Below are 52,527 nucleotides of genomic sequence, written 5' to 3'. Positions count from 1 at the left end.
CTGCTCCGGCCCCGAACGGGCGAAGGCTCCAAGTTGACTCGGTGCCATGGACAGAGGACCGCTGCGGTCATACAGGTAACGCAGGCCCATGCCCATCTTGCCCCACAGGCTGCCGGCTATTTGATTCAGCGTGCGGGCGTTTTCCAGTTTGTAGATCAGGCGCAGTTGCAGGTGATCCTGCAGATTGCCACCCACACCGGGCAGTTCATGGGCAACGCCAATCCCCAATCGTTGCAGCAGCGGGCGAGGGCCGATCCCGGAACGTTGCAGGATGCTCGGTGAGCCGACGGAACCGGCGCACAGCACGATTTCCTTGCGCGCCTTGAAGGTTTTCGCCTGACCCTGCCAACGCGCACTGACCGCTGACGCACGGCCGTTTTCCAATAGCACGCGGTCGACTTCGACGTCGGTCAGCACGGTGAGGTTGGGGCGGTTGCGGATCGGTTTGAGAAACGCCTTGGCGGCGTTCCAGCGAATACCGGCTTTCTGGTTGACCTGGAAGTAGCCGCAGCCTTCGTTGTCGCCCTGGTTGAAGTCATCGATGCTGGCGATGCCGCTTTGCTCGGCGGCGCTGCGGAAAGCATCGAGAATCGGCCATGACAGTCGCTGACGTTCGATCCGCCATTCCCCGGCGGCGCCGTGAAACTCCGAGTCGCCAGCAAAATGGTTTTCGCTCTTTTTGAACAACGGCAGCACGTCGTTCCAGCTCCAGCCGGGATTGCCCTGCGCCGCCCAGCCGTCGTAGTCGCCGGCCTGGCCGCGCATGTAGATCATGCCGTTGATCGAGGAACAGCCGCCGAGCACCTTGCCACGGGGATAACTCAGGGCGCGACCTTGCAGGCCGGATTGCGCTTCGGTCTTGAAGCACCAGTCGGTGCGCGGGTTGCCGATGCAGAACAGGTAACCCACGGGGATGTGAATCCACGCATAGTTATCGCGGCCGCCGGCTTCGAGCAGCAACACGCGATTCTGCGGGTCGGCCGACAACCGATTGGCCAGCAAACAACCGGCCGGGCCGGCACCGACCACGATGTAGTCGTATTCATCCAGGGAAGTCTGCATCCGTGACCTCGTATTGTTGTTCTTGTTGTAGGTCATCCTAGTTGTTAGCTTTCGTCAAAAGAATGTTAGTTTTTGCGCAGCCGCTGTGCGTTTTTAAACAGCCCCACCTCAAGGACGGTTCATGTTCGACTGGAATGACCTGCGGTTTTTTCTCGAGTTGCAGCGCAGCGGGCGTTTGCTCACCGCTGCCCGCCGTTTGAACACCACCCACGCCACCGTGGCCCGGCACATCGAGGCCATCGAAAAGAGCCTCGGCACGGCGTTGTTTGTTCAGCATGCCCAGGGTTATGAGCTGACCCCGGCGGGCGAGGCGTTGCTCAAACATGCCGAAGCGATGGAAAACGTCGCGCTGCTGGCGCAGGAAGAAATCACTCAGTCCACGGCGCCGCTGGGCAAGATCCGCGTCGGCGTGACCGAAGGCTTGGGCATCATGTTCCTCGCCAGTCGTATGAACGGCCTGTTCGAACGTTATCCGGGGCTGGAAGTGGAACTGGTGGCAGTGCCGCGCTTCGTCAGCATCCTCAATCGCGAGGCCGAGATCAGCATCCACCTGGAGCGCCCGGCCGCCGACATGCTGGTCACGCGCAAACTGACTGACTATCGATTGGCGCTGTACGCCAGCCAGGAGTATCTCGACCGTTCGCCACCGCTGCGCAGCCGCGAAGACCTCGCTCGCCACGCCTGGATCGGCTATGTCGATGACTTGCTGTTCAGCCAGGAGTTGATGTTCCTCAACAGCTTCTGCCGCAATCCGCAGGTGGTGTTTCACAGCACCAGCGTTATCGCCCAGCAACAGGCCGCGCGCTCAGGCCTGGGGATCGCCGTGCTGCCGTGCTACATGGCCAGCGCCGATCCCGGCCTGGTGCCGTTGTTGCCGGATGAGAGCATTCAGCGCAGTTATTGGATCAGCACGCGGCGCGAGCTGCACAAATCCGTGCGGTTGCGGGTGTTGTGGGATTACGTGGTGGGGCTGTGTGAGGCGGAGCAGGGGTTGTTGCTGGGATAACAAACATCAAAAGATCGCAGCCTTTGGCAGCTCCTGCAGGGATAGGCGTAGGAGCTGCCGAAGGCTGCGATCTTTTGATCTTGGGAGAGCGTCAGACTCATTTCTCAAATGCTCACTCTCACCTCAGAACGTGCCGACACTCTTTGTGGCGAAAACCAACTTAACTATGTTGTTGGGATTGTTCAGCCACTTCTGCACGTCGGTCGGTAGGTTCTCGTTGCGCACGATACATTTCCATTCCACATCTTTGCCGTCGTCCGTGCCAGGGAAAAGTACCTTGCCGGTCCATGTAGAGTTGTTAGGGGCGGGTTTAGGGTCGAGCTTTACGGCCTTGGCCGGATCCCAATTCCCTAACGCCGGATGGTTGCCGACAACATACACGCTGTATCCCGGCACCGTGTTGCTGTTATCGCATTGAAATTCCACTTGGTCTTTTAAGGGCTGCCACGTGACACCTAGGGCGTTGCGGAACACGGGCAGCATCACCAACAAGAAAACGCCCAGCGGCAATAGGTAACGATTGCGAGACATGATGAACACCTCAATTCATTCCAGTGGGCGCAGCTTAGCCCCGGCCAATCTGAAAGTGACCTGTTAGAACTGACAGTTCATTAGAGCGCTTCGCGATAGTTTCAATCGTTGCTTATTAACGTCGAGCTTGTTTGCGCTGGACTGCGTAGCCGTCCTGGTCTTCAATTCGTGGGATGACGACAAGGAGCGTTATCCGACACTCCGTCGTGATAAAGGGAGCTTGCAGCATGACCGAAGATACAAAAGTGAAAGGCCCAGCGTCGTACTTCCCCTCAATCGAGAAAAAATATGGCCAGCCAATCAGCCACTGGCTGGATCTGCTGGGAACAGTGAGTGCAAAGAAACATATGGAAATGGTGGCTTGGCTGAAGACTGAGCATGGTATGGGGCATGGTCATGCGAATGCTTTGGTTGCGTATTATTTAGCGAGTTCATCCACCTAGAGATCTGACGCCATCGCGAGCAAGCTTTGCTCCTACAAGGGGTCGTGTTTCAAGGGAGAATTTCGAATGAGGTGCTGGCCAGGCGCTCCCCATTCACCAAAACGTGCATGGCGTGTTTACCCACGTAGTGTTTGCGGGTGGTGAGCTCCTTGATCTGCTGACTACGGGCGATGGTTTCGGTCACCTTGCCGGGAAGCGTCAGCGCCTTGAGCTTGAACACCTTCGCCGACGTGCTGCCGTTGGCTTTTACGTAATCGATCGCGTAGTCGATCACCAGTCGCTGACTGTCCTGGACCGTGGATTTCACGGCGAAGGACAGGGTGATTTTTTCACCCAGACGGATCACCGCCGGTTCCACTTTCACATCGATGATCTCGACCTCAGGCTTGCCGCCCGCGCCAATGATTGCCAATGCGCGTTGGTTGCCCTGTTTGATCAGGCTGCGCAGGGCGTGTTTGGCGATCCAGGCGGTGTGTTTGTTGTCCAGCGACCAGCCTTCGATCAGGTCCAGCACCCATTCGGGATGATCCTTGGTGATGTCGTTGAGGTGGTTGGCCACGGACTTGCGCACGTAGAGGCTGTCGTCGGCCTTGAGGTTGTCGAGGATCGCCGCCGCCAATGTTGGGTCAGCCTGAATCTGTTCCAGTCGAAACGACCACGGCAGGCGCGGTCGGCTGCCTTCGCTGGCCAGGCGGCGGACGTGCTCGTTTTCGTCCAGTGACCAATCGTGCATGACCGCCAGGGAGCGTTCGATGTCGCTGCGCAGGAAATGGCGGATCGCGAATTCCGAGGAGCCGAAGGTGGTGAAGAATTTCAGCGCGGCCATGGATTGTTCGAAGGCATGTGCGCCGTACGTCGCGACGTAATGCGGTAGTGAAATGCTGACGAAGCCGCTGTTCAAGCGCGGAGCGAGGGCGCGCAGCACCTCAAGCGTCTCTTCATAACTCAACGGCAGCACCGCGTGCAGGCACTCGCTGACCCGGGCCATGCGTTGCATGATCGATAACTCGGCAAGCCCGTCGTTGGCCAGTTTCAGGAAGGCCTTGGCGTTGAATTCGGGGTAGACCGCGGTCATCTCGGTGGCGATGTGTTGGAGGCGGTCGGCGTTGAAGATTTCCTTGAGGGCGGGGGCGGGGGCGGGGGAGTGTTGGTGGGTGGTCATGGGTGATGCCGAGCGCGAAAAACTCGGGGGCTGGTGCGAGGTAAATGGGGTTTAGGTTTGTTGCGTGTGGTGCAAGGGAATTTCGGAAACTGAGACGTTGGGGTTAGGCAGCGGAGATGGTGGTCTCTGCTGCCTTGGTTTTTAGTGTGCCTTAATTAGCTTTTCGGCGATCCATTGCGCGATTTGCGTAACGACGGCGTTTCCGGCAGCGAAAGCCTCTGCAAGGTTGGACGCATCCAGTCCGAGGCAAAGCCCATCATTTTCAGACGCTCGCTGCCGCTCAGCCATCTGATGCCATCCGTTCGGTTGAGCGATGAAAGTGGTACAGCCCATAGCGATTTGGGAGCCTGCTTTGTTTGCCAATAAAGTATTGGCAGCCCATGCATCCGCTGGGCGTGGCCACGCGATCTTGCTAGACGCTGGAGGTATTGCTTCCACTGGCGCAGCGTCAGCCAGCAGCTCCATGGGGGGCATTTGTCGATGACCTGCGACCAGGAATACGCGACGACGTTGCTGGGGGACTCCGAAATATTGAGCATTAAGCACTCGCCAGAATCCCACATACCCGCATTCCGCAAGGGCCCGGATGACTGTTTCAAAGTCTTGGCTATCGTTGATAGCGAGCAGGTTAACGACATTCTCAAGCACCACCCAGCGAGGTTGTGTCTCTTTGAGGATTCGTATGACTTCCCAGAATAGGCCGCTGCGTTGGCCACGCAGGCCTCGGGTTTCTTTGTTGCTGGGTCTGGCGCCGGCAAGGCTGATGTCTTGGCAGGGAAATCCGCCGGTGATGACGTCGACGGGACGGAGGTTGTGTGCGCCGCAGTGGCGGACGTCTTCGAACTGGACGGCGTGTGGAAATCGATCGGCAAGGACAGCCCGGTTGACGGGGTTGAGTTCCACTTGCCAGGCGGTGCGGTAGCCTGCGTTTTCGAATCCGACATCAAAACCTCCTATGCCTGCGAACAGGCTTCCAATGGTGGGCTGGGGCATATCTGCGCTTCTATGGGCAGATGCTCAGGGCATTCGGATAGGAGGCTCGGGGCCTTCAGGTGATTGAGTGTCCGGCAGCGCGGGCACTTGATTTGTAGTTCGATGAAGCCGCGGACGGCGGCGAGTTTGCGGTGGCATTCGCCACAGCGGATTTCCTGCATGGTTACGCCCCTTTGCGTTGTCTGCCACACCTGATCGGGCATGGCCACTGCGTAGCTCCCTTCAACCAACGCAACGGCCACTGTTGTGTTTTAAGTTCATACCTTAATGGTCATCACCATTGAATTGTTACCTGGCCATTTGCGCCATCTGGCGCCGCGCTGCCACCACGTCCACCGCCACCATGTCCCGGAGTCAGGGGCTTGCGGCTGTCATTCCACGTAGGCCCGGACTCGCCACCGCCGCCAGCGCCCCCGAGAAAACCTTTGTTGTTGGCAGCACCAATGGCGTGGCCGGCAAGCCCTATGCAGTGGTTCTCATCGCCACCAAAACCTTTCCCCCCGTGTGGTGCATTGCCATCGATCAAACCGCCAGACCCACCCGTAGCCACTAAGGCGGTGCCAAATGAGGAGGCGCCGCCGTCGGCCCCTCTATTTCCATCCACTAAAGCGCCTGCACCGCCTGCGCCCACCGTGATCGTCACCGAGGTTGTGCCGCGTAGGTCAAAAAGCTTTCTGGCTATCCCTCCACCCGATCCACCAGAGGGCCCCGGAATTAATGCAAATCGAGCCCCACCACCACCGCCTCCAATGACAACCACCCATGCTTTGGTTACGCCTGTGGGTACGTCCCAGGTGAATACCCCAGGCACGCTATAGACCATCCGGCCACGGAACGGGAACATGGCTGCGAGCGTTTGCGGCGTGACCATCGTGTGCTCATCGGTGCCCGCTCTGACCATGATGGGTGTCGCAATCCGTGCGATGCCCGGTGCACTTGTTGTTGCCTGAACGACCTTGGCGCCGATCGCTTGGAACACTCTGAGTGCATTCATTGGCTTGTTGGTATCAGACCCTTTCTCTGCTTCACGCTGGCTGGCAAAGGAAATGCCGCTGCCATCAAGGAATGCATCGATTTTTTTCTTTAGCCAGCTTGTCCGGTTCGCCAGCTGTTTGGCCGGTAGGTTGGTAATGCCTTCGGGTCCGCCCAGTACCGGGTCGGATGTTTCGAGTTGGTAGACGCCAGGCGCCCAGTCGGGGGATTCGGGTAGATCGGCCATTAGCTGCTCCCATGGTTGTATTGGCCGTCGTAGCGCGCGACTGCGTTGTAGCGAATGGCAACTGACTGATAGTCGAGTGATACCAGGCGGCAACGTGCCGGGGCGACGGACAGTAGAAGGCGGCGCAGGAGCACCGCTTGATCGTTGGTGATGACGCGTTTTAGAACGACCCGGTACAAAGGCCAGGCCGATGACGCTGCGCCCGGCTGAGCGTCTAGCCCTTCCTGGAGGGCGACCTCACCGAAGCCCAGCAAACGGATGACCTCGCGAATCGCCCAGGGCGTGCCCTTGAAACGATGCAGTTCGGCGGCGTTTTTGATTAAGTTGCGCTTGGCTTCTTCGGATTCGGCCAGCTCCCAGGCTGCTTCGTCGAGGAGCGAGAATTGGTCGGCCAACGCCGGTAGTAGCGAGGGTTTCACCAGGTCGATCAGGTAAACCAGCATCACGTTGAGATCGAGGTCGGCTAATGCCTGGTCGAGCAGCTCACAGAGGAGCGAAAAGCGTTCATCACCGGCCAATGCGGGTGGCAGTGGCTGATCAGCCATGGGTCACCCCGGCATCGATCAGTTGGATGGATGAGCAGTTCGCCCATTCATTGCTTTGCAACTCGCGCAGGCCTGACGGTAGCTTCAGATCGGCACGGTACACACCGGCAACTTGAAGCAACGCGGTTAGTTGTTCTGGCACCAGATCGCGCCCGAGTCCGGCACGAGATTCGACTGCATAGGCGTGTGCGGCGGCTTGCGCGGCTGCCATGGCGCCGTTGCGGTCTGCGTTAGCGTAGAACGTGATGTTTGCCTTGATCTGATAGCCGACCTCGGTCGGCGAAAACGCATTGACCGTGTCGCACAGTGGACGGAGTTTTTCGCCGCTGACCTGATCTTTTATGCGTTGCAGTAGATCGTCTGTCGGCAAACCGGTGATGGTCAGCGGATACAGCGCGACGTGGCCGTCCGGCTGACCTTCATCTGGGCCATGTACGGCGACGTCGATGATGGACTGGTGAACGGCCAGCGTGTGGTAGCGATACGCGGCGCGGCTGCCGGCGTTGCTGAAGGCTTCGGGGGCCAGGATGATTCGCTCGCGGTAGCGGTCGTCATCTTCATCCGTAATTCCATTGGCCGTGACCGTTGTGTTGCTGGCCGCCAGGCCTGGTACAGGTGAGCTGCTAAGCGTGCTGATCTGGCCGATGGTCCAGCCATTACCTTGTTCGCCGGCGGTCAGGCATGTCGCGGTCGCGTTCACTTGTGTTTGGCCGACGGCTACCACTACGTTCAGATCTGTGATGAAAGTCAGCTTGGCATCCTGAGTGCTGACCCGCGTGCCGATCGGGATTAGCAGTGGCTGTGTCACTGCCGTGGGCATGCTGAAGCGCAAGGTGCAACGGGCGGCCTGTGCCAGCAGTCTGGGCGTGGCGACCAGTTCGCCGAGGTAGTCGAGGATCGGGCCGCGGGCGAATCGCACCAGCAGCTGTTCGCCGGCATTCTGAATGCCCATCTGCAATCGGGACACCGCGTAGGCGATCTGGTCGATGTATAGCCGTTCGATTTGGGCCGGGTATAGGGTTTTGCCTGACTTCTGTTCGTAGCGGGCAATCAGTTGGGCCTCTAGCGCGGCGGGGTCTATGTTGATGAATTCGGGTTTAGGTAGCTCGCGCATACGGCACCTCGGTCAACTGGGACACTTCGCCGGCTACGCGCCATTGCACCTGCACGATGATCTGCGCTGCATAGATCTGGACTTGCACCTGAGCTACTGAGACGCGGGGTTCCCAGAGGCGAATCGCGTCGACGGCTTCGCGCACCAGGTGTGGCGTGACGCGATTGCTGGGCCAGTCGAGGTACAGGTGTAGGTCGCTGCCAAACTCTGGGCGATGGGGATCGCTGCCCTTGGGCGTGCTCAGGATGATGCGGATGGCCTGGTCGATATCGCGCAGGCCCTCGACCACCTCGCCGGAGGTACCGAGTGCGGGCTGCCAGTGGGCGGCAGTGATGCTGGTGTGGGGGATGGGCATTGTCATGCGCACATGGTGTGCGAATCGGAAAGGTACGGCTTTTAATCACATTTAAAGATAAGCAGAAGCAACGAATATCAGATTAATATCGAAGCAAGACCGAACAGGAAAGCAAAATGCCAGTAGATTCCGAAAGTGTTAAGTGTGGCGACTGTGGAACGGAACTGAATCAACGTGCAAGCGAGCCAGACCGAGACCCTTGTCCTGAATGTGGTTCGATGAGTCGAACTATTCAACTTGAGGTTTCAGACACCGTTGTTGCTCCCGTCATCGAAATGATTGATGCGAAGCTGAAGCAACCGAGTCTGACTGGGAAAAAGAAGCTGAGACTCCATCTTAAGTCCGGCCAAGAGCTCAGTGTCCGTTTAGGCCGATATGTGAACAAGGAACGAGTCCTGGACAAGGACAACGACCGCTACTTGGAAATTGTGACTGACCCGCTAACCGGCGAGGTGCTCAGGCATTGTGACGAGCCTTTATCAGAGCATCAGGGGCGTGGATCGGCAAAGTTCAAGGCTGTCGCCCCTCAAAACGTAAGTGATGAATAGCCCCTGCAGCGGTCATCCGCATAAGCTCTCTAGTACATACAAGGTCAAGGAATGAGCAAATTTCTTCTGTACATTGACATTCTTGGGTTCAAAGAAATGACCCTCAACGAGCCCCGGAAGGTAGCTCGGGTTTACTCCATCTTGGACACGCTAAACGCACATCGTCAGACGCGCTACAGCACCATCGTCTTCTCTGACACCATTCTGGTTTACAACAAGGAAGACGCTTCCTCTGACAACGAGCGGCTAGACTATGTATGGCAGCTCACAGAATTTGCAGAGGATTTGCACCATAGACTCACGGGGCAAGATATTTTCTTCAGGGCGGTTCTAGTACAGGGGGACTTCAACCACTATCAGTTGAAAAATGTGGAATGCTTCTTTGGTGGTGCCCTTATCACTGCCTACCTCGCAGAGAAAGAAATCCCATCATTGGGTCTCTTTATGAGTAAGGATTGCCAGAAGTACAACCAGTTTTTCCGAACCGCGCCGTTTAGCTCTGATTTCGATTTTGTGTACCTAAATCGCGGCCTAGAAAAGCTGAACAAATGGGCTGCCGGGATCTACCCACTCGATTTGGGAATGCCCGGCGAGGACTATGCTGTAAACGTGCCATATCAGGTTCGCTTTTTGAAAGACATCCACACGTCCATGCGTTCGCACGCCATCCCGACTGTACGGGTTAAGTTTTTGACCGCATGGGATTTTTACTACAAGCGATACCCCCAAATGCTTCAAGCTTTGGTGGAGAAGGATTTTGATCTCTCAGCTCTTGGCCCTGCCGGCGCTTGGCAGGTGTCAGAAGACACCATGGAAAAAGACATCAAACACTTCAAACGCATTGGTAGTGGCACAGATCTGTCGAAGACTCTTACCAAGCAGCAAGACAGTTTAAAATCTGCATTTAAGAAAGATAAATGGAAGGAATTTAGCGACAGAGGCCCTGGATTTTAGTGTTTATGGTGATTTGAATTGCCCCCCAAATCCATGACCATCCCTGTTGCCTCAATGTCTCCGTTCACCTGCAGGTTGCCATTCAACGTGACCTGCGGGATGTCCAGCGTTGCTGAAGGCGCTTTCACCACCACAGGCCCACCCGACTCAACCGTGATGTTGCGCCCGCACTTCACCAGCAAAGCCCCCACACAATCCAGCGTCATCACCCCGGCCTTACGGTCGTAGGTCGAAACCGTCCCATCACTGAATCGCACATAGTCCGTGTCTTCATCGACAACAGGCGGTGGTTCGGCGGTTGAGTAGATCCCACCTAGATACACACCACCCACACCATCAGCATCGAGCAGCACTGCGACTTGCTCACCCAGTTCGGGCATCAACGGTCGGCGTTGTGTGCCTTGGGTGTTGCGCTGGGGGATGTTGAGCCAGTAGCTCTGGACGCCGTCGCGGTCGTCCAGGCGTACGCGGATGCGGCAGGTGGGATAGTCCACGGCGCTGACTTCGCCGTATTCGAGTTCAACGCCCATCTGTTTGATTCTCCATTGTCAGGGCGCGGATACGCGGCTGACTGATTGGCCTACGGTGTAGCCGTTGCGGGTCATGCGGTGTTGTGAGGATGTGATGAGGTAACGGCCACCGAGTTTTCCTGCTGCAACTAGGGTGACGACGTTGCCGCTGACCAGGTTGGGCCGGCCCATGGCTGACCAGTTGCCGGTGGTGCGTTCGCGGTTGGCTTTGGCCAGTTCGGCTTGGGCTTTTGCTTTGGATTCTTCGGTCGAGGCGCTGCGTTTTCGGCTTTTTTGGGTGTCGCCGCTGGTGGTGGTTTTGCTCATGCTGCTGGGTACCGCGACGGTTTGGTCGTTTTCGATCTTGTAGGCCACCAGTGTTTTTGTGGCGGGGTCTTTGTGTTTGACCTCGACGGCTTGGGGCACGTTTTTGATTTGGTCGCGCAGGTTCACATTGCTTAGGTCCTGGAGTACCAGCGTTGCCACTGGTGTCGCTTTGGCTAACGCGCTGATGGCGTGGAAGACCATGCGATGGCCCGTGATTTTGAAGGCGTAGTCGTACTCGGCCGCCAGGTCGTGCAGGAAGGTCAGGTCGGCGTCTTGCTGGGTCAGCCGGTCGAGGCGAATCGGTTGGATGGTGCCGATCAGCTCCAGGCCTTGGCGTGCTGCGATCTGTTGGGCGATGGCCTGCAGCGTGGTGTTTTCATAGGCGTGGTGTGAGGGTGTGCGCAACGCCGCTTTGATGCCGGTGGCCAGGCCATGGATGGTGATGGTCGAGGGTGGGCAGTTGAGTTCGACTTCGTCGATTTCGAAACGGCCAAGGGCGCGCAGTGGCTGACCTTCCCAGCCCATGGACAAGGTGAGGCTATCGCCATGGCCTGGGTACCACTGATCACGCCATTTGCCTTCGGTGTCTTCCAGTTCGACGGCCAGGCTGTCGGCTTGGCCGGTGAGGTAGTCGTCATAGGACACCGAGAGCAAATGCTGGCTGACGTTTCGGGTGATGTTGTGCTGTTGATAGGTCAGCACGAAGCGCGCTTGCGGCACCTGCGTGGGGACTATCGCATCCATGGGGGCAGATCCTGAGCGGAGGTCACGGGTTCGAGTATGGGGATGGCCAGGGTCAGGCCCGACGGCAAGATGGCGGTGATCGGCACCTGAGGGTTGGCTTGAACGATCGGTAAATAGCGATGAGCATCGCCGTAGTAACGCCAGGCCAACTGATCCCAACGTTCCCCTTCGGTGGTGACATGGGTGATAAACATCAAGCCTTCCTCGTCAAGACTTGGCCTGCCAACCCCGCCAGCCGGGTACGGGCGCTGTGTAGTGTGGTGAGCGCCTGGTCGAGCGACTCGTGAGATGACGTGAACCGGTCGATGATGTTGCCCAGGTCGACCGGATTGAGGGCTGATCGAGCGCCCATCACACTGCCCACTACGCTTTCAGCCCATTGCGACAGGTCGGCGCCGTCTTCGAGTAACCCGGCGGCTGAATTCAGCCCTTGCAGCGGTGCTATGGCTCGGGCTGTGACGCCTAACAACTGTGGAACTTGGCCGAGGACGATCGAGGCGTTGCCGCTCTTGATTGCCTGATACACATTCTGGCCAGCCTTGAGGATATTGCCGGCTGTTTTTGCGTGACCGATCACCGCTTGGACGGTACTGGGCGTGGGCATCAGCCGCGAGATCAGACCGGGCTTGCCGGCGGCGGCTGCCGATGTACCGTTCACGGCAGAATCGAGCAGGCCCGGCCGGGCGACTTTGCGCGTAAATGCCCCGGTGTATTCCTTGAGACTCAGTTGAACCGTGGCCGCCTTGATCTGGCCCACGGCCGTTGCACGACGAATTGCATTGGACATTTGGGTGATGACGTAGGCCCCCAGGTACTCGCCGCTGCCCATCACAAACGCCAGCGGTTGATGCTGACTTTTGGCCTGGCGCAGCGCCCTCAAGCGCTGCTCTGGGTTGCCCAGCACCGGGTGCAGTTCGATGGTCAGGGTGCATTCATCGAGCCCTTCACCGATCCATTCCAGCAAGGGCTTGCCCTGGATACGTGCGTGCTCTGCCCAGTCGGCCGAGCCGCTTTGTTCCATGCCACTGATGCCGCCGGCCACGGTGAATTCGATATCGCCCAAGATGGCAAACATCAGACGCCCCCCTGATTGGATGGGCCATAGCTGCGGCGACGCTGGTCGTGGATGTAGCGCTCCATCATTCGCATCCATTCGGTGTAGCTGGCCTGCAACCCTTGATTGATTGGGTCCATGTCCGCACCAGCAGGTACGTTGATTTGAGGTGAGAAATGGAAATTCACTTGGCCCGCCGCACTAGGGCCTGCACTTGGGGATGTACCCCGAGCGCTGCCCAACATGCTTGCCTTGGAGACCTGCGCCGGGTTTGGCGGGGCAACGTCGACGCTTGATTGCGCGGCCATCTCGAGTGCGGCCTTGTGTACCAGACCTGCCTGGGCGCTGATGCCAATGGCGGCGCCTTCGCTGATGTTGGCGCCGTTGCCAATGAACACGCGGCTGGGCGACTGTATGCCGAGGGTGTTTGGCGGGGCAAAGTCGACGCTTGATTGCGCGGCCATCTCGAGTGCGGCCTTGTGTACCAGACCTGCCTGAGCGCTGATGCCAATGGCGGCGCCTTCGCTGATGTTGGCGCCGTAGCCGATGAACACGCGGCTGGGCGACTGTATGCCGAGGGTTTCGGTAAACCAGCCTTTAACGGATGACCCGATGCCCACGATGCTGTCTTTGAGGGCACCGGCCATGTTGCTGATGCCATTGACCAGACCCGTGATCAGCATGCCGCCGAACTCGGTGAACTTGCCCGGTAGCTCTATGCCGAAGTAGCTCATCACGCTGGCAAAGGCGCGATAGATCCAGCCTAACGGGGAGAAGTTGACCAATACTGCGAGGATGCCCGACAGGCCGCCACTGAAGCCGACTTTCACCTCTTGCCACAAGCCGTTAAAGAACGCTTTGATCGGCTGCCAATGGCGATAGATCAAGTACGCCGCCGCCGCGATGCCAGTGATCAGCAGACCGATGGGATTCATCATCAAGGCTCTACCCAGCCATAGGACAGCCTGCCCGGCGAGTCTCAACCCGAACAACAAGGTACCGCCCAGGATCTTGCCCAGTAACACACCACCGCGGGCGATGATCATCAGCGGTGCGCCCAAGGCGGTGGTCAGGCCGCGCAAGAACAACCCGCCGTACCTGGCCACCGTGCGCATACCACCGCCGACGCGGCTTAGGCCGGTGATCAGTGGCGTGAACTTGCCCATCTGCCACATCCCCTGCAGCAGCGTCCATTTGGCAGAGAGTGTGGTGATGGTGCGGGTCATGGCGACAAAGGGTGACATGACCAGGTTGGCCCCATAAGCAACGCCGATGAAGGCCATTTTGCCCAGTAACAGACCGCCGACCAGGCCCACCACGCCCCTGATGAGTTCAGGGTTTTGCTCTGCCCAGGTCGAGAACGACCGCATGAGCGGGACCACTGCACGGCTGACGTCGACAATCGCGGGGAGCAAAGCGTTGCCTACCGAGATGCCGATGTCTGTCAGGTTGTTGCGCAGTTCTTTCAGTTGCTCTTTAGAACTGCCCATGCGCTTGACCCAGTCCTGATCCAGCACGCCTTTATCCGCGGCGCTTTTGCTGCCTTGCTTGATGTCGCCCAGGTCTTTTTGGTTGGCCAATGCGGGGCGGACAAATGACAAGACTTGCTGGTCAGCGAACAACGCGCCGAGTTTGTAGGCTTCATCCAGCCGGGCCAGTGCGATGTGTCGTTCTTGCTCGTCCTTAATGTCCAGCGCCTTGCCGTACTCGGCAGCTGCGGCCGGGGCTTTTGTGCCGAGGTGTGCGGTGAGGATTTTGATCATCGACTCTGCAGGCGAAAAGCCTTCGCTGACCAGGTTCTTCATGCTGCCTTTCAGATCGATGCCAGCCTTTTCAAATGACTTGAGCGTCTCGGGGGCGGTGATCTTTGAGAGGAAGTTTTTGAAGTTGTTGGCTGCCTCATCATTGCTGCCAGCCCCGCGACGAGCGATCTGCAAGGACGCACCGATCTCGGCAACGGCACGCTCCCCGGTAATGCCCAAGGCGGCAAACTGGGGTGTTAACTGCGGCAGCCATTTGGCCATGTCGGCGAGTTCGAACTGGCCGCTTTTGCCCGCGAACGCGAGCATGTTCATGGACCGCTCCAGGCCTGCGGCGCCAATGCCCAGGTTGTCGTTGAGCGAGATGGCCACTGAGCCCAAGTCATTCATGCTGGCACGGGTGGCTGTGGCGGTTTTGGCCATGACGGGTGCGTAGGCGGCCAGCTCTTTTGCGCTGGCAATGCCGCCCGCGATCAATATGGCCGTGCCATTGGCGACCTCGGTTTGCGTCTGATTCCACCTCAACGCGGCCCCGCGCATCACATGGCTGAGATTGGCTTCTTGCGCCTGGTCGAAGCCACCGGTGATGGCGATGTCGCGGGTCTGGTCCTGGAAGTCGACGGCTGTTTTCATCGACTGAAAAATCGGCGCGCCCAACGCCGCCCCGGTGCCGGCCACTTCCATGGCCTGGCCGCGCAATTCACCACGTTTGGTTTTCAGGGTTTCACCGCGGGCGATGCTGGCAGTGAGGCGATCCTGTTTAACCTTGAGCTGATCAAGGGTGTTGCCCACCGCTTCGTAGTGGCGGCGCAAGCGCTCGACACCCGTGCCGCCACGGGCCAACGACGCCGACAGCTCGTGGCCGATCTGCTGTTGCTTGATCGCCAGCCCATCCACGGCGCGACCTAATTGCTGCACGGTCGATTTGGCCGAACCGAAGGCGGCGTTCAAGCTGCCAGAGACAACGGCTCCAATTTTTAACCCGACGAGGACTTCGTTAGCCATAGTTGCTACGCTTTGGGCATGTTTGAAAAAGCCGCTTTACGCACCGCCAAGCTTCTCTATGCACTGGCCATTGGTGCCGGTGTGATCTGGCTTGCCTGGCTGTGCCTGGTTCACTTGCCGGTGTGGGCGGCGGTGCTGGTGTTTTGTTTGGCGCTGCCGCTGCTGGCCCTGGCGGCCGCCCCTATTGCTGCGGGCGGCGCGTTGCTGGCGGGGCTTGTGGTTGGCTTGGTGACGGTGGTCAGCTACTCGATTGCTCGGCGAGTTCGATCCGGCGATTGATCTCGCGCTTGCACACGTCTACCCAGCGCCAGTACTCGACCATGTCGAGCCGGGCAATTTCAGACGGCTGCATGCTCAGCACCAGCAGCAGTGCTTCGTCCCAGGACTGCAGCAATGGCTCTACCGGCTGCCATTTCCCGCAACACCTCGGTGGCTAACGACGAGTCGGCAATGTCGAACTCGCCGAGGTCTTCCAGGGTGATGCCCAGCATCTTGGCCACCAGCATGTCTTCCATGGCGCCTTCTTCTTTGGTCACGGCTTGAGCGGCGCTGATGTCTTTGCGTTTGAGGCGTTTGATGGGCAGCGTCGAGATCAGCTCGCCGCTGGCACTGTTGAAGGGGAATTTGAGGGTGAAGCTGAGTGCGTCGGCCATTGTGGAGGCTCCGGGTTGAGAGCCCTGATGATGTCGCTTGGCGTCGATGCTGGCTTTTAATCGGATTTAAAGAGAGGATCCGGGTTGCATTAGAACCTGTTAACCAGACCCGAAAACACAAGGAAAATGGATTTATGAGTGAGTCAAACAGAGAAAAATTTAACGATCTGATTGATAAAGTAATGAGCTTGTTAATCGACGCTTGCCCGGTGTACAGAGGCATCGGGCCGGAAGATTTTGGCTTCCCACAAGGCGAGACAGACCCTGAATCTTTCTACTACATCCCTGCGGCTGAGGAGGCATTTTTAAACGACTGTATTCAGTGGCTTAAGGATGAAGAGCTTATCCGTGGAGAACACGAATACGTAGTGACCAGCTATGGCTTGGAAATGTTTAACAGCTTGCCAGACTGCTTAAAAACGAACTGATTGCATGCGCTCGTTCCCGGTTCTATGGGAACGAGCGCCCCTTCATGAACTAAAGCGAGAAGATCAGAGACAGTAATGGAAGACGAACTCACTATTGAAATCGACGGTGTGCAATACACCGCACTGTACAGCGTATTTGGCGACACATTGACGGTATCGTTACCTGATGAGAGCCAGCGTTATACGGAGCTTCGCGGGCTTAACCCCATCAGCGCAGCAAGGGTCCATTTGCGCGCCTACGTGGGCGGTGTTACGAAACAGAAAAAGCAGGAGGTTTAGCGTGTCGGCACCCAATATTGAGCGTTTTAACGCATTGGCTGGCGCAATTTTCGCCAAGCTTTATGAGGAGTTTCCGGTCCCCGTTGAACTCTCTGCTCACGACTTTGCTGACCAGATGATTGCTTCTGACGCTCCTCGATTTCTCGACCTGCGATTTTTTACCTCAACCGTTATGTGGCTGGGTGATCATGGCTACCTGAGCAGGGGAAACACTGTAAGCAATGGCACGGTTTTGAATTGCTCGTTAACTGCTCGCGCTTTGGAATTGCTCAACGCACTACCTTCTGCCCTTGAAAACAAAGGCACTTCCTTGGGGGATGAGTTGATCAGTGCAACGAAGGAAGGGTTGACCGGAAAGGTCAAAGAGCTCGCGTCTGACTTCTTAAGTAAAGCCGTTGTTTTTGGCGCCAAAGCCGCGACCGAATGGGCAACTTCCTAAGCCCAGCCTAGCGTTAGGCTGGCTATGGTTGCAGTAGCGACCATTGAGTGGTTCTTTTATAGCGAGGGCGCAAGCGCCCTCGCTACCCGCCTGGCTACTACCCAGGCTTGTGGTTATCCAGTACGCGATTGACCGCTAACTCACCCAACATGATGACCCGTTGCAGCACCAGCATCGTTTGGCGTCGTGGGCCGTCCGTTAAGTCGGTGAGATCGTTGACTATGGCGCTGGCTGCTGCCAACGATTCGCAGGCCTCGACGAGCAACGTTTCGTCATCCACCGCTGCGTCGATGGTGAAAATGGCACTGGCCTTGCGGGGCGGTATCTGCGTTTTCGACGCCCCGGGGTTGAGGTAGAAGCTGAGTGCGCGGTCGGCCGCCTCTTTCATTTTCTTGGGGTCAAGATCACGAAAGACGTCGTAGGGTACCGGACTGGCATTCGGGGGGTTGGGCGTAACCTTGAACATATTGATCAATTCCTGAAGTGAGGCCGCAACCGTTCTCTACTAAAAGAAAGGTGGCGGCTGTACGCAGGTTAGTAGACCGGAGGAATTGGCAAAAACCGGCGCGCCCAAGGGCGCCCTACGCACAACCACCATTAAGTGCAGGAATAGAATGACCTGACTGAATGGAACTCATGCACCTCACCAAAAACCTATGGGCTACTAAACCCGACCACTGATGGGCAGTGGCAGGTAAACGATAGAGCCCAGGCCCAAGGCGCACAAGCCGGCGAATTCTGGCGCACGCGTAGGTAACGACGCAAGGTGTTGTAGCCGTTATGACGTAACAACGGGTGTCTTTAAACGCGTACGTTAAACGCGTGAAAGCTTTCCGAAGATCAAGGAAGCGTCCGACATTTTTCCGCGGGCGCGACGTTACCCGCTGGCCGCTTTAAATCCTGCCGGACTCGCGTGGCGACGTAGTGTTTTTGAAGAGGTTTTGGTAGGCGGATGCCGGATTGGTCACCGGCTGATGGGGATGACGCTGATCGCTATGGCGCTCCCTTTTAAGGGAACCGTGCGGGGGTGAAAAAAGATGGTAACTGTACGCCGGTAATGGGACCGAGTAGGAGCTTTGCAATGCCGGTTTGCCCGAGGGCACCCGGCGTACAGTTACCATCAACATCAGGCATGGAGCTGCCTGTCCTATCAAAGAGGCACGTACAACTTCACGTGCTACGGGCTGCTCAGCTTGGTCACTGCGTGCGGTGACCGGGATAAGATACTGGTGGGCTGAGAGGTGCGCAGCCGGGGGATTCTTTTGTTGCTGTAGGCATTTGCGATGAGGGTTGTAGCCTCACGATCTCACACTGAGTGTCATTGAATACGCGTCCTACGGCGGTGAGCACGCTGCCAAATCCAGGTGGTCTCTGATATTTATTGGAATGGGCACCAGAAGCTTGGTTAAAGGCACCAGGTGTGGCAATTGCTGTCAGCGGTGTCTGTGGAGCCCCGCCCGATGGGCCATTCGGTGGCCGCGTCCCTATGATCTATTTTGACCGCATTGCCTTGTTTCTAGCACCATGCGGGCTACCCTCAACGCGTACCGAACCCCGTATAAAATCTGAACTGTGAGCACGATATGACTGTGGAAAAGCAATGGGAGGATTTACTCACTCCCGCTGTAATGCAGGAACGATTGATTTCTGCATCACTTTACATAACGGCCTATGAAATGCTTAAGGCGTCCATTGTTGATCGGTTAAAGGATTTCTTTTGCATCGGTTTTACTGAAGATGGAATAACCACCTCACCAGATTATAAGCGAAAAGTTCTCGCGCTTAACAAAAGCCCTATTTACGCATCACTGGTATGGCTTAAGGATGCGGAAGCAATTGATCAGGGCGATATTGATGTCTTTGACCAGCTCAGGCAATTACGCAACTCGTTAGCTCATGAGTTGCCAGAGGTTGTTCTGGCGGGCAAAAACCTTGCGCTTAGGGAAAGAATGCAAGACGTCATGAATTTGATGCGAAAGATTGAGATCTGGTGGATCGTCAATGTCGAGATCGAAACTGACCCGGACTTTGACGGACGCGACATCAACCCTGATGAAATCACACCAGGTCCAATCCTGATGATGCAAATAATGTTGGAGGTTCTCTCCGGCAATGAGGCTCTCAGAGAGCACTACAAGAGCAACGCGGCGACGCCTTAAACATTATTCTGATCTTGACACTCTCTGCGGTGGCCAATCCATCCGACAGTTCGCTGCCGATTGGGCCGCGCATAACATTGCTCCGCCAACAGCTACTAATCACCCGAGCACTCAATCGATCTGTTAGCAGACGGCTACTGGCTTGAGCACCCCTCACTTTCATAGGGCGTCATTGATGACAAATTCCGGCATCTACACCAATAGCCCTGGACAGGACCAAGTTCTGCGCCCGTACTCAGCCCATATGGCGACGGCGTCCAAAATTAGAATCGCTGTGCCGTACTTCAATCGTGATACGGAAATATTGCAGGCAGCAGCCCGCGGGGCAAAAGTCGAGCTATTGGTGGGGCTTAATAAGATCACCAACCCTTCGGCGCTGCGTCGCGTTCTCGATGCTTCCAACTGCTTAGTGCGCTACTTCACGGATGGTTTCCACGCCAAAGTGTTTCTCTTCGACGGTGTGGTCATGCTTGGATCTGCCAATCTCACTGAGGGCGGAATGGCCAGCAACCGAGAGGCCGTCCTTGTGCTTGACCAACCAGGTGATGAAGACCGCATTCTCGATATTGAGTTGTTTTTCGCGCAGGTCTGGGACAGTGCCGAAGTGCTGACGAATGAGGTGTTTAAGCAGTTCAAGGACGCGTGGGAAAAGGCGTCCCGATTGGGCAACCCGGATGCGCCATTCCAGGTGTTGCGTGATGTGGAGCCCCACACTGTACTTTCCGGTAGCGGGCACAAATCGGCACAACAGTATTATCTAAGTGATTTGCAGAAATCGAACGAGAACTACAGACACGCCTTCACAGAGGTTTCTGATGTGCTTCGTGACCGAGGGTTGCGCCGGCCCGAATTTACGGAACTGGGTTTAGAGGTCGAGACGAACCGCTTTCTGAACTGGGTGCGTCTTGAACATGCCGTCGGTGAGGCGTCGTGGCAGGAGGCGCCACAGCAACTTGAGGCGGAACGGCGGAATATGGTCGGGTGCCTTGCAGAGCAATGGGTAGCAACGACGAGCCCGCATATCCCAGATGATTACTTTCAATTGTTGGCAGAGCTGCGACGGGTTATGGCTACGCCCGAAAGCATAAGGGCCAGCGATCATGACCAGTTAGCCCATGCCTTAATTTGTGTGCATGCTTTCAAGCAGCAGCTGCGTTTTACTAAGGGCGGCGAAGAAGCGTTACCGACGAAATTTTGGACGCTGAACCAAGGTGATCTGTTGCGGGTGCAAAATTCGTTGATTTACTTGGTGCATGGCACTGAAAACTTTGCAGAACGCATCTGTGCCGTGCTGTATGACCAGAAGTACAAATTGGGTGCTTTCGGTCGTTTCTGTGCGTTGGAATTGGTTGGGACGCTTAAGCCCGAGCAGGCGCCGCCGATAAACGGTCGCATGGCTAAGGCGTTGCGGTTTCTTGGTTTTGACGTGCGAGCGACCTGAATGGGGTGCAACATCTAGCCAATCGGCTGTATCTTGGCCGACTGATTTATTTATGGAAGAAATCATGGAACTCACACCGTTTGTTAAAACCCTGCAGGCCGCTACCCGAGCCTACTGGGATGCCAACCAAAGGCCGCTATTGCTGAGTAACCTACCTGTAATTTTTGCAGAGCAAGGGGTGGATTACCGGACCGAGCTGAATGGGGAGACGCTGAAAGCTTTTGTGGGGCGAACGTCCGATGCCGCTACCTATAAAGTGATTACGCACCCAGTTCATCGAGCCAAAATCGGTTTGGTGCCACCTGACGTCAATTACGAATTTGAAGTTGATCCTGAGCCAGCGCAGGAAGCCGCCCCTTCAGAAATCGCCCCTGTGCAAAATGACGCAATCGCCTTGCTGAATATCCTGAGTAAGCTCGATGTAGAGGATCTGGAGAAGATCAACATTCCTGTGTCGGTGCTTGCGAAGCTATTCAAACAACCATGAGAGTGTTCATCGGACTGGCCACAGGGAATGAATTTCTCAGACGTGAGTTCTTGAAGCTTCGCAACAAAATCACTGCGCCTTCGAATTTTCCAGGAGGGGCTTTGACCTTGGAATTGGGAGCGCCTGATCTCATCCGGGAACCAAACCTAGAACGCTATTTTCACAGTAAATCCAGCACGAGTGATGCACTGCTTGTGATAGGAGATGACCGTTGCGGCGCATGCCTGGCATTTACCCGCACAGCGCTCTTTATACATCGGGTGGGAATTCCGTCTCGAGTAGAAAATGCCGAGAGCTACCTGGTCCAGAAGATTAATCGCCTGCTCAGCACGTTCTCAGCGTTTTGTATTGAAGTATTGAACGGTCAAAATCAGCAGGCGTCATTGTTACCTGAACGCAATTTCGATGCCGCGGAGTGGCGTGATTTGGTTGAGCTCGTGCGTTTACGCACCCAAGCTCCGACCTTCGTTGAAGAGACCAAGGCGTTGTTTGTGCTGCTTAAGCAGCGGCGAAAACCTAGGCGCAAGTCTAGCTACTCGACGCGCTACTTCATCGACGATGATGACAAACACTTCGAATATGGCACAGAGCATCACAGTCTTCCTGCCACGGGAGATCCGCACGCGCTCTCTTGCGAGCTGAATTTCACATTTCGATTCGGTAGAAGAGTTGCTGATATCCAGCGGCACTTCAACGTCACGCGAGGCCCGGGGAAAAACCCATCCATCAAAGGCTCTTTCCAAAATTGCCATTGCGAGTGGAGGGATGTGACGAAAACCACACATCTGAATATGTTCATGAACGATTATTACTAGCAAAAAAAAGCGGAAACCAATTAATTGATTTCCGCTTTTATGCACCTATCGCAATGTTCCACCCGCTGCGTCAATAGAAAGGATCACTGCACTGAAACATTTGTTTCGGAGTTTTCCTAGCTACTGGGACCACACATGCCAGATCGGTGTCCAACGTGTTGGATTCAGCGAACCGGACGGCCTGGAGCGTAGATGACGGAAGGATTCTATCATTCTGCTTTGCTACGAGCAAACCTCGTACAGATTTGCGTCTTTTCATACCTAAGAAATTCCTAGATTTTTGTTGTACCTAGCCAACTGATCCTCACCCCCCACTCGAAAAATGTTGGCGAGGTAATCCAACAACACCACCTCACCCCCGTTAATCATCTGCCGCACATAGGTGGCCGAAAACGGCGTCTCGTACTTCGTCGGATCTCGTGGTTTGTGCGTGCCCAGCTGATACTCCTTACCCGTAATGGTCATGGTCGTCACCAGCGGAATCTCGTTCACCAGCCCCCCATTATTGAACACCTGAACGTTCGACCGACATTGCAGCTGCACGCTCTTGAACGGCGTCACCAACTTCTTGGCCGCCTCAAAGTACAGGCTGTTCCAGGTGATTTTCCCTTCCAGCTTGTCGATCCCATCCGGCAGCTCAATCAGCCCGACCATGCCCAGCCCCTGAAAGTCGCTCATCACGGTTTTGATGGTGCCCAAATCAATCTCTTCACACTTGCCAAAGAAGCTACTGCCATCTAGATAAACGTTCGCGTTGGAAATGCGATGTGCGCTAAAGCCTGCCATTTATGCGGCCCCCAGGTTGACCAGGTAATCCCCGGTAATTTCGGTTTCAAAGGTGCCCCGTTCAAACGGCAGCGGCACGGTGAGTTTGTAGTTGAACAGTGCGTGGCCCTGTTCCAGTTCGGTTTGTGGGTTGCGGGCCGGGTCGTACCAGCATTCACCGCCGAGCAAGGCGCCGTCACCGATGAGTTTGCGCAGGAACAGGTTGACGCTTTCGGTGATGCTGGTGATGAGTGAGGTGGTGATGGGCTGGTCGACGAATTGCAGCGCGCTGTAGCGGATGGATTCGTCGACGACGTCTTTGGTGCGGCGCACGTTTTCGAAGTTGCGCATGTGGGTGACGCTGGGCCATGCCGCGGTGCGGTTGCCCCATAGACGCAGGCCGGTGCCATAGGAGTTGAAGACGGTGGTGATGCCGTTTTCGTTGAGCAGGTTGACCTCACTGGTGGCGTCGTCGATGCGTGCGGTGAGTGGTCGTTCCAGGCCGATGACGCCCAGCAGCGGTTGGTTGGAGCTGCTCCACCAGTAGCCGTGGTCGTTGTCGACTTTGGCGCGCAGGCCGGCGGCGCGGATAGACAGGGGTTGCAGGCGCTCGCCGTTGGTGGCGGCGTCGTAGACCTTGACGTGTGGATAGCACAGTCGGACCCGGTCGCTGCTGGTGTTGAAGTTGATGGCACCGGACGGCCCACGTCCAGCCAGCACTTGTTGCACGGTGGCACCGATGGGGGCATCGACGTAGGCCACGCCACTGACCTGGCCGGCCGAGATGGCCAGGTCGGCGGTGACTGCCTTTAAGGTGCTGAAACCTGGGGCGATGAAGATTTTGGGAAAGAAGCCCAACTGGTTGTAGCTGTCTTGAAACGCCTTTAAGCCGGTGCGCCGCCCCGCGAGGGTGATGCCGCCGATGATGTCGGCCGGGGTGACTTGGCTGGGGTCGGCGTGGGTGTAGTCGGCCTTGATCTGGGCGTTGGCGGCGATGCTGCCGGTGGCCAGGCGCCTGACGTGGCCGGTGAGTAAATTCGCGGTGTAGTCGGAGCCTTGGCGGTGGGTGACCGAGCCGTCCGCGGACTTGATGTGCAGCGTTTGCAGCGCGCCGTGTGCCAGTTGCAATAGATCGTTGTCGGCGAACTGCTGGGGTTGGTCCGTGACCTTGGCGCTGTGGATCGCCGGGTCGAGTACGTTGACGACCAGCACGGTACCGGCGCCGAAATCGTAGATACCCTGCAGCGCTTCGGGGATGCTGAAGCCGCTCTGATGCGCGCCGAATTGGGCGGCGTGGGTGTCGTTCAAGCACAAGGTCAGCTCATTGATGGGCCCGATCGGCGCGGTGCCGACCAAGGCGATGACCGCCGATTTGACTACCCGAACAGGACGAGGCCCGCGCTCGACTTCGGTGGTTTCTATGCCGTGCAGATAGTTGGCTGGCATGGGCGTTTATTCCTTCTCTGGTTTTAGAGACGCGACAGCGGATTTGTTGGCCGGCTTTGCGTGGGCCGGTAGCGGTGCCAGGTGTTTGAGCGCTAACAGCACGACGGTGTATTCGTGATCGGCCGGCAGCCCGACGGGCTTGCCTGGCAGCAGCTGGACGTCGAGTGGCTCGGCGGTGTCGCCCACGTGCAGGGAGGCGGCACTTTGCGGGCCGGTGTAGAGGTAACGGGCAAGGTTCATGGGTGTTCCTCGAATGCAGCGTGTTTAAGCAGCGGCCCTTGCTCGGGAGGCATGAATTGCAGTTGCGTGGTGCGGGTGGCGAAGTCCTGGGCGTACTGCCACACGCCGTTTTGGTGGCCGATGAACTGCTCGGACAGTGGGCGACAGGCTTGATCAGCGTTTGGCGGATACCACCCCGTGAGGCAGGCGCGGATGCGGTCGAGGTAGCTGATTACGCCGGCGGTGCCGTTGAGCTGGCGAAAGATCAGCGTGAGGCGCAGCACCACGTTGCGCGCTTGAACGATGGCGTCGGTGCTTTCGGTGCCGCCAAACGTTGATTTGCCATAGGCGAGCAAGACGGCACCACGTGGGTGGTTGAGGCGGTATTGCAGCGGGTTTTCGGGGAACAACTCGACCATCAGTTCGTGGCCGACGTCGTGCTGCAGTTTTGCGAGCACGGCGTCCATCAGTTGCTCGGTTTGGGTTTTAGGGATCACCTGGGTCATCAGTAGCGTTCCCACGTGTCGGCGCTGAATTGTTGAGGGCGTGAGCGCACACGGATCTCGCCCGGTTCCGGCGCGGCGTGACCTGTGGCCAGACCTAGGGTGACGACGCCGTCGCGGATGTTTTCCAGCAGTTTTAGGGTGTCTTTGCGGCTGTCTTTTACGGCGTCGGGCAACGCGCCTTCGGGTCGGCGTTGATACAGCCAGTGCCGCGCCAGGTACACCACGGCATCACGCAACATGGTGGGCACCGGGTCGAGCGGCAGGTGGTAGCGCCCGCGCAGGTAGCCATCGACCAGTTCTTGCGCGTGGCGCACGCCGTCGTCGATGACGCTTTCGTTGGGCTGCGTGGCGGCCGGGTCATCGTTGGAGAGCTGAATCAACGTCATCTGCGGGATGGCGTGGCCGAGGTCGGCGCGGGTGCAGTAGCGCATGGGTCAACCCGCCTTCAGCTCGACCAGCGCTTCTGGGAACAAGCACATGGCCAACGGGTTGGCTTGCGCTTCGAGGTCCCAGCCTTTGCCCATCTTGCGCGGCTCGGCCTTGCTGTAGAACGGCTGGCCCAGGGTGTTGACGGTTTCGTTGTAGTTGGCCGGGGCGTTGAACAGGCGGAAGACACCGCGGGCCATGGGGAAGACCTGGGCGATGTCGGCCGGGATGAAGCGCTGGCCGCTGACGGTGACGTCGTATTCGATGAACTCGATGCCGCCGAAGGTGAAGCCGGTGCGCATGTCGCCGCCGAGACGGTCTTGGGCTTCCTGGTAGTTGGCGAATGCGGCTTTGACCTTTTCGTGGTCGATGAGCGCGTCGAACCAATCCGGCCCGCACAGTGCGCGGAAGCCGGTAACCATGACGCCGCCCAGCTTGGATTCGGAATGGCGTTTGGCGTCGAGGCAGGCCTTGCGCACATTCGTGCCCGCGGCGCTGAGGGTGACGGTCATTTTCTTTTGGCTGACTTCAAACTCCTTATAGAGGTCGAACATGGTCTCGCCGTCGGCGTCGAGCAACTTGCCGCGCAAGGCGCCGACACGCTGAAACTCACGGGTGGCTTCGATGCTGTTTTTGAGGTCTTGCAGGTGGTCGTTGATGACGGTGGCGATGGGCGCGGTGGCGCTTTCCTGGCCGAATGCGGCGATGCCTTGCAACTGGCTGGGCAGCAGCGGCCGGTTGATGGGCAGGTGCAGGGTTTCGAAGGTGCGGCGTTTGCGTTTGTTGCCGTTGATGGGGGCCGGGTCGTCGTTGCGCGAGGTGTTGGGCACGAGCACCAGCCGGCCTTCGCGTTCATCGATGATGACGGTGGTGCTGGTCACGCCTTTTTCGTCGAACAGCCCCATGGCGCCGACCTTGCCGGGCATGACCGGGAGTTTGTTCACTGCGGCGGTAAGGTTGGCGACGCTGAACAGGTCTTGCAGGTTCATGGAGAGCTCCGGTTAAAGGGTGGCGCGGGGGACGATGCCCAGGGTGTTGAGTTCGTCGAGGGCGGTGGTTTTTTGGGCTTCGGTGATGCCGGCGGGCCACGCGAGTTCGGCCAAGGCCAAGACGGCGCCGCGGGCGATCACGATGCCTGGTTGGTCGCCTGCGGTGGCGTCGATGGGTTCGGCCAGTACGGCGGCGGCTTTCTTCGCTGGGCCGGTGCCTGCTGGATCCAGTAGTTGGTATTTGCCGGCGACCTTGGCCAGCACTTGCCCTAGCGGGTAGTGGGTGCCGACCAGTAGCGTGACTTTGGCGCGGGTCCAGCCGGGGCTGACTTCGACCAGCAATAAGTCGCCCAGGTCTTTGGGTTGGGTGTATGTGGCCATGGTGACTCCTATCGTTGGGCGCGTGCTTCGGCGTCGGCGAGTAAGGGGTTGGTGGCTGGTTTGGTGGTGTCGTCAGCGCGGGATTTGGTGGCGACTTCGGCGAAGTTGATCCCGCCAGCCAGGTCTTTGAAGAGGGCTTTGAGGCCTTCGCTCAAGGGTTGGCGAGCGTCGGTTTCGCCGAACTCCAGGGGCGTGTCACTCGACTCTGCGTAATCCAGTGCGGCGATGATTGTTGGCGCGTGAACGGGCTTCATGCCTGCCGCGACCAGCTTCTCTGCGTAGTCGACGCTGGCGGTGTGGATGGCGCTTTGCGCAGCCATGCGAGCCGCGCTATCACGCTGGGCGATGTCGGCCTTCAGGCGTTTGTTTTCTGCCTCCAGGGCGGCGGTGTCTTGCTCGGGCATGTGGGTGACCTGTGTGGTTTGGGTGGGGTCTGAGAAGGCGGTTTGCAGGGGCTGTTCTGGCTGGCTGGCGGTTTCGGCGAGGCTGTCGATGGCCCACGAGGGCGCGACCTGGTCGGCGGTGTCTTTGTTGAATTGGCCGATGAGCCATTCGCGGAAGCGGCGCCAGAGGTCGGCGCTGAGGTAGTGGCCGTGGTCGCTGAATTCGATGACGCCTTGTTCGCCGTCCGCCAGTTCGATGGGGCGTAGGCCTTTCACCGATGGTGGTTGCGCGCCGAGGAAGCCGACGTGGCGCAGGTAGTAGACGCCGGGCACGGGGTTGTTGGCGGCGTCTGGGTGGTAGAAGGACGCGGAGATTTTTTTGTAGCTGCCCTTGGCGACTTGCTCGGCGAAGGTGGCGTCGACTTGTTGGGGTTCGGCGATTAGGCCTTGGGCGGTGGACGACAGGGATTTGATCCAGCCGGCGGCTGGGGCGTCGTGCTGGGGGTGGCCGATGACCATGGGGGCTTCGTGGAGCGAGGGGTTGTAGGCGGCGACGGTGGCGGTTAGGTCGGATTCGGTGAAGTTGAAGCTGGCGCCGCACATGGCGGTGTGGGTGCCGGGTTTGAAGATGTGGAGGGGTTTCATGGGAGGCGCGCTGTAAAGGAGATGATGCGCACAGTTTCAGGTGCTCGATGAGTTCGGGCTTTTAATCGGGTTTATAGGGTTGTTCTTGGTGCTGATTATTGCGGATGCGATGATCAAGCTCTGAGTGTCGAATGGGCACTTTCAAGGAGCGTGATGTGATAGACGGTGTGGACGTTGTGTGTGGTGAATGTGTGGGGGATGGCTTTCTTCGGAAACGCATCGCGTCTGAGTGCGATATGGGACGATGCTCGTTCTGTGAGCATATACGGCCCTGCATGCCCGTTGAAAAATTGGCGGATGAAGTCGCACGTATTCTCGACAACTTCTATGGAACAGGTCCTGTCATACGCACCGCCAGTGCCCAGGGATTGGGCAAATATGTCCACGCTGGTTACCCCTTGGATTTTACCGTCGCGGAACTGCTCTGTTGTAACAGTGAGGGGCCCCTCACTTCCACCTTGGTTGGGTTGCTGACGGTCAGTACCGAAGACGGTGAACCGCGTTTTGAGGCGGATGCACTGTACATGCGGCGCAGTATGCGACCGACAGACGTCGAGGAAAAATGGCAGGAATTCAAGAGTGGTGTGATGCACCGCAGCCGTTTCTTTAACGATCACGGTAAGGCGTTCCTCGATTGGTTGTTTGAAGGTATTCATCACCTTCAAGACGAAAACAACCAAGAGGTGGTACGACTGTTTGAAGTGGAAGATGGTTGGGAACTGTACCGAGGACGCTATTGCCCGCCGTCCTCTGATCCTAAGAACATTCTTGTATCCCCGGAGACTGAGCTGGCGGCACCGCCCAAGGAGAAGGCGCGAGCAGGACGCATGAACCCTGTTGGCGTACCGGTGTTCTATGGCGCCTTTGATCGCGACACGTGTATCGCCGAGCTGCGCCCCTCGGTGGGCGGTATGGTGCTAACAGGGGCGTTTCAATTATTACTGGATGCGCGCGTACTCGATTTCGGTGTGTTGGAAAACATATTCGATGCTGAGCCGATGAGCTGTTTTGACCCTGATTATCAAATGAAGATGAAACGAAGGCAGTTTCTTCGCACCTTGCACAGCAAAATCAGTTCGCCGGTCACGCCCGACCAAGATCAGGAATATCTATTTACCCAAGTGATTGCTGAGTACCTTTCTACGCAGGTTGAGCCGCCTATTGATGGTGTGATGTTTGCCTCTGTTCAGCACCAGGATGGAATCAACATTGCTTTGTTTTCACGTTTGCTCGCCGGCATTCCCTATCAGGAGAGAACCGATGACGATCCGATCAGGAGTAACGGTCCTTTCCCGTCTGGTGTTCTCTACGTTCCCGATACGCTGGTGGCTCACAAAATCGGTTGTGTCACCTTTGAGGTCGAACAGCTGGTGATCAACGGCGACACCGTCATCAGGGATTGGCGTTACGAGCAAGACCCCTATGGTGAATGGGACTATTGATCAACTTAAGGTTGTCGGGGCCGGATGGTGCTTTTAGATCTGTCGTGCCGGCTTTATAACGTCTTTACGACGGTCTTTCGTTGACTGCCCCATGAACCGGAGCCATTCGGGCGAGGAAGGCTTCATATCGCTTCAGAGGCAGGCGGTTTTTTGTTGGTCGTCCAATTCGTGAAACACCTGGGCAGGTGGATGGCCCAGTGTGTTTGCCGCGACTTCGGTCACATGTTGCGTATTGCTTCGTCGGCTTTAAGTACGAACTCCATTCCAATGCCTACGCCCTTCAACACCTCGGTCACGCGGTCGATGAAGAACTCGCCTTGCTCGGGGAGCTCATACAGACCGTTAACTCGGATGATGGGCGACTTGCCCTTGGAGGGCGGATAGTCCTCTAGTAGTTGGCCGCTTTCGATGAAGGCGATGTAGGTGTTGATTTTCTCTTGAAGCAATAGCAGGTGCTCGCCCTGTTGGGCTTTATCGCCCCATTCGAGGTGGTCGGTAATGACCAGGATAACGTGGTCGGGCTCCCACTCGGGTACTGCAATGATATCGACGACTTTCGTTTCTACGATGGACATGTCTGCTCCCTCAGAGGGTCGGATCAGGTCGAAGGATTTCGACTCTGGTGGGGGGTATTTTGGTGCCTCCGGGGAAGCCGGGTTTACCTTTACCGACAACGGTAGCACCCGTTTTTTCAATTTCAGGGAAGGCGGCTTTCTGATTTTTGGTCAGTGGTGCGGTATCAGATGACTTGCATTCAACACATGAAATCTCGCCATCCGTGTCTCGTCCCATCATATCAATACGCGTCCGAACACCCGAGTCGGTTTTAAGCGTCACCTCGCGGGCGGCTTCGGGCTTGGTGTTGCTGTATTCCCCGTAAGATGTCTCTTCGAAGGCTTTACCCTTCTTCTTGTTCTTCTCTAGCTGTGTGCTGAGCACAATGTAGATGGGCTGAATACCCGAGTTAGGGAACCAGATAATTGCATCTTGGAATTCAGGAGGATGTTCTGGGTTTTCCAGCAACGTGTCAGATTGGGCTGTGGGCGGATATACCCATACCGGTGGCAACTGTGGAGCGCCTTCCAGTGCAGGAATACCCAGTACACCGTCTGGGCTTGCCGCTGGCGTCCAGGTGAGCCCAATCCCGTTGCCGATGTCAGCAACGAATTTATCACCGTCCTTGGCGCCCTCAATGACACGGACCTTTTCCCAGTCCGTTTTACCGCCCGTGTAGAAGCCGTACGCGTTAATGGAGCCATCCGGCAAAGTCTTTACGTTGATGCGTACACGGGTGCGACCAGCTTCAAGCGTCGCGTATTGATCGTTGGTGTAGAAGGCGCTGTCGGGCGAAATGCTGGTGTTCGGTATCAGCATCCCAACAATGCCCGTCGCAAAGCCAGCAGCAACAACGCCTGACCCTTTTAGCAAAGTGAGTGAGAGTGATCCACCAAGACGTTCAGCAATTGCACTGCCAGTAGCAGAACCGCCCACCATTTGCAGTGGGGTGCCTTGGGCGGTTATCGCCGCCCCGGTGCCAAGCACTGCCCACAGCCCGTAGTCGGCCAGTTTCTCAACAGGCACAAACCCGGCTGGATTCTTGTGATTGATTTCCCCGTCCGGCAGGTTACAGCTCTTGGCAAACACACAGCCTAGAGGGTTGGGCTTTGCGTCTGGCTTGGGTGGGAGGTCTTTGTATTGCGCCCAGTGCTGAGCGCTAGTATCAACGGGTTCAACACCGCTGTTGCGATAACCCTTGGGCGGGTTGGGTACGTAACCACTCAATCCTTGATTCCTTGTTCCGATCCTTGATGAACGGGCGCAGGGTGACAGGCGGGATTGGGAGTGGCAATGAGTGGCACTTTGACTCTATGTGGTGAGCGTCCATTCTTTAGGTGTTACCTTTACCTCTTGATCGAGTGGTGCCTCAGGCTCGCAATAGATCCAGACTACGTCTAAATGTCAGTAAAAAGGTAACGTTCAAGAAACTCCCCGTGCCCCTCAGAAACAATTGAGAAATGATCGCCGTCAATTAGCCAGCCGGAAACAAGCGGAATATTCGCCCATGGCGGCGGCTCGATCAGTTGAGCGCCCAACGACTTGGTAAAATAAGTACTCCGACCATCCACGACTTTAACCGTGGCAATCTTGTGAATTTCTGCATATTTCAGAGCGCCGGATTGAAAACCAGACGTCGTGAATAAAGCACATTTCTGAGCCCCCACCGAACGCATCTTGTCGTAAAGTGCTTGGAGCGTCTCCCGCTTCACGGAGCTCTTGTAGTGTTTACACTCAACAAGAATCAAGAATTCCATCCCTAAGTAATGGAATCGAACAGACACGTCGATTTCGTATTCACCATCTACCCCTTGAATGACTTCCCGATGCTCCGATCGGTACTCGAGAATCGAGTGCCCCATCGCATCGAGCATGGAGCGCACATGACGCTCAAACTCAATAGGCGTAAGCGTTAATTGTGGGTACCTATCGTCCATTGGCATCCGCTCCAGCGGTTTGCAAGTAAAGGTCAAAAAGATGACGGATTTATTTTCGGTGCGCTTAGTACTTGCCCTTGAGGTGGCGAGTTACTGTAAATGGCTCGAATATCGGTCCGGAGTGAACATGATTCATTAGGTTCCAATAGCAGGTTTTGGCATAGGGATCTTCAAGTGCTGTGGGGTATTGGAAACTGTACCTCGGTAAGTCGCCTCCCTCTGGCGTAAAGCTGCGTGAGTACTCAGGATTTAGATAATTCTGTATTCCCCAATAGAGGCCATTTAGAAATTCCGCGATCGTGCTTGCATGATAAGCACTGAAATCATCATGAATGATGTCGTAAATTTCTTGCTGGGCCAACATTGCTTGGAACAGTTCGACGTGCACACCAGCCTTACTCAGGTGCCCCTGCAACTCATTAGCGACATCGACGGAACGTAAAAAATTGTGTTTTGAAATGTTCCCGTCAATCTTTAAAAGCATGTATCTGGGGACGCGAAGCTCGACTTGACGGTTTATCGAGGGCAACCAGAACTCGACGGTGGCTTCTGTGTTTAGCCAATCGGTAAAAGTGCTCACTGCATCTTCAAGATCTTGCACTGACCCGTTCACATCGAAGCTTGGCTCCTTAGCCACGGCTCTCAATGCGGCTAGGTAGCGCTTCGCAGGTACAGGAGCCCTCGAATCTGTTGGAGAAAGAAAGTCCACCAGTGCGATAGCAAAGAACTGTTTGTGCGTCATTGTTTTGAACACGACGTTCGTATGGTCTCCTTCTCCCACCACCTTCATGATCTCGTAGTTGACCATTGACCGGATGAGCTCAATCACCGCAAGTAGATAAACTACTTCCTCCTCCATTTTGTTCATGGAGTGATTCATTTGGCGTTATCCCTCTGTCCGACGTGAAAAAAAGCGGCCCATTCCGAGCCGCTTAAAAAGAGAATGCTACTTTGGCGCCTTGGCCCAACGATCAGTTGCGATACCGACGGCCACACTCAGGTGTTCCATATGGTGGTAATGATCGGATGACTCATCACCTTTATCGACCACGGCAACGTCACAGTAGTAGTTGCCGGAATCAAAGATGGATTGCAGGATCTCAGTAATTCGCGGTTCCAATGCCTTGTCCGCTTCTTCCGTCGTGGCTATGTCGACGGCATAAATGCATGCCTTGTCATCGAAATAAACTCTGACTAAACGGGCTTGCGTGCTGTGGTGGTCAATGGTCTTGGCAGCTACGGTGGCGATAAATTTGTGGTCGTCATCCGGGAAGCTTGCTCGGGCTTCCAGGTGAACACGGTGCCTGCCAACGGTGAACCATTCAGAGCGGAAACCTTCAATCGGCATGGTGAATCTCCCTATAAATACGCGTGAGCTCATTTTATAAAGCCTTTGCAGCACTTTTTCGAGCTTTCTCGACTGTACCGCGCCAGTTCTTTTCATCATGATCGGTTTTGAGCGTACTAGAGCGTTACCAAGGGCTGGTAGTCCGATCAACACAGATGGCGACCTGGGATAGCAGTAGGATGGAACGGCAAGTAGCCAGATGTTGCTGGCATAATTGGCAATATGCCATCATGTGGAGGCGCCAGTCACCAATTTTACAACCCTAATAGGCAGCACAGGATTGGCGGGATATTTCTGCGGATGTTATGGAGCACTTATGTCGTTTCGAAATGCTTACTGGTATTGTGAGAGTGCTTTAGAGTCGCTTGTTGAATATATAAAGGAAAACCGCTTCTTTGTTGGTGTGGCACTCCTTGCGGTCGTTGCTTGCGGTGGCGTGTTTGGTACTCTATACCTACATTTTTTCGAGGCCGTTGATATCCCTAACTTAGCGGTCGTCAATCACGACACCGCGAGCTATTGGGGACAGCTAGGTGATTTTGCAGGTGGATTTTTAAATCCTCTTTTGAGTTTTCTAGCATTGATGGCGGTTCTGAAAACCATGGCTTTACAGCGAGCAGAGATGAAAGCTGCCCAGCTAGAGGCCAAAATGGCAACACAAGAGCAAAGACAGCAAACAGCTGTTTATTCTAGGCAGATGTTCGAGTCGACGCTGTTCGGTATGCTGGACGTGCATGCGAAGATACTTGCGGATATCAAGTCAGCGGGTGGAATGAGTGCTGGTTGCGAGGGGCGAGATGCAATAAACGTAATTGTGAGAAGCTTTAAAGAAACCAATGTTTACAAGATAGGAAACCTTAATATAGAACTACTGACCGACACAGAGCTACATAACGAAATTTCAAAGTTTTGCAAGGAGAGAGTCAGTTCGACTGGTCATTATTTTCGAAATCTATACTGGATTATGAAAATGATAGATGATACTCAGGATCTACCAGTAGACATCATTAGCTTCGGCTCCCTTCTCAGGGGTGATAATGGGTTTTTCGGGAATTACCGGCGCAAAAGGAATTACACCAACATAGTGCGGGCGCAGCTTAGTGAGTCGGAAATGGCGCTACTACAAATAAATTGTCTTGGCCCTTACGGTGCAGATCTAAAATATTACGTCGAAAAATATTCTCTATTGAAACCTTTGGGTAAAAACTATTTTGGCGGGCTGGCAAAACACATGTCAAAAGGTTTTAACGATATGGCTTTTTTTGGGCTGGAAGAAGTCAAGGCTGAAGAGTTAATTAAACTGAATAATGAACGAATGGCGCGCAACTCCCATTAAATGAAAGTTAACTCGGGAGTTATACTCTTTGCGCTGTAGGAAGCGGTGCGCGCCCATTAAACGTCGCAGATTGGGATTTGTTTAAGCGACCTCAGGGTTACTTCCTGAAAGCTACAAGACCTTGCGCCGTTGCCTACGGCTGCGCCAGAATCCGCCGGCTTGTGCGCCTTGGGGTCACTCGGTAACTTGATTCCTGTCACTGCCCATCAGTGATCGGGTTTAGCAGCCCGTGGTTTACGAAGCGCATCTGCATCCAGACAGTCAGGTCATTTCATGCCTGCACTTCTTGGTAGCTGCGCGCAGGGCGCTCTCGGGCGCGCCGGTATCGTACTCCCCGGTCTGCTAACCTGCGCACAGCTGCCACCATACATTCGTTTAGCAGCGACTCGGTGACGGCTCCAAATCTGGAGTACTGAATATGTTCAAGGTCACACCGAACCCGCCGGACACCGATCCGGTCTCTCCGTACGAACCCGATTCAAAGAAGCTCAACGAAGCCGCCGAGCGGGCTCTGAACTTCCACTTCCCGTCGATTGCCGACATCAAAGCCACCGCGCGAACACGCAGCACCCTGTTTTCCGTGGACGCAGAGGCCACGGCCGAAACCCTTGCGGTGCATCTGGTCGAAACCCTGGCCTCGATTGATGTGATGGTCCACGAGTTGGTGGACCGCTTGGATGGTGGTTCGCGCTATTCCCTGTTGGGCATTGCCAATAACGTCATGCTGGCTGAAGTCACGGCAAACCGATTGCTGGATCTGATCGAACCACCTGCGTAAGTGCGGTCTGCTGTGGTGAGTGGGTAACTGACGTTGGGTTGGACAGTTGTCCCCGTTTGGGGGCCGCTGCGCGGCCCAGCGGGAGCACGCTCCCTCGCCATAGTTTTCTCGGTGTTTGTTGCCGCTGCTGACTGGTGATTGGGTTTTGTTTCCGGCTTGGGATACCGCGTATTCGTTCATCGCGAGCAAGCTTTGCTCCTACAGCGGTGTGTTTTAGGCAAGCGCTGTTGGATTAGGTCTTTCTGCCATTTGGCACTATAGTTAATGCCAGATGACAGAGCGACGGAGGCTGCCATGAGCGCCAAGAAGAAAGATGTTGTAGTCGATGAGGTTGTCAAAGATGCCGGCCGCAAAGGCAAGGTCAAGCCACGCACCCCTAAGGCTGCCGTCACTGTCTTGAGTAATGGCGAGCGTACGGTGAAGGTGACAAAGCGGGGCTCGAGTCGCGTGCCATCTATGGTTGCGGTCTTGCTTTCTGGAAAAAATAGCGATGATCGTATGGCGATTTACAGGGCCGTTAGAAGCGGTTTAGCGCTGCAGTCGGTGCTCAATATGATCGAAAACAGCGAGGTGTATAAGCAACGCGGCGTACTGTCGAAGATCGTTGGCGCGTCTGATCGTACGCTTGCGCGGCGATTGAAAATGCCCAATGAGGCTTTGACCGCTGAGCAAAGCACGCGAGCGCTCAACTATGCCGAGGTGTTGGAAAAGGCAACGGATGTGCTGGGTTCGCGTGAGCTCGCCGAGCAGTGGATGGTCAAACCTGCGCGAGGCCTGGATGGTGAGGTACCGATCGACCTGATTTCAAATTCGGTCGGGTATGAGTTGGTGACTGACTTTCTGACGCGCATTGAATATGGGGTCTATTGATGGCTAAAGACCCTTTGAGCAGTGAGATTCATTTCTGGCGCCTTGATCCTGCTGAGTATGCTCCCACCTGGCATTTGGGCGTGGGGGCCGAAAAGGTGGGTGGGCGCTGGAACCCTAAAGGTATGGCCACGGTTTATGCAGCCCTGGATGCCTCTACGGCCATCCTTGAAGTGGCAGTACATAAGGATTTTGATGCGCTGGATTGCAAGCCCCATCGTCTTACGCAGGCCCGCGTGCTGGACCCGTCCGGAATTTATGTGGTGCAGCCCGATAGCATTGCGAACCCTAATTGGCTGGTACCGGGCACCCCAAGCCGCAGCCAGCAACAGTTCGGTGCTGAGTTGCTGAAGCAGTACCCGTTTGTGTTGGTGCCTTCTAGTGTTTCGCGGCATAGCTGGAATTTGTTGATGAACCCATCTTTAGCGGATGGGTTGTACGAGCTGGTACTGCAAGAACCTTTTGCCCTTGATGGGCGGCTTAATAGGCCTTTGCCCTGAAGGCTCTCCTGCCCTCTGGACCTGTGTCCACCTACCCGTCGAGTCACCGGTTGCTCTATGCCTTTTGGTATTAGAGGCCGACAGCCTGTTTAATCAGGAACTTAGAATCCTAAAGTCGCGGGTAGTACCCTACCTAGAAAATAAGGAATATTGGCGTTGGATCGAACCCAGAAGATGATTCAAAAATATATGATGCAGGCAGAGGACGAGCAGACGATGTTCGTCTGTGTCGAATGCGTTAAAGACCCTATCTTGAGGCGAATATCTAGCGGATTGTACAAAGAAAGGTGCTGTATAAGCTGCGGAAAACAGACGAGGCAGGCACTTACGCCTCAAGATATAGCTGATCGGGTACGTAAATATCTTCCCAATCATTTTGAGGTCGACGGGGGGCTGTATCCTGGCTATGAGATGGATCTGGCAAGCGTTGTCAGTAGTTCCATTGGTTGTTCGAGTATTCTGACTTGCGAAGTAATCGCTGGCCTCCTAGTTGAACCGGAATCTGAGGAGGAGAGTTTCTATTGGCGAGATCAGGTATATCAGCGAATACAAAGTCCATTTTTTGAAGAAAAAGACGAGCGGGATTATATTGTAGGTGACTGGCTGCTTTTAGCTCATGAGCTTACTCACGGCCGACGATTTTTCAATGATAAAGTAAGGGGTTCTTTCGGTGCGTTAATTGGTGAGGCGCTAAGAGCAGAAGATCCAGACGTGCCTGGATTGCACCCAGTGATCAATGTTTTACCAAAAGGGACAGATTTTTATAGGGCTAGAGTGGTTAACAATCGTTCGGATATTAAGGACGTGGCCGTTGATCTCGGCGCCCCACCCAAAGAAAGAGCAGCCAACAATCGAATGAGCGCGGCGGGAATTCCGCTTCTTTATGTCTCAGGCGATCCTAAAACGTGTATCTCTGAATTACGACCATCCATTGGTGACTCTGTGGCAGTCGGTCGATTTTCTTCATCTTCTGACCTGAAGCTTTTTGACTTCACCGCACTTGAAAGAAAACTTAAATTTAAACCGATTAGCTTCTTTGATGACTATTATGAGGAGCGCTCAAATCGCATAAAGCTACTTACCTATCTGCATGCTGAGATTGCTAGACCCTTGAGGGCAAATGCACTCGATTATGTCGTTACTCAGGCACTGGCTGAGTTTATTCGGCATGAAACCGGTGAGGATTTTGATGGCATAATTTTTAGATCAGTCCAAAATAAAGGTGGTATTAATTATGTGCTATTCGATAAGGGTGATACCGTCAATACGATACTGCCTGGTTGGCGCCAAAATTTTAATCTTGAAGCCTCGGGCGCTTCTTTTGAAATGTATAAAGTTGACTTCATTGATTATGAGTCGAGTATTGAATCGCAGACTGCTCAGAGAAAGTCGTAAATTTATTGAGCGGTTATAATGGAAACGTTTGTAAATTGTTATTCGGGTAGCGAACAAAAGCGTCGCTGATGTGGCGCTCATGTGCGAATGAGCTACAGACCGTTACGGACCAGCGACCTTCTCCAAGTAGTTGAGTGCCAACTCTAAGATGGCCTCTTCGGTCTCTGGCTGCAGGTTACCTTCGGCATCCATGGGTAAGTACGGCCGAGCTGGTATGTCGCCCCACAGGTGCGGGAAATCTGCCTGATCCCCACCGAACTGCATCATGGCCGCATAGGGTTTGTTGCTGCCGACCAGCGCCGAGCTGTCGGTCGCATGGGTGGTGATTGAGGCGGCCAAGCCAGCGGCGCTGACTTGCAGGATCTGGCCGGGCCAATTGCCTTTTTTTACCCGCCGCTCGGTGGTGGTGTCGGAGAGTTCGGCCCATTCGGGGCGACCTTCGTTTTCAAAATTTTCTTCTGTTTGGTTGGCGAGTTCGGCGGCGATGCCTCGCATTAACGGCGCGAGGTCGCCGATGGCCCATTCCACTTTGCTTAGGGTTTGTTGCAGGTGCTGGTGTTCTAGTTCGATGGTGAGCATGTGGTGGCCAGGGTTGGGTTTTGGGATTCAGGGTTGATGTTGGCTGGGCCGCCGCTATCGCGAGCAAGCTCGCTCCCACAGGTATTGCGGTGTTTATTGGGTATGGGGTTGGGCGGCAGATTGTTTTTGTTTTAGGGCTTTGGCCAGGCCGTTGCCGGGGGCGAGGTTGAAGCCGGGGTCGGTGCGGAATGTGACGTCATGGCCTTGGGCGTTTGTGATGCGAATGCCGGTGACCGAGGCCGTGCGGATTTCCCCGGTGCGTTTGTCGGTGCCGGTCTCTACCGTTTCTACGAACATCCTTCCTTCGCTCGAAAAGACTGTCAGCCCGCGACGTTTGACGGCGGCTTCGCTTAGGGCGATGACGCGGCAGCGGCAGTTGAAACCGTTGGGCGGGAAAATGGATGACCAAATGGGGTCGTCGTGGCGGAAGACTTGACCGTGCATTGCGCTGTGACTGGGTCGCGTCTTTCCGTCGAGGGTGGCGATGTACATCCAGTACGGGTGGGTTTGGGCGGTGGCTTCCATGCTGGCTTTGCGGCCGGCCATGTAGGCGCTTTGCAGGTTGGTTTGGTAGATGGTTTTTAGCCTTCGTGGGCTGCCAAGTTGGACGAGTTCGCCTGTGCCTTGGCTGTCGACGATGACTTGTTTGCCCCACCAGCCTTGCGCTTGCAGAACGGGTTGCAGGTTGGCGGTGAATTGCTTGAGGGTTTGGCCTTGTTGCAGGGCTGTTTCCAGTGCGGCACGGATGTCGGACAGCAGGTCCAGGCGCATGGCTTTGGCGACGGTGAAGGCTTGGTCGTGGGCTTGGTCGAGCATGTCCTGCCAGTGCCAGGTGATGGCGTAGCCCTTGCGTTTTAGGTACGCGATGGCGTTGGCCGGTTCGAGGCCGAAGATGGCTTTGAGGTCTGCCGGGTTGAGGCGTTTCGCGGGGGTGGCCATGTCAGTCTTCCCGATCGGCGTGGGCGCTGAGGCGGCCCCAGGTGTCGGCGATGAACAGGAGGTTGGCGAGCGGTTGTTCGGGTGCCTGGTCTTCGTGTTGTGGCGAGGCTTCGGCCAACACTGCGTTGAGGGTTTGTTCGCTGTGTTGTTGGAGCACTTTGGCGGGCAGGCTGTCGATGGCTTGGTCGAGAGCGATTTGGTCGAGTAACGGTTGTAGAGTCGGCTCGGCAAATTCGGCTGAGTCGGCGGTAGCTGGCGCGTCCTGCAGGTCGCCGTCTTGCAAGTTGTAGGTGCGCTGCCAGTAAGCGTTGGTGAATTTGACGCCCGAGTCGGTCAGGGCTTTGTCGCGTTGGGCCAGGCTTTTGTCGATTTCTTCTTGTTGCCACAGCGCGTACAGCGGGGCCACGACGTCGGTGCCGAAGTTGATGTCGACGACTTGGCGGATGCAGGCGTTCAACGCGGTGGCGACGATGGCGGCGTCGCCGTCGCGGATGTCTTTGGTGACTTCGGCGCCGGCGGTGGCGCTGGCGTGGTTGCTGTCTTTTTCGGTGGTCTGGTTTTGCCCGAGCATGGCGACGTTGATTTCGCTGCGGCAGTACTCCAGTAATTGACGGTAGACCTCGGCACTGCCGGCTTTACCGGCGGCTTCGATGATTTGCACGCTGGCATCGTCCGGGATGGCGGCGACGGCGTCCTGGACCATGGCTTCGAGGCTGTTGAGCAGCAGTTCTGTTTCGCCGTCGGTGGCGCCGCGTGGGTGTTTGCCGATGACCCAGGGGCTGCCGTACTTTTCGGTGAATTGGACCCAGAACTTGAGGCCGCCTTTCATGAAGGTGGCCGGCCAAAAGCACATGCTGAGGTCCGGGAAGCCGTAAGGGTTGGCGTAGGTGGCGTCTTGGCGGGCGACGATGAAGCGTTGCGGGTCGCACAGTTCCCCCTCCTGACCAGCGTCTTTGGCGCGAAAGCGCAGTGCATTGTCTTTGTCGTAGAAGAACCATTCGGCCGGTTTGCCGAGCAGATCTTGCGGCACTTGGTGCAGGCCCAGCGGTTGCCACATGAGTTCGATGGGTTGGTAGCCGAACAACGGCGCGTCGAGCAGTTCGCGGATGATGCGGTCCAGGTCGAGGTCGGCGAGCCAGTCGGTGATGAAGCGCTCGACGTTGGGCGGCGCTTCACCGCGTTTTAGGCCGCGCTCCAAGGACAGTACCGCGGCTTTGCGGCGGCGGATGTTGCCACCGACCAAGGCGGAACTGCGCAGGTCGCGGTAGACGGTGATGTCTTTGCCTTGGGCTTTGAGGATGGGGTCTGGGTTGGGCAAGTGGGCACCGCTGACGCTGCCCGTTTCGGTGCGGCCCCGGGTGGCGATGTGGTGGTTGAGCCGGGTGTTGCGTTTGGCTTCGGCGAAGCTGATGAATTCGGTGGGGCTGACCCACAGGCCATTGGTGTTCATGCGTACCCCTGGGTGATGTGTTGGCCTTGGCGTGGGCGACGGGATTTGACGTTGACCGGGCCACTGGCGACTTCCAGCGTGGCGAAGTTTGCCAGGGCACCCGCGCCGGCGAAGTCGCCGTGACGGTAGAGGTCTGGGTCTTTGAGGTCTTGTTTGCGGGCTTTGACGATCATGGGGATGCCGTCGACGGCTTCGATGGCGCGGATGTCCTGGTGCAGGGAATCGTCTTTGGGCAGCGTGAGGGTGGCGTCTTCGAACAGTTGCACGAATTTGGGCATCCAGGCGCCGTACCAGGCACGGGTGATTTTCACTTGCTGGATGCGGTTGTGGCCGAATTCGTCGGCGGTGTCTTCGGCGAGTGTTTCGCCACTGCCAGTGGCGTCGAGCGCGGCACCGACAAAACGCGGCAACCGGCGCAGGATGTAGAACAGGATCTGCTGTTGTTGCCGGGTGGGTACTTTGTGCATTTCCACCACGAACGGCACATCGCGATGCCGCGCCTGGTCAACGGACATCGGGCAGATGATGGAGAAGTCTCGGTGCCGGGCGTAGTCCATGCCGAGGAAGTGGCGCAGCTGGGGGTTGAGCGGCTGTAGCAATTGCGCCAGGTAGCGCTCGATCCAGTCGTTGACGTAGGCCTCGCGCCGGTAGACCGGCTGTTGGGTGAAGTCGTCGTCGAGGGCCAGGCGCAGGACGGTGCGACCGGGGCGCATGGCTTCATCGATCCAGACGCCTGGGATGCAGACGCCGTTGCCGTCGCGAGGAATGGCGTCGAGTTCTTCGCGCATTTGCGCTTTGCGCGGGCCGTAGGCGTTGCGGATTTGTTTGTACCAGGCTTCCTTGCCTTCTGGCGTGGCGAGCTTGCCGGCCATGAAGCACACCCGTTCATACAAGCCGTTGGCGACGGCGTCGTCGAAGGTGGCGCGAAAGACCTGGGCGCTGCTGCCATAGCGCTGGTCGCGGATGTCGCTGACCATTTGGTTGAAGGCGTTGGCCTTGCCGTTGTGGGAGCTGATAACGACGATGCGCCCGCCCCAGATGAGCAGCGCGGTGGCGGCGTCGAGCACGGCAGAGACATCACGGTGGAAGGCAGCTTCGTCGATGATGACTTTGCCTTGCAGGCCGCGCACACCGGCCGGGTTGCTGGACAGTGCGACGATTTTGAAGCCTGAGGCGTAGCGGATTCGGTAGGCATTGATCTGGCGGGTGTTGCCGGCGTCGTCCTGGTCTTGGAACAGGAATTCTTCGATTTGGCTGACGCCCGAGGCTTGGGCTTCGGCGATCACGCGGCTGAATTTGGCGCAGTAGCCGATGAATTCCAGGCCCTTTTCTTTGGTGTCGCCGATGTAGAAGCAGTCCATGCCGCCGGCAATTTTTTGCGAGGCGGCGGTGATGACCGAGTCCAGTGCTTCGGCGAATGTGATGCCGGTGCGGCGGCCTTTTTCACAGAGTTTGATGTGTGCATCGATGGCCAACCATTGGGACTGGTGGGCCATGAGGATGCCGTCGAGCAGTGGGTTGTAGCCCTCAGGGATCTGCCGGACGCTGGGCGGCAGTTCGTCCCATTCGATGACGCGCAGTGTGCTGGAGGATGGCTTCATGGTTTGACGCCAAGGAATTTCTGCCGCCAGAACAGGGCCTGGTCTTCGGTCATGCCTTGGGCTTTGACGGCGTTGTCGAGTTCGGCGGCTTGCTCTTGGAGCAGGCGTTCGCGGGTGGCTTTTTCGATGGCCTGGCGTTCTTTGACGCTGAGGGTTCGCGCTTCCATGGTGGCTTTGGCGGCGCGGGCCAAGGCGGAGACTTCGGCGATGGTGACGTCGTCTTTTTCGTGGGCGCCCATGGCGGCCTGGTAGGTCAGGGTTGAGATGGCTTCGACCAGCAGGACGCCGGTTTTGTCTGAGGCGTCTTCGCCAAAGGCGCCAACAAAGGCTTCGGCCATTTCGCGTTGTTGGCGGGCTTTGTCGATGAGTTCGTCGAATCCCACTTTGAAGCGGCCCAAGGCGCTACGGCTGGGGGCTTTTTCGTTGGGAAAGCGACCTTGGATGTCGGCGAGCATGTCGTCGAGGGTCAGGCGGTCTTCACGCAAGAGCTTTTGGATGTAGGCCTTGACCGTGGGCGGCAGGCGGTTGATGGAGGATTTGCCGGCCATGGTCAGGCCCCCGGCCGTTTGATACCTGGCACGCGGGCGCGGCCGGCGGCGATGTCTTGGCCGCGTTCGGTGAGGGTGGCGACGAGTACGGGGCCTACGTCGGCGAGGGTCATGGCGCCTTGTTCGGCGAGCCAGTGCAGTTCGGTTTTGACTTGGTCACGGCTGGCGGTGTGGCCGAAGTTGTCGAGGGCGGTGTTGAGGACGGAGCTGTTGGCGCGGTAGCCGGGCATTTCGACCAGCAACCGCAGGATGACCAGGCGCATGTCTTGGCGCAGGAAGTCGGCGTAGTGGGTCATGTTTTTTCTCGCAGCAGGTAGTCGTTGATGCGGTCGAGCGATCGGGCTAATGGACCGAGGGCGTCTTTGACGCCGGACAGTTCGGCACGCACGGCTTTCATGTCGCCCAATAGGTCGGTGACGGCGGTTGGGTCTGGCAGGTGCCGGATGTGCTCTTCGAGGGCAACGATGCGGGTGCGCAGTTCGAGCAGTTCCTGGGCGCTGGCAGCCTGGCGTTTGGTCATGAAGGTGTAGACGCCCAGTACGGTGAGGATCAGCCACTGGACGGTCTGGAAGCCGAAGTTGAGGTCGTTCAGGTTCATTCAACACCGCCTGTGGGTTTGCGGTTTAGCGCAGGGCTGGTTGGTCGGGGCCTTGTTTGATCAGGCGTGCCACGAACAGGAGGATGGCCAGTGCGCTGTTGAGGGCGGCGTAGGCTTTGGGTGAAAGCTGGGTTTGCCAGAGGGGCAACAGGTCCAGTTGGGCGAGCCCTATCAGGGCGATGACCAGGCCGATCTGGATGCTGTAGAGCCTGTAGCTGCGTCGCCAGTTGTTGATCAGTGGCATGTGGGGGCCTCCCTCGATTGGCCGTGGGTGACGCCGCGCTCGATGCCGGCCAGTGACAGGCCTTCGGCGATGATGGCGTCGCCGTACCAGCGGCCACTCGGTAAAGGACCCGCGCCGTTTTCGTGGCGGATGATGACGGTGACCAGGGCGCGCATGACGTCGAAGTCGTAGACGTCGACGCTGTCGATATCGGGGTCGAGGCCCAAGGCGCGTGCCACGCTGATGACGTAAGCGTCGGTGTTGTTTTCGGTGGGCGGTGCCCAGCGTTCGACGATTTCGCGCACGGTGTCGATGCGGGTGCCGTTGGTGGCGAGGCGTTTGTCTTGGTAGGTGATGAGGACGCGGGCCATGGCGCGGATGCCCCAGCGGGGGTTTAGGTATTGGACGAATTGGTTGTCTTGTTGGGTGGCGGCCATGCCTTGCCAGCGGATGCCGTTGGCGTGGCGGATGTTGCCGGGGTTGTAGTTGCGGATGCCGCGGGGTTGTTCGGGTCGCATGGGGTCGCCTCCGGTCAGGGCACCCGGTTGTGCGGGTGCCAGAAATGCACACGCCGCTATGGTGGGCGGCGTGGGCTGGAGGGGCTTTTAATCGGGTTTAAGGAGGTTGTTAGCCGAGCAATGCGAGTACGCCGGTGGCTGCTGCGCCGAGTACCGAGGCGGTTGTCGGGTTCTCCAGGAATGTGCGTAACAGGCCTTTGGCTTTTTCCTTTTCTTGAGGTGTTGTCTGCGCGTTGTTTATGCCATCCACCAAGCTTTCTACCGCGTTTCGAATGTTCTGGATGTTGTTGTCGCCGATCTGAACATTGTTGGAGCCGTGGAAGTTGTAGGTGGGGCTAATGACCTGCGGCGCCTTGGGCTGATTGCCGCCTTTTGCATAAACCACGTGCCAGCATCCTGGGATGTCGTCCAGGCCGGATTGATAGCTGACGCCTGTGATGTTGAATAACAACTCCTTGCCATTAGGTAAGGTCTGAACGAGCGTGTCGCCTTCCTGAGTATCTAGCGTCGAGTCAAAAATATGGATGCTGTTTTTTCTCGTAAAGGCAGTTTTGAATGGTCCCATTCTCTTTCCGTCTGCGTCTATGACGAAACAACTGTCGTTCATGAGGTCGTCAAACATAAATTGCTAACTCCTTTTGTGCGTGGGGACTGATCCGGTTTGCAATGCGCAGGTTTACTTTTGCCACCAATTCCTTGGTTTCCGAATCAATGGTGAAGGTTGTAAGGCATTCGCTATCACCAGCGTTTTTGTCGCTCTGAGTTGTTGCGGTTGTGTCGAGCGAGGGATCTGCGCTTTTCAGGCAATCGGCTTGGTTGATTTTGTATTCATCCAGATTGCTTTGGATCGAGCCGGGAATCGACTCTGCCCCTCCTCGGCGAGCAGCACTCACTTGGGCCTGCCACCAGCTATTGGCAAAGACGGCCGCTGCGCTGCACCTGCCTAATGGTTGAAACACAGAACGACCAAACTTCACGTGGCCATCATCAAGTAATGATTTGAATACTTGGCTGTGAGCCGCCAGCTCAGGGAGTTGGTTGGCCTTGAGTATGTGTATGCCTTCAGCCATGGCGTTGTCCAATTGCGACAGGTATTGGGTTGCACTGGTCAGTGCTTGCGCACTGGCACGGGTATGTTGGGCTGTGGGGGGCTGTACTTCAGATACGATGCTTTGTGAGGGGGCGGTCGGTGCGGATTTACTGGGTATAAACCAGTAAACCATGATGAGTGCCACGACACCCCAGCTGATTATCAATGCGGTCTTTTCGGCGACGGGCCGATCTTTCCAGGACTCTGTTTTTTTCTCGTTCATCAAAACTTCCTTTTAGATTTTCTGGTCGTCCATGACCGGTTACAAGGCGGCTTTTTATTTGTGTGACGTCATGATCATGAATGCAAAAAAGCCAAAGACGCCTGTCAGGCCTACGGCCCAAGGTTTTAATGTTTCAGGCAGAAAGTCTCTGACGAAAAAGCTCAGTACTGCGATGCCCACGCAGGTGACACAGATCTTCAACATTTGTAGGTTGTTTCGATCTTTGCGCGCCTGTTCTTTTTCGTGTTCAGCGACTTCGTCGTGGCGGTGCAGGTTGTAATCGCAGTGCATGCACAGTTGCGTGTAGCGCCAGGTGCCGCGATGACATTGCGGGCATTCTCGGGTGCGGTCGCTGCCTTCTGGTGGGGGTTCTTTGGCGGTCTTGATGTCGAAGGTCTGGTGGCCGAGGTTGATGTGTCCCCGGTTACCTTTGATTTTGATGGTGAGTTCGTGATCTTTTCCATCCCTGGGGAGATTTTCGATTTCCTCAGAAAGCCTGGCTGACAGATTTTTTACCAGGTATTCGTCCTCGCTCGGCATACAACTCCTTTGCTATTTAGCGATTTACTACCAACTTCAATATTCGCTCAACGCGTGGTTCATCAATCCCTTGATCTTCACCTAGCGCGTTGTAGACCTCTGCGGCCACTTCGGCCAATTTTTTGGACGGCCAGCGCCGACCGGCTTGTTTGGCTGCCGCCTCTAGCATTTCGATGATTCGACCAAGTTTTTCGCTGTCGATGGGTGCCCATGCAATGGCGGTCGGCGTGGCGGCGATTTTTTGCCCGGTGATGATGAAGTACAGGTCGGCGCCGCCTTTGGCGATGGCGGCCAGGTAGTTGGCGTCGGGCACGCGTTCGTCTGCTTCGTAGAGCATTTGCGTTTTCTTGGTCACGCCGGCCAATGCCGCGAAGTCGGTTTGGTTGAGGCCAAGTCGTGTTCGTTCTGCGCGCAGTCGTTCACAAAAAGAAACCATTCGGTTACCAAAAAGCCTTTAAAAAGGAACCGTTCGGTTCCATTATGGGTTCACACCGTCCGACCACGAACGGCAACTTAATCGGCACCGCAACGGGTGCCGGCAGCCCCCGGAGGGACCCCATGGCGCTACGTACTGCAGATCAGGCCCGAGCTGAGCTCAAGGCCAAAGGTATTTCGATTACCCAGTGGGCAATCGCTAATCGTTTTTCGCCCAACCTGGTGTTTGAGGTGTTGGGTGGGCGCAAGAAATGTGTGCGCGGTCAGGCCCACGAGATTGCGATCAAGTTGGGTCTTAAGGCCGGGGAAATTTGTACTGACCCGGCGACGGCCCTTGAGCTCAACCGCTTTGTGGCGTGAGGCTCAGGATGAAAAATCATATCGGTTATTTGGAATCTACCGCTTTAAAACACCTGCCGTGTGCGTGCGCAGGGCAAAAAAAGACATTTCCTACAAAAAACCCACGAACCCACACCGTTTTCGGTGTTTTCAATACAGGCCTAACCCGTTCGCTGGTTAATGCCATGGGTATTGAGGCTGTCAATTTACCTGAAATGTTTGGGCCGGAGGCGAGCTTATGAATCGCACGGTGTCAGCGGCTGCGCGGGTGTTGCGTGTGTTGAAGGCGTTGAAGGGCCACACGGTGACGGGTTTGAGTAATTCGGAGCTGGCTTACCTGACGCAGGACAGCCCCAGCAATATCACGCGGGCGATGCAGACGCTGATTGAGGAAGGTCTGGCGGTGAAGCTGGATAACGGCCGCTTTGCGCACTCGGTGGGTGTGTTGCAGATCGCACAGGCACACGCCGAGCACATGGTTCGTTTGACGGGGCGGATGCAGGAAATCAATCAGCGGATTGCCGCTGGATCGATCGTTTAAGGAGGTTGTATGGCACGGACGAAGAGCATTCCCGTCGAGGCATTGGCGTTGCCCGCTTTGAATGGGGCGATGTTGACGGCTGATCAGAACGCAATGGCGGTGCTTCACGCCTCGCACAGTGAAGAGCGGGACATGGTGAATCAGTTGTTGGGCCAGGCGCAGATGGCGGGCGTGTTTGAGGAGTTTTCCCGCACGGTGCGGACGTCGAAGTTGGCGTTTGTGAAGGAGAACAAGCTGTATCGGGGGATGGCCGGGCGTAAGAGTCCGCACGGTGCGGGGTTGCTGAGCGGGACGTGGGTTGAGTTTTGTGGGTTGTTGGGGCGCTCGGTTGATCAGGTAGATCGAGATATTGCGAACTTGCGGGCCTTCGGTGAGGAGGCGTTGGAGTCGATGTCGCGGATGGGGATTGGTTACCGAGAGTTGGGTCAATATCGGCGCTTGCCACAGGACCAGCAGGCGGCGCTGATTGAGGTGGCGAAGGCCGGCGATAAGGAGGCGTTTGTTGAGCTTGCCGAGGAGATTATTGCCAGGCACGCCAAGGAGAAGGAGGCACAGGGCCGGCGCCTTGATGAGTCGAGTGCTGATTACGCCGCGCAAGGTGAGGTGATGGCGAAGAAGAGTGTTGATTTGGATAAGGCCCGGCGGGAGTTGGAGTTAACACGTAAGCGGATTCAGGCGATGCCGGCGGATGAGGCGGCGAAGGCTTTACGTGGGGAGGTGGCGGCGATTGCTTATGAGGCGGAGGCCAGTGTGTTGGGGCCGTTGCGTGAGGGGTTTGCCAAGCTTGGGGCGCTGGCTGTTGACGGCGAGGATCACCGCGCTTTTAAGACCGGTCTGATTCGGCAGTTGGAGGTCACGCTGGGGACGGTTCGCAGTGAGTTCAATTTGGTCGATCAGGTGGATGGCGCCGCGGTCTGGCTGATGCCTGCGGAGGCCTGATTGATGAATCCGGTTCATATCGAGCAGTTGATGCAGGTTGCGCAGCGCGCTGATGCGGCAGCGCATGGCGAGCGTACGGCCATTTACCAGGCTGGAGCGTTGGCGCTGAGAGTGTCTATTTCTACCCTGCAACGCCAGTTGAAGGCGGTGCGTTTGGCTAAGCCGCGTAAGCGTCGCAGTGATGCGGGTTGTAGCGCGTTGCCGATTGAGGAGGCGCGGTTGATTTCGGCGGTGTTGCTGGAGTCGATCCGGGCGAACAATAAGCAGTTGTCGACGATTGTGCGGGCCGTTGAGCGCTTGCGCAGTAATCACCTGGTGGTGGCTGGCCGGGTGGATGAGCTGACGGGTGAGTTTCGGCCCTTGAGCCGTAGCGCTATCAGCCGCGCGTTGCGCGCTTATAAGTTGCACCCCGAGCAGTTGTTGCAGGACGCGCCGGCGGTGTCGCTGGCGAGTCAGCATCCCAATCATGTTTGGCAGATTGATGCGTCTATTTCGACGCAGTTTTATCTGGCCGATGACGGCGCTCGGGTGATGAATAAGGCTGAGTTTTACGACGGTAAGCCCGCCAATCTGAAGAAGATCGAGCGCCAGCGGCTGTGGCGGTATGTGATCACGGACCATACGAGCGGCACGCTGTATGTGGAGTATGTGTTGGGGGCGGAGTCGTCTGAGAATCTGTGCAGTGTGTTGATTAATGCGATGCAAAAGCGCAGTGAGTCCGACCCTTTTCATGGGGTGCCTTGGGTGTTGATGACGGACCCTGGGGCGGCGATGACCAGTGGAATGTTCCGTAATCTTTGCCGTGTTTTGTCGATTGATTTGATTATTAATCGGGCCGGTAATGCGCGGGCCAAGGGTCAGGTCGAACAGGCGCATAACCTTGTTGAACGGGAGTTCGAAAGTGCTTTGAAGTTTCAGGCGGCGAGCAGTCTGGAGCAGATTAATGCCTGGGCCGGTCGGTGGATGCGGTACTTCAATGCGACGTCTATTCATACCCGCACGCGCCGTACTCGGTATGGGGTTTGGCAGTTGATTTTGCCAGAGCAGTTGCGTCTGGCACCGAGTGTTGAGGTGTGTCGTGAGCTGGCGGTGAGTACGCCGGAACATCGCAAGGTGAGTAATTTGCTGCGGGTTTCGTTCCGCGCTGCGCAGTTTGATGTGAGTTCGGTGCCGGGGGTGATGGTGGGTGAAAAGCTGCTGGTCACTCGCAATTGTTGGCGCGATAAGGACTCGGCGATTGCGGTGCTGGTGGGCGATGACGGGCGTGAGCGGTATCACGTGATTGAGCGCGTTGGGGTGGATGCGTTTGGGTTTGCCGAGTCGGCCGCGATGATCGGTGAGCAGTTCAAGCGCCATTGCGATACGCCGGCCCAGGTGTCGCGCAAGGCGTTGGAGCAGTTGGCGACTGGCACGACGAATGAGGCCGATGCTCAGGCTGCTCGTAAGGCGAAGGCCGTGCCGTTCGGTGGGCTGATTGATCCACATAAACATGTGAATGACACGGTGCTGCCGGCTTATCTGCCACGGCGCGGCACTGCGCTTAATGTTGATGCACCTTCCGTTGAGTTTGTGCCGCTCAGTCATGTTGAGGCTGCGAAGTTGTTACGTCCGCGGCTTGGCCATCTTTGGACGGCCGAGACGTTTGGCTGGCTGCAGCAGCGTTTTCCGGAAGGTGTTCTTGAAGAGCAGCTGGAGGCCGTTGAGGCCGAGCTGAATCGACCCATTGAGGTCCTGCGTAAGCCGTTCAGCCTGGTTCGGGCGGTGGTTGGAGGTGAGTGATGTTGAAGCTTAAGAAGATTCTGCAGGCGGTTGGCCGACCTCAGTCGGCGTTGGCTCAGTCGCTGCGCCTGAGCGGTGCGACGGTGGCGCAGTTGGTGAACCACGGGCATTGGCCGCGCAGTCTAGACAGCGACGAATTACAGGGGCGTATTCGGGTGTTTTTGACTGAATCCGGCGCCAATGATGCCGCTATCGCCCATGCGTTTGATGAAGTGGACCCGCCGTGCGCCAACACGAAGGGGCCGGCCCTTTTGAATGAGCCGTCCAGGGAGGACGAATTGATGTTGCTGCCAAAGCAGACGTTACAGCCAACGACTCGTAAGGCCTTTGGTTTGTTTCGCGATCCGTTTGATGAGTTGCAGTGTGCCCAGGATATGTGGGTGAGCCCGGATATTCGGTATGTGCGTGAGGTGATGTATCAGACGGCGCGTCATGGTGGGTTTTTGGCGGTTGAGGGGGAATCGGGAGCCGGTAAGAGCACGCTTCGCCGGGATTTGGTGAATCGAATTGTTGAGAATACTGACCCGGTGATTGTCATTGAGCCTTATGTGTTGGCGTCTGAGGACAATGACACTAAGGGTAAATCGTTGAAGAGCACGCACATTGCCGAGTCGATGATGGCGGCTGTCTCGCCGCTGGCTAAGCCTAAGAGCAGCCCTGAGGCGCGGTTCGCTCAGTTGCATAAGGCGCTGAAGGAGTCGCATGCGGCCGGGTATCGCCATTGTTTGGTGATTGAGGAGGCTCATTGTTTGCCGATTCCGACGCTTAAGCACCTTAAGCGCATCTTGGAGTTGGAGGTGGGGTTCACTAAGTTGGTGAGCATTATCATGATTGGCCAGCCCGAGTTGGGGGTGAAGTTGAGTGAGCGTAATGCCGATGTACGTGAGGTGGTGCAGCGGTGTGAGCGGGTCACGCTGATGCCGGTTGATCATTCGCGCTTGAAGGAGTTTTTGACGTTCCGTTTTGACCGGGCGGGCAAAGCGCTCGGAGAGGTCATTGATGAGGGTGGTATTCAGGCGATTGCTGCGCGGCTATCTCAGCCAGCACGTCATGGAGGTAGGGATGTGACCGTGTCGCTGCTTTACCCCTTGGCAATCGGCAATTTGGTAATCGCGGCGATGAATCTGGCTGTTCAGCTTGGGGTGCCGATGGTGACTGCCGATGTCGTTAAGGGGGTGTGAGATGGATGCTTTGAATCTGGCGGGTGCACCGGTGGTTGAGCCGTTGAGTATTTTGACTGAGGCGTTCCCGGCGAGGCTTTCGGCTTTCAATGAGTTGACTCGTGAAATTCGTGAGGCCGGCGTTTCGATCAAGCTTTTGGTGTTTCTGGACAATAAGATTTTTATCGAACAGGACAGTGTTGAGCTGTTTATGGAGCGGTTCGGGTATCAGTTGCGGGGGATTCGCTATGCGCCTGCGGGGCAATCTACCTGCAATACAGTGACGGTTCGGGGCGTTGATGTGGCTTGGTTTACGTTGGTGAAGGAGCAGGATCAATGAGTCTGGCCCTGCTGCGGTGGTGGATGTATGAGTGACTTCCGAAGCAAGGGGCCGGAGCTGCTGGTTGATCTGACTGAACACGTGGCGGCTTCGCTGAAGGAGTTGGTGTCGATGGATGAGGGGTCTGCCCGTCATGTGGCCAAGGAGGTCGCCGATCGTATGGCGGCGCATTGGGGTGGTCAGAATGTGTATTTTCCGATGGGACTGGCGGGTAAGTTGAGTCGGCGGGATCGGCTGATTTACGAGGAGTTCAACGGCACCAATCAGAGCGACCTGGCGCGTAAGTGGGGGGTGTCGCTTCAGTGGATTTATAAGATTGTGAAGGCGGTGCGGAAAGATGAGATAGCGCGTCGTCAGGTCGATATGTTTGCCCCGTCAGGTGATGACTGAGCGGGGCTTTGTCTATTGCGTGGGGTGCAACGCTATTGCACGGGGTGTCCCGATTTGTGCCAGCCTATCCCGGAATGGACCGGATTTATCTCGCTTATACGTTGGGATTTATCTCAACCCTAAACACATGGGATGGGTTTACTCGAATGGTTGTGTGTCAGTTAGATCCACCCCTCACCCTAACCCTCTCCCCAGAGGGGCGAGGGGACTGATCGAGGTGTTCTTTCGATTTACATCGACCTGAAATATCGAGTCGAGCTCAAGTTTTGAAAAGCGTGGAGATCGGCTCCCTTTCCCCCTATCGCCACTGGGGAGAGGGCTGGGGGGAGGGGGGGGTTCATATGA

Annotated in this window: 68 protein-coding genes (1 of these 68 only partly in view); 26 read left to right on the top strand and 42 right to left on the bottom strand. The window is 56.5% G+C overall.

Annotated features, from left to right (window positions below; translation table 11 throughout):
- Positions 1–1,062, bottom strand: partial view of a GMC family oxidoreductase gene (locus VD17_RS28340; RefSeq protein WP_046056714.1) — the 5' portion only. It extends 588 nt beyond the left edge of the window; the window shows 1,062 of its 1,650 coding nt (coding positions 1–1,062); its start codon is at positions 1,060–1,062; its stop codon lies beyond the left edge, outside the window.
- A 121-nt stretch (positions 1,063–1,183) separates the two neighbouring features.
- On the opposite strand from VD17_RS28340, the gene VD17_RS28335 reads away from it, so the two are divergent.
- Complete coding sequence (locus VD17_RS28335; RefSeq protein ID WP_046056713.1) at positions 1,184–2,068, top strand: LysR family transcriptional regulator; 885 nt, start codon at positions 1,184–1,186, stop codon at positions 2,066–2,068.
- Between the two features lie 123 nt (positions 2,069–2,191).
- On the opposite strand, the gene VD17_RS28330 is transcribed toward VD17_RS28335, so the two are convergent.
- Positions 2,192–2,599: a carbohydrate-binding module family 20 domain-containing protein gene (locus tag VD17_RS28330; RefSeq protein ID WP_259674604.1), complete on the bottom strand. Its 408-nt coding sequence runs from the start codon at positions 2,597–2,599 to the stop codon at positions 2,192–2,194.
- 227 nt (positions 2,600–2,826) lie between these two features.
- Here VD17_RS28330 and VD17_RS28325 point away from each other — a divergent pair, with 227 nt between their 5' ends.
- Complete coding sequence (locus tag VD17_RS28325; protein WP_046056711.1) at positions 2,827–3,042, top strand: DUF4287 domain-containing protein; 216 nt, start codon at positions 2,827–2,829, stop codon at positions 3,040–3,042.
- Between the two features lie 49 nt (positions 3,043–3,091).
- Here the strand turns inward: VD17_RS28325 and VD17_RS28320 are convergent, their stop codons facing one another.
- The 7 genes from VD17_RS28320 to VD17_RS28295 all read right to left on the bottom strand — a co-directional run bounded on the left by VD17_RS28320 (position 3,092) and on the right by VD17_RS28295 (position 8,430).
- Positions 3,092–4,204 carry a DNA alkylation repair protein gene (locus tag VD17_RS28320; protein ID WP_046056710.1) on the bottom strand — a complete coding sequence of 371 codons (1,113 nt, stop codon included), beginning with the start codon at positions 4,202–4,204 and terminating at the stop codon, positions 3,092–3,094.
- A 141-nt stretch (positions 4,205–4,345) separates the two neighbouring features.
- Positions 4,346–5,197, bottom strand: a complete 852-nt coding sequence (locus VD17_RS28315) for a DNA cytosine methyltransferase (RefSeq protein ID WP_046056709.1) — start codon at positions 5,195–5,197, stop codon at positions 4,346–4,348.
- The gene (locus VD17_RS31960) at positions 5,158–5,358 is read right to left on the bottom strand and encodes a Com family DNA-binding transcriptional regulator (protein ID WP_080932090.1); all 201 of its coding nucleotides are present in this window, start codon (positions 5,356–5,358) and stop codon (positions 5,158–5,160) included. The genes VD17_RS28315 and VD17_RS31960 overlap by 40 nt, the downstream gene beginning before the upstream one ends.
- A 113-nt stretch (positions 5,359–5,471) precedes the next feature.
- Positions 5,472–6,416 (bottom strand): glycine-rich domain-containing protein, encoded by a 945-nt coding sequence (locus VD17_RS31330; protein ID WP_052962768.1) that lies wholly within the window; start codon positions 6,414–6,416, stop codon positions 5,472–5,474.
- Positions 6,416–6,961, bottom strand: a complete 546-nt coding sequence (locus VD17_RS28305) for a phage tail protein I (RefSeq protein WP_046056708.1) — start codon at positions 6,959–6,961, stop codon at positions 6,416–6,418. Before VD17_RS28305 ends, VD17_RS31330 begins: the two co-directional genes overlap by 1 nt.
- Positions 6,954–8,075, bottom strand: coding sequence for a baseplate assembly protein (locus VD17_RS28300; protein ID WP_046056707.1), 1,122 nt, complete (start codon positions 8,073–8,075; stop codon positions 6,954–6,956). The genes VD17_RS28305 and VD17_RS28300 overlap by 8 nt, the downstream gene beginning before the upstream one ends.
- Entirely contained in the window at positions 8,059–8,430 is a 372-nt protein-coding gene (locus tag VD17_RS28295) for a GPW/gp25 family protein (RefSeq protein WP_259674603.1), read from the bottom strand. The genes VD17_RS28300 and VD17_RS28295 overlap by 17 nt, the downstream gene beginning before the upstream one ends.
- 116 nt (positions 8,431–8,546) lie before the next feature.
- Here VD17_RS28295 and VD17_RS28290 point away from each other — a divergent pair, with 116 nt between their 5' ends.
- Together VD17_RS28290 and VD17_RS28285 are read left to right on the top strand one after the other, a co-directional pair.
- Entirely contained in the window at positions 8,547–8,978 is a 432-nt protein-coding gene (locus tag VD17_RS28290) for an FmdB family zinc ribbon protein (protein ID WP_185753245.1), read from the top strand.
- 51 nt (positions 8,979–9,029) lie between these two features.
- Positions 9,030–9,932 (top strand): hypothetical protein, encoded by a 903-nt coding sequence (locus VD17_RS28285; RefSeq protein ID WP_052962767.1) that lies wholly within the window; start codon positions 9,030–9,032, stop codon positions 9,930–9,932.
- Here the strand turns inward: VD17_RS28285 and VD17_RS28280 are convergent.
- From VD17_RS28280 to VD17_RS28260, 5 genes are read right to left on the bottom strand one after another with little or no spacing between them, the layout of a single operon-like run.
- Positions 9,929–10,462: a phage baseplate assembly protein V gene (locus VD17_RS28280; RefSeq protein ID WP_046056704.1), complete on the bottom strand. Its 534-nt coding sequence runs from the start codon at positions 10,460–10,462 to the stop codon at positions 9,929–9,931. The two genes, VD17_RS28285 and VD17_RS28280, sit on opposite strands and share 4 nt — an antisense overlap.
- 18 nt (positions 10,463–10,480) lie before the next feature.
- Positions 10,481–11,512: a phage late control D family protein gene (locus VD17_RS28275; protein WP_046056703.1), complete on the bottom strand. Its 1,032-nt coding sequence runs from the start codon at positions 11,510–11,512 to the stop codon at positions 10,481–10,483.
- Positions 11,500–11,706, bottom strand: a complete 207-nt coding sequence (locus VD17_RS28270) for a tail protein X (protein ID WP_046056702.1) — start codon at positions 11,704–11,706, stop codon at positions 11,500–11,502. The genes VD17_RS28275 and VD17_RS28270 overlap by 13 nt, the downstream gene beginning before the upstream one ends.
- Positions 11,706–12,587 carry a phage tail protein gene (locus tag VD17_RS28265; protein WP_046056701.1) on the bottom strand — a complete coding sequence of 294 codons (882 nt, stop codon included), beginning with the start codon at positions 12,585–12,587 and terminating at the stop codon, positions 11,706–11,708. The genes VD17_RS28270 and VD17_RS28265 overlap by 1 nt, the downstream gene beginning before the upstream one ends.
- A complete protein-coding gene (locus VD17_RS28260) occupies positions 12,587–15,331 on the bottom strand; it encodes a phage tail tape measure protein (protein WP_046056700.1) in 2,745 nt (914 codons plus the stop codon). Before VD17_RS28260 ends, VD17_RS28265 begins: the two co-directional genes overlap by 1 nt.
- An 18-nt stretch (positions 15,332–15,349) precedes the next feature.
- Between VD17_RS28260 and VD17_RS28255 the strand changes: the two genes are divergently transcribed.
- Positions 15,350–15,610: a hypothetical protein gene (locus VD17_RS28255; RefSeq protein ID WP_046056699.1), complete on the top strand. Its 261-nt coding sequence runs from the start codon at positions 15,350–15,352 to the stop codon at positions 15,608–15,610.
- Positions 15,611–15,669: 59 nt separating this feature from the next.
- On the opposite strand, the gene VD17_RS28250 is transcribed toward VD17_RS28255, so the two are convergent.
- Positions 15,670–15,984, bottom strand: a complete 315-nt coding sequence (locus VD17_RS28250; protein WP_046056698.1) for a phage tail assembly protein — start codon at positions 15,982–15,984, stop codon at positions 15,670–15,672.
- 134 nt (positions 15,985–16,118) lie between these two features.
- Between VD17_RS28250 and VD17_RS28245 the strand changes: the two genes are divergently transcribed.
- The 3 genes from VD17_RS28245 (at position 16,119) to VD17_RS28235 (ending at position 17,130) form a co-directional block, all read left to right on the top strand.
- The gene (locus VD17_RS28245) at positions 16,119–16,412 is read left to right on the top strand and encodes a hypothetical protein (protein WP_046056697.1); all 294 of its coding nucleotides are present in this window, start codon (positions 16,119–16,121) and stop codon (positions 16,410–16,412) included.
- Between the two features lie 75 nt (positions 16,413–16,487).
- Positions 16,488–16,691, top strand: a complete 204-nt coding sequence (locus VD17_RS28240) for a hypothetical protein (protein WP_046056696.1) — start codon at positions 16,488–16,490, stop codon at positions 16,689–16,691.
- 1 nt (position 16,692) lies between these two features.
- Complete coding sequence (locus VD17_RS28235; protein WP_052962766.1) at positions 16,693–17,130, top strand: hypothetical protein; 438 nt, start codon at positions 16,693–16,695, stop codon at positions 17,128–17,130.
- A gap of 97 nt (positions 17,131–17,227) precedes the next feature.
- On the opposite strand, the gene VD17_RS28230 is transcribed toward VD17_RS28235, so the two are convergent.
- Positions 17,228–17,596, bottom strand: a complete 369-nt coding sequence (locus tag VD17_RS28230) for a DUF6124 family protein (RefSeq protein WP_046056695.1) — start codon at positions 17,594–17,596, stop codon at positions 17,228–17,230.
- A gap of 1,117 nt (positions 17,597–18,713) precedes the next feature.
- Between VD17_RS28230 and VD17_RS28225 the strand changes: the two genes are divergently transcribed.
- The 4 genes from VD17_RS28225 to VD17_RS28210 all read left to right on the top strand — a co-directional run bounded on the left by VD17_RS28225 (position 18,714) and on the right by VD17_RS28210 (position 22,032).
- A complete protein-coding gene (locus tag VD17_RS28225; protein WP_052962764.1) occupies positions 18,714–19,289 on the top strand; it encodes a hypothetical protein in 576 nt (191 codons plus the stop codon).
- A gap of 175 nt (positions 19,290–19,464) precedes the next feature.
- Positions 19,465–20,730: a phospholipase D family protein gene (locus VD17_RS28220; RefSeq protein WP_046056694.1), complete on the top strand. Its 1,266-nt coding sequence runs from the start codon at positions 19,465–19,467 to the stop codon at positions 20,728–20,730.
- Positions 20,731–20,794: 64 nt separating this feature from the next.
- A complete protein-coding gene (locus tag VD17_RS28215) occupies positions 20,795–21,217 on the top strand; it encodes a hypothetical protein (protein ID WP_046056731.1) in 423 nt (140 codons plus the stop codon).
- A 101-nt stretch (positions 21,218–21,318) separates the two neighbouring features.
- The gene (locus VD17_RS28210) at positions 21,319–22,032 is read left to right on the top strand and encodes a hypothetical protein (protein ID WP_259674602.1); all 714 of its coding nucleotides are present in this window, start codon (positions 21,319–21,321) and stop codon (positions 22,030–22,032) included.
- A 261-nt stretch (positions 22,033–22,293) separates the two neighbouring features.
- On the opposite strand, the gene VD17_RS28205 is transcribed toward VD17_RS28210, so the two are convergent.
- From VD17_RS28205 to VD17_RS28170, 8 genes are read right to left on the bottom strand one after another with little or no spacing between them, the layout of a single operon-like run.
- Positions 22,294–22,818 carry a phage major tail tube protein gene (locus VD17_RS28205; protein WP_046056692.1) on the bottom strand — a complete coding sequence of 175 codons (525 nt, stop codon included), beginning with the start codon at positions 22,816–22,818 and terminating at the stop codon, positions 22,294–22,296.
- The gene (locus tag VD17_RS28200; RefSeq protein WP_046056691.1) at positions 22,819–24,243 is read right to left on the bottom strand and encodes a phage tail sheath subtilisin-like domain-containing protein; all 1,425 of its coding nucleotides are present in this window, start codon (positions 24,241–24,243) and stop codon (positions 22,819–22,821) included.
- A 6-nt stretch (positions 24,244–24,249) separates the two neighbouring features.
- Complete coding sequence (locus VD17_RS28195; protein ID WP_046056690.1) at positions 24,250–24,483, bottom strand: hypothetical protein; 234 nt, start codon at positions 24,481–24,483, stop codon at positions 24,250–24,252.
- Positions 24,480–24,968 (bottom strand): Gp37 family protein, encoded by a 489-nt coding sequence (locus VD17_RS28190; RefSeq protein WP_046056689.1) that lies wholly within the window; start codon positions 24,966–24,968, stop codon positions 24,480–24,482. Before VD17_RS28190 ends, VD17_RS28195 begins: the two co-directional genes overlap by 4 nt.
- Positions 24,968–25,399, bottom strand: coding sequence for a gp436 family protein (locus VD17_RS28185; RefSeq protein ID WP_046056688.1), 432 nt, complete (start codon positions 25,397–25,399; stop codon positions 24,968–24,970). Before VD17_RS28185 ends, VD17_RS28190 begins: the two co-directional genes overlap by 1 nt.
- Before the next feature lie 3 nt (positions 25,400–25,402).
- A complete protein-coding gene (locus VD17_RS28180) occupies positions 25,403–26,383 on the bottom strand; it encodes a major capsid protein (protein WP_046056687.1) in 981 nt (326 codons plus the stop codon).
- A gap of 12 nt (positions 26,384–26,395) precedes the next feature.
- Positions 26,396–26,764, bottom strand: coding sequence for a head decoration protein (locus VD17_RS28175; RefSeq protein WP_046056686.1), 369 nt, complete (start codon positions 26,762–26,764; stop codon positions 26,396–26,398).
- An 8-nt stretch (positions 26,765–26,772) separates the two neighbouring features.
- Positions 26,773–27,792 (bottom strand): phage protease, encoded by a 1,020-nt coding sequence (locus VD17_RS28170; RefSeq protein ID WP_046056685.1) that lies wholly within the window; start codon positions 27,790–27,792, stop codon positions 26,773–26,775.
- 275 nt (positions 27,793–28,067) lie between these two features.
- Between VD17_RS28170 and VD17_RS28165 the strand changes: the two genes are divergently transcribed.
- Positions 28,068–29,234, top strand: coding sequence for an RES family NAD+ phosphorylase (locus VD17_RS28165; protein ID WP_185753244.1), 1,167 nt, complete (start codon positions 28,068–28,070; stop codon positions 29,232–29,234).
- Positions 29,235–29,452: 218 nt separating this feature from the next.
- Here VD17_RS28165 and VD17_RS28160 read toward each other — a convergent pair whose 3' ends face one another.
- From VD17_RS28160 to VD17_RS31320, 5 genes are all read right to left on the bottom strand, one after another.
- A complete protein-coding gene (locus VD17_RS28160; RefSeq protein ID WP_046056683.1) occupies positions 29,453–29,809 on the bottom strand; it encodes a DUF6572 domain-containing protein in 357 nt (118 codons plus the stop codon).
- A gap of 10 nt (positions 29,810–29,819) precedes the next feature.
- A complete protein-coding gene (locus VD17_RS28155; RefSeq protein ID WP_046056682.1) occupies positions 29,820–31,016 on the bottom strand; it encodes an S-type pyocin domain-containing protein in 1,197 nt (398 codons plus the stop codon).
- A 170-nt stretch (positions 31,017–31,186) separates the two neighbouring features.
- Positions 31,187–31,726 carry a restriction endonuclease gene (locus VD17_RS28150; protein WP_052962761.1) on the bottom strand — a complete coding sequence of 180 codons (540 nt, stop codon included), beginning with the start codon at positions 31,724–31,726 and terminating at the stop codon, positions 31,187–31,189.
- A gap of 64 nt (positions 31,727–31,790) precedes the next feature.
- The gene (locus tag VD17_RS31325; protein ID WP_052962759.1) at positions 31,791–32,606 is read right to left on the bottom strand and encodes a hypothetical protein; all 816 of its coding nucleotides are present in this window, start codon (positions 32,604–32,606) and stop codon (positions 31,791–31,793) included.
- Between the two features lie 66 nt (positions 32,607–32,672).
- The gene (locus tag VD17_RS31320) at positions 32,673–33,074 is read right to left on the bottom strand and encodes a hypothetical protein (RefSeq protein WP_052962757.1); all 402 of its coding nucleotides are present in this window, start codon (positions 33,072–33,074) and stop codon (positions 32,673–32,675) included.
- Positions 33,075–33,390: 316 nt separating this feature from the next.
- Here VD17_RS31320 and VD17_RS28135 point away from each other — a divergent pair, with 316 nt between their 5' ends.
- From VD17_RS28135 to VD17_RS31315, 5 genes are all read left to right on the top strand, one after another.
- Positions 33,391–34,410, top strand: coding sequence for a putative phage abortive infection protein (locus VD17_RS28135; protein ID WP_046056681.1), 1,020 nt, complete (start codon positions 33,391–33,393; stop codon positions 34,408–34,410).
- Positions 34,411–34,828: 418 nt separating this feature from the next.
- Positions 34,829–35,188, top strand: coding sequence for a DUF6124 family protein (locus tag VD17_RS28130; RefSeq protein WP_046056680.1), 360 nt, complete (start codon positions 34,829–34,831; stop codon positions 35,186–35,188).
- Positions 35,189–35,482: 294 nt separating this feature from the next.
- Positions 35,483–36,058, top strand: coding sequence for a type II RES/Xre toxin-antitoxin system antitoxin (gene parS / locus VD17_RS28125; protein ID WP_052962755.1), 576 nt, complete (start codon positions 35,483–35,485; stop codon positions 36,056–36,058).
- On the top strand, positions 36,058–36,555 hold the full coding sequence (locus tag VD17_RS28120; protein WP_046056679.1) for an RES family NAD+ phosphorylase: 498 nt from the start codon (positions 36,058–36,060) through the stop codon (positions 36,553–36,555). The genes parS and VD17_RS28120 overlap by 1 nt, the downstream gene beginning before the upstream one ends.
- Before the next feature lie 156 nt (positions 36,556–36,711).
- A complete protein-coding gene (locus VD17_RS31315) occupies positions 36,712–37,950 on the top strand; it encodes an RES family NAD+ phosphorylase (protein ID WP_052962753.1) in 1,239 nt (412 codons plus the stop codon).
- Positions 37,951–38,052: 102 nt separating this feature from the next.
- Here VD17_RS31315 and VD17_RS28110 read toward each other — a convergent pair whose 3' ends face one another.
- From VD17_RS28110 to VD17_RS28050, 13 genes are all read right to left on the bottom strand, one after another.
- Entirely contained in the window at positions 38,053–38,529 is a 477-nt protein-coding gene (locus VD17_RS28110) for a phage virion morphogenesis protein (RefSeq protein WP_046056678.1), read from the bottom strand.
- A gap of 93 nt (positions 38,530–38,622) precedes the next feature.
- Positions 38,623–39,468: a phage head morphogenesis protein gene (locus tag VD17_RS28105; protein ID WP_046056677.1), complete on the bottom strand. Its 846-nt coding sequence runs from the start codon at positions 39,466–39,468 to the stop codon at positions 38,623–38,625.
- A gap of 1 nt (position 39,469) precedes the next feature.
- On the bottom strand, positions 39,470–40,918 hold the full coding sequence (locus VD17_RS28100; RefSeq protein ID WP_046056676.1) for a DUF935 domain-containing protein: 1,449 nt from the start codon (positions 40,916–40,918) through the stop codon (positions 39,470–39,472).
- Positions 40,915–42,519 (bottom strand): phage protein, encoded by a 1,605-nt coding sequence (locus tag VD17_RS28095; protein ID WP_046056675.1) that lies wholly within the window; start codon positions 42,517–42,519, stop codon positions 40,915–40,917. Before VD17_RS28095 ends, VD17_RS28100 begins: the two co-directional genes overlap by 4 nt.
- Positions 42,516–43,067: a phage protein Gp27 family protein gene (locus VD17_RS28090; protein ID WP_046056674.1), complete on the bottom strand. Its 552-nt coding sequence runs from the start codon at positions 43,065–43,067 to the stop codon at positions 42,516–42,518. The genes VD17_RS28095 and VD17_RS28090 overlap by 4 nt, the downstream gene beginning before the upstream one ends.
- 2 nt (positions 43,068–43,069) lie before the next feature.
- Positions 43,070–43,363 (bottom strand): VpaChn25_0724 family phage protein, encoded by a 294-nt coding sequence (locus VD17_RS28085; protein ID WP_046056673.1) that lies wholly within the window; start codon positions 43,361–43,363, stop codon positions 43,070–43,072.
- On the bottom strand, positions 43,360–43,665 hold the full coding sequence (locus VD17_RS28080; protein ID WP_046056672.1) for a hypothetical protein: 306 nt from the start codon (positions 43,663–43,665) through the stop codon (positions 43,360–43,362). The genes VD17_RS28085 and VD17_RS28080 overlap by 4 nt, the downstream gene beginning before the upstream one ends.
- Positions 43,666–43,690: 25 nt before the next feature.
- A complete protein-coding gene (locus VD17_RS28075; protein WP_046056671.1) occupies positions 43,691–43,909 on the bottom strand; it encodes a hypothetical protein in 219 nt (72 codons plus the stop codon).
- A complete protein-coding gene (locus VD17_RS28070; protein ID WP_046056670.1) occupies positions 43,900–44,406 on the bottom strand; it encodes a structural protein in 507 nt (168 codons plus the stop codon). Before VD17_RS28070 ends, VD17_RS28075 begins: the two co-directional genes overlap by 10 nt.
- Before the next feature lie 109 nt (positions 44,407–44,515).
- Positions 44,516–45,028, bottom strand: coding sequence for a hypothetical protein (locus VD17_RS31310; RefSeq protein ID WP_052962751.1), 513 nt, complete (start codon positions 45,026–45,028; stop codon positions 44,516–44,518).
- Positions 45,021–45,719, bottom strand: a complete 699-nt coding sequence (locus tag VD17_RS28060) for a hypothetical protein (protein ID WP_046056669.1) — start codon at positions 45,717–45,719, stop codon at positions 45,021–45,023. The genes VD17_RS31310 and VD17_RS28060 overlap by 8 nt, the downstream gene beginning before the upstream one ends.
- Positions 45,720–45,773: 54 nt before the next feature.
- Positions 45,774–46,259 carry a hypothetical protein gene (locus tag VD17_RS28055; protein ID WP_046056668.1) on the bottom strand — a complete coding sequence of 162 codons (486 nt, stop codon included), beginning with the start codon at positions 46,257–46,259 and terminating at the stop codon, positions 45,774–45,776.
- 16 nt (positions 46,260–46,275) lie between these two features.
- Positions 46,276–46,623 (bottom strand): hypothetical protein, encoded by a 348-nt coding sequence (locus VD17_RS28050; RefSeq protein WP_185753243.1) that lies wholly within the window; start codon positions 46,621–46,623, stop codon positions 46,276–46,278.
- Positions 46,624–46,655: 32 nt separating this feature from the next.
- Here VD17_RS28050 and VD17_RS32775 point away from each other — a divergent pair, with 32 nt between their 5' ends.
- From VD17_RS32775 to VD17_RS28015, 8 genes are read left to right on the top strand one after another with little or no spacing between them, the layout of a single operon-like run.
- The gene (locus tag VD17_RS32775; RefSeq protein ID WP_259674601.1) at positions 46,656–47,054 is read left to right on the top strand and encodes a DNA-binding protein; all 399 of its coding nucleotides are present in this window, start codon (positions 46,656–46,658) and stop codon (positions 47,052–47,054) included.
- A gap of 8 nt (positions 47,055–47,062) precedes the next feature.
- Complete coding sequence (locus tag VD17_RS32350) at positions 47,063–47,275, top strand: hypothetical protein (protein WP_185753242.1); 213 nt, start codon at positions 47,063–47,065, stop codon at positions 47,273–47,275.
- Positions 47,272–47,574 (top strand): helix-turn-helix domain-containing protein, encoded by a 303-nt coding sequence (locus tag VD17_RS28040; protein WP_046056666.1) that lies wholly within the window; start codon positions 47,272–47,274, stop codon positions 47,572–47,574. Before VD17_RS32350 ends, VD17_RS28040 begins: the two co-directional genes overlap by 4 nt.
- A gap of 9 nt (positions 47,575–47,583) precedes the next feature.
- A complete protein-coding gene (locus VD17_RS28035; protein WP_046056665.1) occupies positions 47,584–48,513 on the top strand; it encodes a hypothetical protein in 930 nt (309 codons plus the stop codon).
- Between the two features lie 3 nt (positions 48,514–48,516).
- A complete protein-coding gene (locus VD17_RS28030) occupies positions 48,517–50,292 on the top strand; it encodes a DDE-type integrase/transposase/recombinase (protein WP_046056664.1) in 1,776 nt (591 codons plus the stop codon).
- Positions 50,292–51,473, top strand: coding sequence for an ExeA family protein (locus tag VD17_RS28025; protein ID WP_046056663.1), 1,182 nt, complete (start codon positions 50,292–50,294; stop codon positions 51,471–51,473). The genes VD17_RS28030 and VD17_RS28025 overlap by 1 nt, the downstream gene beginning before the upstream one ends.
- 1 nt (position 51,474) lies before the next feature.
- Positions 51,475–51,792 (top strand): hypothetical protein, encoded by a 318-nt coding sequence (locus VD17_RS28020; RefSeq protein WP_046056662.1) that lies wholly within the window; start codon positions 51,475–51,477, stop codon positions 51,790–51,792.
- Between the two features lie 27 nt (positions 51,793–51,819).
- The gene (locus VD17_RS28015) at positions 51,820–52,182 is read left to right on the top strand and encodes a Mor transcription activator family protein (protein WP_046056661.1); all 363 of its coding nucleotides are present in this window, start codon (positions 51,820–51,822) and stop codon (positions 52,180–52,182) included.
- Positions 52,183–52,527 lie beyond the last annotated feature (345 nt).

The sequence above is a fragment of the Pseudomonas fluorescens genome, from assembly GCF_000968015.1.
GTDB classification, from domain to species: Bacteria; Pseudomonadota; Gammaproteobacteria; order Pseudomonadales; family Pseudomonadaceae; genus Aquipseudomonas; species Aquipseudomonas fluorescens_W.
The sequence above is the reverse complement of the archived record's forward strand: the minus strand, read 5'-3'. Positions and strand labels throughout refer to the sequence as shown.

Bases quoted from the DNA above. Each gene is read 5' to 3' on its own strand.
- VD17_RS28335 (WP_046056713.1), top strand. From the start codon at position 1,184: ATGTTCGACTGGAATGACCTGCGGTTTTTTCTCGAGTTGCAGCGCAGC.
- VD17_RS28330 (WP_259674604.1), bottom strand. From the start codon at position 2,599: ATGTCTCGCAATCGTTACCTATTGCCGCTGGGCGTTTTCTTGTTGGTG.
- VD17_RS28325 (WP_046056711.1), top strand. From the start codon at position 2,827: ATGACCGAAGATACAAAAGTGAAAGGCCCAGCGTCGTACTTCCCCTCA.
- VD17_RS28320 (WP_046056710.1), bottom strand. From the start codon at position 4,204: ATGACCACCCACCAACACTCCCCCGCCCCCGCCCCCGCCCTCAAGGAA.
- VD17_RS28315 (WP_046056709.1), bottom strand. From the start codon at position 5,197: ATGCCCCAGCCCACCATTGGAAGCCTGTTCGCAGGCATAGGAGGTTTT.
- VD17_RS31960 (WP_080932090.1), bottom strand. From the start codon at position 5,358: ATGCAGGAAATCCGCTGTGGCGAATGCCACCGCAAACTCGCCGCCGTC.
- VD17_RS31330 (WP_052962768.1), bottom strand. From the start codon at position 6,416: ATGGCCGATCTACCCGAATCCCCCGACTGGGCGCCTGGCGTCTACCAA.
- VD17_RS28305 (WP_046056708.1), bottom strand. From the start codon at position 6,961: ATGGCTGATCAGCCACTGCCACCCGCATTGGCCGGTGATGAACGCTTT.
- VD17_RS28300 (WP_046056707.1), bottom strand. From the start codon at position 8,075: ATGCGCGAGCTACCTAAACCCGAATTCATCAACATAGACCCCGCCGCG.
- VD17_RS28295 (WP_259674603.1), bottom strand. From the start codon at position 8,430: ATGCCCATCCCCCACACCAGCATCACTGCCGCCCACTGGCAGCCCGCA.
- VD17_RS28290 (WP_185753245.1), top strand. From the start codon at position 8,547: ATGCCAGTAGATTCCGAAAGTGTTAAGTGTGGCGACTGTGGAACGGAA.
- VD17_RS28285 (WP_052962767.1), top strand. From the start codon at position 9,030: ATGAGCAAATTTCTTCTGTACATTGACATTCTTGGGTTCAAAGAAATG.
- VD17_RS28280 (WP_046056704.1), bottom strand. From the start codon at position 10,462: ATGGGCGTTGAACTCGAATACGGCGAAGTCAGCGCCGTGGACTATCCC.
- VD17_RS28275 (WP_046056703.1), bottom strand. From the start codon at position 11,512: ATGGATGCGATAGTCCCCACGCAGGTGCCGCAAGCGCGCTTCGTGCTG.
- VD17_RS28270 (WP_046056702.1), bottom strand. From the start codon at position 11,706: ATGTTTATCACCCATGTCACCACCGAAGGGGAACGTTGGGATCAGTTG.
- VD17_RS28265 (WP_046056701.1), bottom strand. From the start codon at position 12,587: ATGTTTGCCATCTTGGGCGATATCGAATTCACCGTGGCCGGCGGCATC.
- VD17_RS28260 (WP_046056700.1), bottom strand. From the start codon at position 15,331: ATGGCTAACGAAGTCCTCGTCGGGTTAAAAATTGGAGCCGTTGTCTCT.
- VD17_RS28255 (WP_046056699.1), top strand. From the start codon at position 15,350: ATGTTTGAAAAAGCCGCTTTACGCACCGCCAAGCTTCTCTATGCACTG.
- VD17_RS28250 (WP_046056698.1), bottom strand. From the start codon at position 15,984: ATGGCCGACGCACTCAGCTTCACCCTCAAATTCCCCTTCAACAGTGCC.
- VD17_RS28245 (WP_046056697.1), top strand. From the start codon at position 16,119: ATGAGTGAGTCAAACAGAGAAAAATTTAACGATCTGATTGATAAAGTA.
- VD17_RS28240 (WP_046056696.1), top strand. From the start codon at position 16,488: ATGGAAGACGAACTCACTATTGAAATCGACGGTGTGCAATACACCGCA.
- VD17_RS28230 (WP_046056695.1), bottom strand. From the start codon at position 17,596: ATGTTCAAGGTTACGCCCAACCCCCCGAATGCCAGTCCGGTACCCTAC.
- VD17_RS28225 (WP_052962764.1), top strand. From the start codon at position 18,714: ATGACTGTGGAAAAGCAATGGGAGGATTTACTCACTCCCGCTGTAATG.
- VD17_RS28220 (WP_046056694.1), top strand. From the start codon at position 19,465: ATGACAAATTCCGGCATCTACACCAATAGCCCTGGACAGGACCAAGTT.
- VD17_RS28215 (WP_046056731.1), top strand. From the start codon at position 20,795: ATGGAACTCACACCGTTTGTTAAAACCCTGCAGGCCGCTACCCGAGCC.
- VD17_RS28205 (WP_046056692.1), bottom strand. From the start codon at position 22,818: ATGGCAGGCTTTAGCGCACATCGCATTTCCAACGCGAACGTTTATCTA.
- VD17_RS28200 (WP_046056691.1), bottom strand. From the start codon at position 24,243: ATGCCAGCCAACTATCTGCACGGCATAGAAACCACCGAAGTCGAGCGC.
- VD17_RS28195 (WP_046056690.1), bottom strand. From the start codon at position 24,483: ATGAACCTTGCCCGTTACCTCTACACCGGCCCGCAAAGTGCCGCCTCC.
- VD17_RS28190 (WP_046056689.1), bottom strand. From the start codon at position 24,968: ATGACCCAGGTGATCCCTAAAACCCAAACCGAGCAACTGATGGACGCC.
- VD17_RS28185 (WP_046056688.1), bottom strand. From the start codon at position 25,399: ATGCGCTACTGCACCCGCGCCGACCTCGGCCACGCCATCCCGCAGATG.
- VD17_RS28180 (WP_046056687.1), bottom strand. From the start codon at position 26,383: ATGAACCTGCAAGACCTGTTCAGCGTCGCCAACCTTACCGCCGCAGTG.
- VD17_RS28175 (WP_046056686.1), bottom strand. From the start codon at position 26,764: ATGGCCACATACACCCAACCCAAAGACCTGGGCGACTTATTGCTGGTC.
- VD17_RS28170 (WP_046056685.1), bottom strand. From the start codon at position 27,792: ATGAAACCCCTCCACATCTTCAAACCCGGCACCCACACCGCCATGTGC.
- VD17_RS28165 (WP_185753244.1), top strand. From the start codon at position 28,068: ATGCCCGTTGAAAAATTGGCGGATGAAGTCGCACGTATTCTCGACAAC.
- VD17_RS28160 (WP_046056683.1), bottom strand. From the start codon at position 29,809: ATGTCCATCGTAGAAACGAAAGTCGTCGATATCATTGCAGTACCCGAG.
- VD17_RS28150 (WP_052962761.1), bottom strand. From the start codon at position 31,726: ATGGACGATAGGTACCCACAATTAACGCTTACGCCTATTGAGTTTGAG.
- VD17_RS31325 (WP_052962759.1), bottom strand. From the start codon at position 32,606: ATGAATCACTCCATGAACAAAATGGAGGAGGAAGTAGTTTATCTACTT.
- VD17_RS31320 (WP_052962757.1), bottom strand. From the start codon at position 33,074: ATGCCGATTGAAGGTTTCCGCTCTGAATGGTTCACCGTTGGCAGGCAC.
- VD17_RS28135 (WP_046056681.1), top strand. From the start codon at position 33,391: ATGTCGTTTCGAAATGCTTACTGGTATTGTGAGAGTGCTTTAGAGTCG.
- VD17_RS28130 (WP_046056680.1), top strand. From the start codon at position 34,829: ATGTTCAAGGTCACACCGAACCCGCCGGACACCGATCCGGTCTCTCCG.
- parS (WP_052962755.1), top strand. From the start codon at position 35,483: ATGAGCGCCAAGAAGAAAGATGTTGTAGTCGATGAGGTTGTCAAAGAT.
- VD17_RS28120 (WP_046056679.1), top strand. From the start codon at position 36,058: ATGGCTAAAGACCCTTTGAGCAGTGAGATTCATTTCTGGCGCCTTGAT.
- VD17_RS28110 (WP_046056678.1), bottom strand. From the start codon at position 38,529: ATGCTCACCATCGAACTAGAACACCAGCACCTGCAACAAACCCTAAGC.
- VD17_RS28105 (WP_046056677.1), bottom strand. From the start codon at position 39,468: ATGGCCACCCCCGCGAAACGCCTCAACCCGGCAGACCTCAAAGCCATC.
- VD17_RS28100 (WP_046056676.1), bottom strand. From the start codon at position 40,918: ATGAACACCAATGGCCTGTGGGTCAGCCCCACCGAATTCATCAGCTTC.
- VD17_RS28095 (WP_046056675.1), bottom strand. From the start codon at position 42,519: ATGAAGCCATCCTCCAGCACACTGCGCGTCATCGAATGGGACGAACTG.
- VD17_RS28090 (WP_046056674.1), bottom strand. From the start codon at position 43,067: ATGGCCGGCAAATCCTCCATCAACCGCCTGCCGCCCACGGTCAAGGCC.
- VD17_RS28085 (WP_046056673.1), bottom strand. From the start codon at position 43,363: ATGACCCACTACGCCGACTTCCTGCGCCAAGACATGCGCCTGGTCATC.
- VD17_RS28080 (WP_046056672.1), bottom strand. From the start codon at position 43,665: ATGAACCTGAACGACCTCAACTTCGGCTTCCAGACCGTCCAGTGGCTG.
- VD17_RS28075 (WP_046056671.1), bottom strand. From the start codon at position 43,909: ATGCCACTGATCAACAACTGGCGACGCAGCTACAGGCTCTACAGCATC.
- VD17_RS28070 (WP_046056670.1), bottom strand. From the start codon at position 44,406: ATGCGACCCGAACAACCCCGCGGCATCCGCAACTACAACCCCGGCAAC.
- VD17_RS31310 (WP_052962751.1), bottom strand. From the start codon at position 45,028: ATGTTTGACGACCTCATGAACGACAGTTGTTTCGTCATAGACGCAGAC.
- VD17_RS28060 (WP_046056669.1), bottom strand. From the start codon at position 45,719: ATGAACGAGAAAAAAACAGAGTCCTGGAAAGATCGGCCCGTCGCCGAA.
- VD17_RS28055 (WP_046056668.1), bottom strand. From the start codon at position 46,259: ATGCCGAGCGAGGACGAATACCTGGTAAAAAATCTGTCAGCCAGGCTT.
- VD17_RS32350 (WP_185753242.1), top strand. From the start codon at position 47,063: ATGAAAAATCATATCGGTTATTTGGAATCTACCGCTTTAAAACACCTG.
- VD17_RS28040 (WP_046056666.1), top strand. From the start codon at position 47,272: ATGAATCGCACGGTGTCAGCGGCTGCGCGGGTGTTGCGTGTGTTGAAG.
- VD17_RS28035 (WP_046056665.1), top strand. From the start codon at position 47,584: ATGGCACGGACGAAGAGCATTCCCGTCGAGGCATTGGCGTTGCCCGCT.
- VD17_RS28030 (WP_046056664.1), top strand. From the start codon at position 48,517: ATGAATCCGGTTCATATCGAGCAGTTGATGCAGGTTGCGCAGCGCGCT.
- VD17_RS28025 (WP_046056663.1), top strand. From the start codon at position 50,292: ATGTTGAAGCTTAAGAAGATTCTGCAGGCGGTTGGCCGACCTCAGTCG.
- VD17_RS28020 (WP_046056662.1), top strand. From the start codon at position 51,475: ATGGATGCTTTGAATCTGGCGGGTGCACCGGTGGTTGAGCCGTTGAGT.
- VD17_RS28015 (WP_046056661.1), top strand. From the start codon at position 51,820: ATGAGTGACTTCCGAAGCAAGGGGCCGGAGCTGCTGGTTGATCTGACT.